This window comes from Vibrio sp. 1751 (genome assembly GCF_033339895.1).
Lineage (GTDB): Bacteria > Pseudomonadota > Gammaproteobacteria > Enterobacterales > Vibrionaceae > Vibrio > Vibrio alginolyticus.
In genome coordinates this window covers 1-42,316 of sequence record NZ_JAWOVM010000040.1, presented here as the reverse complement: position 1 = coordinate 42,316, position 42,316 = coordinate 1, and the positions used below count along the sequence as shown (strand labels likewise).

At 44.0% G+C, this 42,316-nt stretch carries 37 protein-coding genes and 4 pseudogenes; 21 read left to right on the top strand and 20 right to left on the bottom strand.

What is annotated here, in order from left to right; genetic code table 11:
* The 5 genes from R7041_RS13830 to R7041_RS13810 all read left to right on the top strand — a co-directional run.
* A partial coding sequence (locus tag R7041_RS13830; protein ID WP_318128645.1) for an amino acid ABC transporter ATP-binding protein occupies positions 1-603 on the top strand: 603 nt, incomplete at its 5' end.
* Positions 603-1,400 (top strand): amino acid ABC transporter permease, encoded by a 798-nt coding sequence (locus R7041_RS13825; RefSeq protein WP_064369265.1) that lies wholly within the window; start codon positions 603-605, stop codon positions 1,398-1,400. The genes R7041_RS13830 and R7041_RS13825, both read left to right, overlap by 1 nt.
* A 9-nt stretch (positions 1,401-1,409) precedes the next feature.
* Positions 1,410-2,228, top strand: a complete 819-nt coding sequence (locus R7041_RS13820; RefSeq protein WP_064369266.1) for a transporter substrate-binding domain-containing protein — start codon at positions 1,410-1,412, stop codon at positions 2,226-2,228.
* Between the two features lie 81 nt (positions 2,229-2,309).
* Positions 2,310-3,230, top strand: coding sequence for an amino acid ABC transporter permease (locus R7041_RS13815; protein WP_017820957.1), 921 nt, complete (start codon positions 2,310-2,312; stop codon positions 3,228-3,230).
* Between the two features lie 92 nt (positions 3,231-3,322).
* The gene (locus tag R7041_RS13810) at positions 3,323-4,141 is read left to right on the top strand and encodes an EAL domain-containing protein (RefSeq protein WP_005386068.1); all 819 of its coding nucleotides are present in this window, start codon (positions 3,323-3,325) and stop codon (positions 4,139-4,141) included.
* 106 nt (positions 4,142-4,247) lie between these two features.
* Here R7041_RS13810 and R7041_RS13805 read toward each other — a convergent pair whose 3' ends face one another.
* A complete protein-coding gene (locus R7041_RS13805) occupies positions 4,248-4,781 on the bottom strand; it encodes an RNA-binding S4 domain-containing protein (RefSeq protein WP_206949000.1) in 534 nt (177 codons plus the stop codon).
* A gap of 226 nt (positions 4,782-5,007) precedes the next feature.
* On the opposite strand from R7041_RS13805, the gene R7041_RS13800 reads away from it, so the two are divergent.
* Positions 5,008-5,961 carry an endonuclease/exonuclease/phosphatase family protein gene (locus R7041_RS13800; protein WP_064369267.1) on the top strand — a complete coding sequence of 318 codons (954 nt, stop codon included), beginning with the start codon at positions 5,008-5,010 and terminating at the stop codon, positions 5,959-5,961.
* A gap of 17 nt (positions 5,962-5,978) precedes the next feature.
* On the opposite strand, the gene cra is transcribed toward R7041_RS13800, so the two are convergent.
* Positions 5,979-6,959 carry a catabolite repressor/activator gene (gene cra, locus R7041_RS13795; protein WP_005376402.1) on the bottom strand — a complete coding sequence of 327 codons (981 nt, stop codon included), beginning with the start codon at positions 6,957-6,959 and terminating at the stop codon, positions 5,979-5,981.
* A gap of 373 nt (positions 6,960-7,332) precedes the next feature.
* On the opposite strand from cra, the gene fruB reads away from it, so the two are divergent.
* Genes fruB through fruA form a run of 3 tightly spaced genes read left to right on the top strand, consistent with a single transcriptional unit; the run spans position 7,333 to position 11,205 of the window.
* Positions 7,333-8,466 carry a fused PTS fructose transporter subunit IIA/HPr protein gene (gene fruB, locus R7041_RS13790; protein ID WP_005376404.1) on the top strand — a complete coding sequence of 378 codons (1,134 nt, stop codon included), beginning with the start codon at positions 7,333-7,335 and terminating at the stop codon, positions 8,464-8,466.
* A 9-nt stretch (positions 8,467-8,475) separates the two neighbouring features.
* Entirely contained in the window at positions 8,476-9,447 is a 972-nt protein-coding gene (gene pfkB / locus R7041_RS13785; RefSeq protein ID WP_005376406.1) for a 1-phosphofructokinase, read from the top strand.
* A gap of 18 nt (positions 9,448-9,465) precedes the next feature.
* Positions 9,466-11,205, top strand: a complete 1,740-nt coding sequence (fruA, locus tag R7041_RS13780; protein WP_005376409.1) for a PTS fructose transporter subunit IIBC — start codon at positions 9,466-9,468, stop codon at positions 11,203-11,205.
* Positions 11,206-11,285: 80 nt separating this feature from the next.
* Here the strand turns inward: fruA and R7041_RS13775 are convergent, their stop codons facing one another.
* The 4 genes from R7041_RS13775 to R7041_RS13760 form a co-directional block, all read right to left on the bottom strand.
* Positions 11,286-11,996 carry a hypothetical protein gene (locus tag R7041_RS13775; RefSeq protein WP_064369268.1) on the bottom strand — a complete coding sequence of 237 codons (711 nt, stop codon included), beginning with the start codon at positions 11,994-11,996 and terminating at the stop codon, positions 11,286-11,288.
* A 175-nt stretch (positions 11,997-12,171) separates the two neighbouring features.
* Positions 12,172-15,231 (bottom strand): efflux RND transporter permease subunit, encoded by a 3,060-nt coding sequence (locus R7041_RS13770; protein ID WP_064354753.1) that lies wholly within the window; start codon positions 15,229-15,231, stop codon positions 12,172-12,174.
* A complete protein-coding gene (locus R7041_RS13765; protein ID WP_005376420.1) occupies positions 15,231-16,292 on the bottom strand; it encodes an efflux RND transporter periplasmic adaptor subunit in 1,062 nt (353 codons plus the stop codon). The genes R7041_RS13770 and R7041_RS13765 overlap by 1 nt, the downstream gene beginning before the upstream one ends.
* The gene (locus R7041_RS13760) at positions 16,292-17,365 is read right to left on the bottom strand and encodes an efflux RND transporter periplasmic adaptor subunit (RefSeq protein ID WP_017820965.1); all 1,074 of its coding nucleotides are present in this window, start codon (positions 17,363-17,365) and stop codon (positions 16,292-16,294) included. Before R7041_RS13760 ends, R7041_RS13765 begins: the two co-directional genes overlap by 1 nt.
* Before the next feature lie 160 nt (positions 17,366-17,525).
* Here R7041_RS13760 and vdeR point away from each other — a divergent pair, with 160 nt between their 5' ends.
* Entirely contained in the window at positions 17,526-18,254 is a 729-nt protein-coding gene (gene vdeR, locus R7041_RS13755) for an efflux transporter transcriptional repressor VdeR (RefSeq protein ID WP_005376423.1), read from the top strand.
* 71 nt (positions 18,255-18,325) lie between these two features.
* On the opposite strand, the gene gcvT is transcribed toward vdeR, so the two are convergent.
* Positions 18,326-19,444 (bottom strand): glycine cleavage system aminomethyltransferase GcvT, encoded by a 1,119-nt coding sequence (gcvT, locus tag R7041_RS13750; RefSeq protein WP_064369269.1) that lies wholly within the window; start codon positions 19,442-19,444, stop codon positions 18,326-18,328.
* 260 nt (positions 19,445-19,704) lie between these two features.
* Entirely contained in the window at positions 19,705-20,328 is a 624-nt protein-coding gene (locus R7041_RS13745; protein WP_005376429.1) for a helix-turn-helix domain-containing protein, read from the bottom strand.
* Between the two features lie 379 nt (positions 20,329-20,707).
* Between R7041_RS13745 and R7041_RS13740 the strand changes: the two genes are divergently transcribed.
* The 3 genes from R7041_RS13740 (at position 20,708) to gcvP (ending at position 25,428) form a co-directional block, all read left to right on the top strand.
* Entirely contained in the window at positions 20,708-22,003 is a 1,296-nt protein-coding gene (locus R7041_RS13740; protein WP_005376430.1) for a serine hydroxymethyltransferase, read from the top strand.
* 53 nt (positions 22,004-22,056) lie between these two features.
* A complete protein-coding gene (gcvH, locus tag R7041_RS13735) occupies positions 22,057-22,437 on the top strand; it encodes a glycine cleavage system protein GcvH (RefSeq protein ID WP_005376432.1) in 381 nt (126 codons plus the stop codon).
* Positions 22,438-22,563: 126 nt separating this feature from the next.
* The gene (gene gcvP / locus R7041_RS13730) at positions 22,564-25,428 is read left to right on the top strand and encodes an aminomethyl-transferring glycine dehydrogenase (protein WP_042520777.1); all 2,865 of its coding nucleotides are present in this window, start codon (positions 22,564-22,566) and stop codon (positions 25,426-25,428) included.
* Positions 25,429-25,669: 241 nt separating this feature from the next.
* Here gcvP and R7041_RS13725 read toward each other — a convergent pair whose 3' ends face one another.
* From R7041_RS13725 to R7041_RS13715, 3 genes are all read right to left on the bottom strand, one after another.
* The gene (locus R7041_RS13725; protein ID WP_005388788.1) at positions 25,670-26,071 is read right to left on the bottom strand and encodes a VOC family protein; all 402 of its coding nucleotides are present in this window, start codon (positions 26,069-26,071) and stop codon (positions 25,670-25,672) included.
* 250 nt (positions 26,072-26,321) lie between these two features.
* Positions 26,322-27,149 carry an MBL fold metallo-hydrolase gene (locus tag R7041_RS13720; RefSeq protein ID WP_231972277.1) on the bottom strand — a complete coding sequence of 276 codons (828 nt, stop codon included), beginning with the start codon at positions 27,147-27,149 and terminating at the stop codon, positions 26,322-26,324.
* A gap of 272 nt (positions 27,150-27,421) precedes the next feature.
* On the bottom strand, positions 27,422-28,327 hold the full coding sequence (locus R7041_RS13715; RefSeq protein ID WP_005376440.1) for a LysR family transcriptional regulator: 906 nt from the start codon (positions 28,325-28,327) through the stop codon (positions 27,422-27,424).
* Positions 28,328-28,420: 93 nt separating this feature from the next.
* Here R7041_RS13715 and R7041_RS13710 point away from each other — a divergent pair, with 93 nt between their 5' ends.
* The 3 genes and pseudogenes from R7041_RS13710 (at position 28,421) to R7041_RS13700 (ending at position 30,836) form a co-directional block, all read left to right on the top strand.
* Positions 28,421-29,332, top strand: a complete 912-nt coding sequence (locus tag R7041_RS13710) for a DMT family transporter (RefSeq protein ID WP_064369271.1) — start codon at positions 28,421-28,423, stop codon at positions 29,330-29,332.
* A gap of 197 nt (positions 29,333-29,529) precedes the next feature.
* Positions 29,530-29,991: a carboxymuconolactone decarboxylase family protein gene (locus R7041_RS13705; RefSeq protein WP_005376442.1), complete on the top strand. Its 462-nt coding sequence runs from the start codon at positions 29,530-29,532 to the stop codon at positions 29,989-29,991.
* Positions 29,992-30,095: 104 nt separating this feature from the next.
* Positions 30,096-30,836 (top strand): annotated as a pseudogene (locus R7041_RS13700) (helix-turn-helix domain-containing protein).
* 119 nt (positions 30,837-30,955) lie between these two features.
* Here the strand turns inward: R7041_RS13700 and R7041_RS13695 are convergent.
* A pseudogene (locus tag R7041_RS13695) lies at positions 30,956-31,108 on the bottom strand (YcxB family protein); the annotation flags it as partial.
* Between the two features lie 277 nt (positions 31,109-31,385).
* Positions 31,386-31,541: pseudogene (locus R7041_RS22740) on the bottom strand (hypothetical protein); the annotation flags it as partial.
* A 351-nt stretch (positions 31,542-31,892) separates the two neighbouring features.
* Here R7041_RS22740 and R7041_RS13690 point away from each other — a divergent pair.
* Both R7041_RS13690 and R7041_RS13685 read left to right on the top strand, forming a co-directional pair.
* Positions 31,893-32,441: a DUF6795 domain-containing protein gene (locus R7041_RS13690; RefSeq protein ID WP_047104127.1), complete on the top strand. Its 549-nt coding sequence runs from the start codon at positions 31,893-31,895 to the stop codon at positions 32,439-32,441.
* A complete protein-coding gene (locus tag R7041_RS13685; RefSeq protein ID WP_033906522.1) occupies positions 32,441-33,637 on the top strand; it encodes a lipase family protein in 1,197 nt (398 codons plus the stop codon). The genes R7041_RS13690 and R7041_RS13685 overlap by 1 nt, the downstream gene beginning before the upstream one ends.
* Positions 33,638-33,947: 310 nt before the next feature.
* On the opposite strand, the gene R7041_RS13680 is transcribed toward R7041_RS13685, so the two are convergent.
* From R7041_RS13680 to R7041_RS13660, 5 genes and pseudogenes are all read right to left on the bottom strand, one after another.
* The gene (locus R7041_RS13680; RefSeq protein ID WP_162564176.1) at positions 33,948-34,118 is read right to left on the bottom strand and encodes a hypothetical protein; all 171 of its coding nucleotides are present in this window, start codon (positions 34,116-34,118) and stop codon (positions 33,948-33,950) included.
* A 344-nt stretch (positions 34,119-34,462) separates the two neighbouring features.
* The gene (locus R7041_RS13675) at positions 34,463-34,957 is read right to left on the bottom strand and encodes a YcxB family protein (RefSeq protein WP_064369273.1); all 495 of its coding nucleotides are present in this window, start codon (positions 34,955-34,957) and stop codon (positions 34,463-34,465) included.
* Between the two features lie 223 nt (positions 34,958-35,180).
* The gene (locus R7041_RS13670; RefSeq protein WP_005376453.1) at positions 35,181-35,441 is read right to left on the bottom strand and encodes a DUF5062 family protein; all 261 of its coding nucleotides are present in this window, start codon (positions 35,439-35,441) and stop codon (positions 35,181-35,183) included.
* A gap of 82 nt (positions 35,442-35,523) precedes the next feature.
* Positions 35,524-35,760, bottom strand: a pseudogene (locus tag R7041_RS13665) (Low-specificity L-threonine aldolase); the annotation flags it as partial.
* A gap of 40 nt (positions 35,761-35,800) precedes the next feature.
* Positions 35,801-36,661, bottom strand: coding sequence for an immunity 49 family protein (locus tag R7041_RS13660; protein ID WP_064369274.1), 861 nt, complete (start codon positions 36,659-36,661; stop codon positions 35,801-35,803).
* 356 nt (positions 36,662-37,017) lie between these two features.
* Here R7041_RS13660 and R7041_RS13655 point away from each other — a divergent pair, with 356 nt between their 5' ends.
* The 3 genes from R7041_RS13655 (at position 37,018) to R7041_RS13645 (ending at position 40,451) form a co-directional block, all read left to right on the top strand.
* Positions 37,018-37,632 (top strand): PolC-type DNA polymerase III, encoded by a 615-nt coding sequence (locus tag R7041_RS13655; RefSeq protein ID WP_005376459.1) that lies wholly within the window; start codon positions 37,018-37,020, stop codon positions 37,630-37,632.
* A 173-nt stretch (positions 37,633-37,805) separates the two neighbouring features.
* Positions 37,806-39,566, top strand: coding sequence for an ABC transporter ATP-binding protein/permease (locus R7041_RS13650; protein ID WP_053349140.1), 1,761 nt, complete (start codon positions 37,806-37,808; stop codon positions 39,564-39,566).
* A gap of 492 nt (positions 39,567-40,058) precedes the next feature.
* Positions 40,059-40,451 (top strand): hypothetical protein, encoded by a 393-nt coding sequence (locus tag R7041_RS13645; protein WP_005376463.1) that lies wholly within the window; start codon positions 40,059-40,061, stop codon positions 40,449-40,451.
* Positions 40,452-40,491: 40 nt separating this feature from the next.
* Here R7041_RS13645 and R7041_RS13640 read toward each other — a convergent pair whose 3' ends face one another.
* Together R7041_RS13640 and R7041_RS13635 are read right to left on the bottom strand one after the other, a co-directional pair.
* Entirely contained in the window at positions 40,492-41,496 is a 1,005-nt protein-coding gene (locus R7041_RS13640; RefSeq protein WP_064369275.1) for a metal-dependent hydrolase, read from the bottom strand.
* 328 nt (positions 41,497-41,824) lie between these two features.
* A complete protein-coding gene (locus tag R7041_RS13635) occupies positions 41,825-42,283 on the bottom strand; it encodes a hypothetical protein (protein WP_064369276.1) in 459 nt (152 codons plus the stop codon).
* Positions 42,284-42,316: the final 33 nt, after the last annotated feature.

Sequence of the window (42,316 nt, the reverse complement as noted above, 5' to 3'; positions counted from 1 at the left end):
GGAAAATCAACGCTCATTCGTTGCATCAATCATCTTGAATCGATTCAAGAAGGCCAGCTTCATGTGTTCGACCAGCCTTCTCACGCAAAATCTCTCAAGCCCGGTAAAATCGGCATGGTGTTCCAACACTTTCACCTTTTTCCTCATTTGACTGTACTGGAAAACCTCACCTTAGCGCCGATTCGCACACACAAATTATCAAAACAAGAAGCTGAAAAACGCGCAAGACATTACCTAAAGCGAGTCAATATTGAAGAGCAAGCGAGTAAGTATCCTATCCAGCTTTCTGGCGGTCAGCAGCAACGCGTCGCGATTGCCCGCTCCTTGTGTATGGAACCGGATTTACTCCTGTTTGACGAGCCAACTTCAGCGCTTGATCCGGAAATGATCAACGAAGTGTTGGATGTCATGGTTGAGCTGGCTCAAAGCGGAATGACGATGATTTGCGTCACGCATGAAATGGGATTTGCCAAAAAAGTAGCGAACCGCGTGGTATTTATGGATGAAGGCCAAATCGTGGAAATGAACTCTCCAGTCGCCTTATTTGAGACACCACAGCATCCACGAACCCAAGCATTTTTGAACCAAATTTTAAGTTACTGATGATAATTCGCGTAATCAAACCTGTCCTTCAAGCTTTACTGCAAATGACGCTCCTCTTCATCGCGATTGTGTGGGTGTTGGACTCTGGTGCCGACGCTATGGGCTATCAATGGCAATGGGAGCGCGTACCTGATTACATCGCTTTTTATGAAGATGGCGAATGGTGGCCGGCAGAACTTATTGATGGGCTATTGGTAACGCTTAACATCTCGGCTATTAGTCTATTTTTTACCTTAGTATTAGGGTTGGTTACCGCGTTACTAAGGCTGAGCGATTCGAAAGTCGGCAATGTTATTGGTACCACTTATGTCGAAGTAATACGTAACACGCCGTTGTTGGTGCAAATCTATTTACTCTACTTCGTGTTTGGCCCCGCGATTGGTTTGGACCGATTCAGCACCGCCGTTTTGGCATTGTCCCTTTTCCAAGGTGCCTACACCGCGGAAATATTCCGTGCAGGTTTAAACAGTATTCCTAAAGGGCAATTCGAAGCAGCACAAACTCTCGGGCTATCACCGTTTTATACCTACAAAGACGTAATTTTGCCTCAGGTTTTACAGCGCACATTACCGCCATTAACCAATGAAGTGGTTTCTTTGATCAAAAACTCTTCCATTGTAAGCGTGATGGCGATTTTTGATCTAACAACACAGGCACGCAACATCGTCTCAGAGACGGCGATGCCGTTCGAAATTTGGTTCACCGTGGCAGCAATTTATCTTGCTCTCACTCTGTCACTTTCTGGCTTGTCTGCATGGCTAGAACACAAACTCGGAGCCAGTTGGCGCAAATTATAAGGAGATAACATGAAGTTATTCAAAGCGACCATTACTGCATTATTAGGGCTAGCCATCGCTATGCCTACAATCGCGAAAGAAGATGTCGCCACACCCAATGTAGATCAAATCAAAGAACGAGGCACTTTGCGCGTTGGTATGTCAACATTTGTACCTTGGGCAATGCGTAACAAGCAAGGTGAGTTAATCGGTTTTGAAATCGATGTTGCCAAACGCTTAGCACAAGATTCAGGTTTGAAAGTGGAATTCGTACCGACTGCATGGGATGGCATTATTCCCGCACTACTGGCGAAAAAGTTCGACGTGATCATCGGTGGCATGTCGGTTACGCCTGAGCGTTCCAGAAGCGTCTTGTTTACTGAGCCCTACTCGCACTCAGGCGTTCAAGTAGCAGCAAACAAAGAACTCGCCTCTGGTTTTAGCGAATTCTCCGATTTTGACTCACGACGCGTAAAAATTGCGGCTCGTCGCGGCGCATTCACCGTTCAAGTAGCCAGAGAAACCTTCCCGAAAGCGAAGATCCTGCAATTTGATGACGACGCGCAAGCGTTCCAAGAGGTGCTGAATGGTAACGCCCACGCGGTTATTGCTTCTAGCCCAAAACCTGAACATGAGACAGTGAAACACAGCGACAAACTATTCCTTCCATTCTCTGAGCGACTATCACAAGGTAACGAAGCCTTTGCAGTTCGCTTGGGGGAAGAAGATAAAAAGGCCTTTTTCAATAAATGGATTGAAGCAAGAACCCAAGATGGATGGTTAAAACAACGTTATGAATACTGGTTCTCGACATTAGATTGGCAAGATCAAGTCGCACAAGGCCAGTAATCTAAATGGCTCGTGGACGCCGCGAGCCTATACTCTCCAATCATCCATTTTACTTTTCCATAACTTATCGGAGTCAAATTTTTGGGCGAACACACTACCACTCGCACAGCACCCGCGAAATCCAGCACAGGCTACCTTTTACCGCAATTAAACACACTAGACTGGGTACTACTTGTTATGTGCGGTATCGGTGGTGTTTGGCTGTACCATCGGTCCGCTGTTGGTGTGCATTATTTGTGGCAGTGGAAAGAGGCGCTTGAATTACTTTTCACGCCTAGAGCAGATGGTGGTTTGCCCTACTTCTTCCAAGGTTTGATTTCGACGTTAAGGCTCAGTATTTGGGGCATCAGCTTCGCATTAGTGTTTGGCACTTTGTTAGGCTTAGCACGCTTCTCTCGTTCCGTTTGGTTGCGCACACCTGCCAATGCGTTTATCCAGTTAGTGAGAAACATCCCTCCGTTGGTGTTTGTTTTTATTTTCTACTTTTTCATTTCTAACCAATTGATCCCGTTACTCGGTTTGGAAGATCTTCTACGAAACTACAACGGCGAACCAAATGCGCTACAGCGCTTTCTGTTTGGGCCTTCTAACCTTTGGGAAAACCTTGCCTCTGGCGTGTTATGCGTCGGCTTACTCTCTTCTGCCTACATTGCAGAAGTTGTGCGCGGTGGTTTACAAAGTATCGACCAAGGTCAGTGGGAGGCGGCTGACTCATTGGGCTTGTCTCGATGGGTGAAATACCGATTTGTTATCGCGCCACAGGTGCTTAAATCAATAACACCTGCACTTGCCGGTCAAACCATCTCTTTGGTGAAAGACACCTCTATTGTTTCACTGATTTCGATACAAGAAATGACGTTTGTTGGGACAGAGATGGCAAATTCATCAGGGTATATATTTGAAATTTGGTTGATTGTCGGCCTTGCTTACTTCTTAATCTGTTTTGGTCTGTCACTTATTTTCCGCCATATTGAAGCAAAATCGGAAGCCATTTCAAATTAACTCAACCGCATATGTAATTAGGCACATTTGATTCTTCAAATCAGAATTGCACCCTGTTACATTGGCAAGATGCTAAATTTTCGGCGTTTTTCATGGAGTTAAAGAATCAATCCGACTACGAGCGATACATAAAACAAGATAATCTTGGTGAATATTACGTAGTTCTCAATCAATTCACTTTTCACAGTGTTTATCAGCCAATTTTTGATAGACGCCAACGTATTATTGGTATGGAAGCCTTACTGCGTATTCGTGGCATTGATGGTTCCCTAATTCGTCCTGACGTGTTTCTGGCCAATAATGGTCTTGATCCCTACTTTCGCTTATGTGTAGAGTTTTTATCCAGAGCAATGCACATTCGAAATTTTGCACGCTATTTCGCGGGGACGCCGATCAAACTGTTTCTTAACGTCATGCCTCAAACGCTACTCACACTAACCAAAGACATGGGCTTTAAAGATAACGGTCTGCTTTACAAACGCCTTTCCGAACTTGGTATGAGCCCATCAGACGTCGTTTTTGAAGTAGTCGAAGAGTCATGCGGAAATACGGATTTATTAATCAAAGCCGTACAGTTAATGAAAGCAAATGGTTTTATCTTTGCTATCGATGATTTTGGCGCCCAACATTCTGATATCGCACGTGTTCAGCAGCTCTGCCCTGACATCATCAAAATCGATCGTTCCTATTTGCTAGACTACTGCGCCGGAGAAACCTTTTCCATACATAGCGCCGTTGATCTAGCGGATCATATGGGAGCAAAAGTCATTATAGAAGGGGTTGAAGAAGACGTGCAGCTACAAGCTATGTATCAACTTAATTTGGATTATTACCAAGGCTTTTACTTAGGAAAGCCTTGCGCCATTCATCACTGGACAGATAGCCTAAACATCGAGACGACTGTGCATTAACACTGCCCACTTACAGCACAGTGAAACCAAAAAAGCGCCGATATAATATGCTCGGCGCTTTTTAGTTTTACTCAGATGTCACTTATTTAGTTAAGCGTTCATTTCCCTAGAAAAAATCAATAGAATTACGACCGCTCTTCGGATCACGAGTGGCTTGCGGTTTTTCTTCTTTTTTGCCTTTCTTAGCAGACTGAGACAACGCTTCTTTCTGCGCTTTACGTTCTTTATGCGCTGCTTTTCGGCCTGTTGACTTAGGTCCAGAGCCTTTAGCTGGCTTGCTTTGGCGAGATTTCTCTTTACGTGCAGATTGCGCTTCTTTCTTCGCTTTCTTTTCTGCTTTTTGCTCTGCCGTTTCAGGTTCGGTTACTGGCGCATCGCAAACCACAACATAATATTCCTGGTTAAACTCAAAAAAGTCACCATCATACATCTTGCGGCGCTTACGTGTTTCTAGTTCACCATTCACCGCGACGTAGCCTTCCTCGATGATATGTTTTGCTTCGCCGCCACCGCTGACCAAGTTTGCGATTTTAAAAAGCTTGTACAGTTCGATTGGATGCGCATCAACATCGATGCCAATCGCTTCGATCTCAATCTCTTCGCCTTCTAAATACTCTTCGTGGTCGTAATCTTGGGTCATGTTACTTACTCTTACTATTTGATGCCCTGAAGTTTAAACGCAATGCTTAAAAATAGAAACCTCTGCCGATGTTCAATCACCGATTCGCCTTGGCATTTGAGCACCTCTTAACCCATTTAACTTGTCGCTCGTTAGCTTGTATACCGATGCGTAGCTCAAACGAAGCTGCAATTACGCAACCTGAAGGTATATACTCTCTAAGTTATTGTTGAAAAGAGTGAATACTTTGTCTCAACCAAGTAGAATTACCTTTGTCACTGCGAACTTGTTTAATTTTGTCGCACCGCCTAACGCCTACTATGATTTCGAGAACATATACTCGTTAGAGCAATGGCGAGACAAACTTTCGTGGACGCAACGTCAAGTTGAAAAACTGGAAGGCGACGTGATTGGCTTACAAGAAGTGTTCAGTATCGAGAAGACCCAGGCATTCTTTTCAACCATCGGCTACCCCTACTTTGCGACCGTTGACACCCCACATGTTGAGGATGAGTACATTTACTCAAGCCCTGTTGTGGCAATCGCCTCTCGGTTTCCAATAGAAAAAGTACAAGCGGTAGAGTTTGACTTAGCAACGCTTGAGCCTTTTGGAGTAAGTGTTGCTCCAGAGTTCAGTCGCAAACCTATCTATGCCCAAGTAATACATCCTGTACTTGGTCATATCGCCGTTTACGTAACGCACCTGAAATCTCAACGCCCGGCCGACTCAGAACAACCAGAAACGTCTAGCACGATTATTGGGCGCTGGTTATCCACCCAGCAAAGAGGCTGGGAAGCAGCGATGTTAAGAGACGCGATGCAAAAGAGGTATCGAAAAGAACCAATGCCGACAGTGTTAATGGGCGATATGAATCAACCTATCACTCCTATCAGCGTTAACAGCGCATTGGTATCCAATACTGGTGACAGCGTCACTGAATTACAACTCAAAGATGGTTGGTTATTGCAAAGTGCCCCCCTGAAGGATGAACGCCCAGCCACGCACTATCATTTTTCCACTGGGAATGTACTCGACTATATCTTGCTCTCACAAGAGTTTGATACCTTATCAGATATATCGGTTGCCGAGGTTGTTGACTATCAGGTGTCTAACCAACATCTGGTCAACCCGATTTATGACAGAGATAAAAACGCCAGCGACCACGCATTTGTGGCGCTGACGGCTGAAGTAAAGCTTTGAGCAACCTATTTAGTTACTTAGTGACGTTTCACAATTTTACGCGGGATAAGTTCTACGCCAGGCTTGTAACGCTTGGCGGAAGCGTTGAGTGCTAACTCCATTGCGCTGTCCGCGATCAACTCAAACTGTTGAGGCAAAGAGTTGATTTTCACAGGCAAGAAGTCCAGCAGTCGATTATCACCAAATGTCGCTAAACGCACCTTTCCCATCAGTTCTGGTTTTTCTAGCATTACATCCAACACACCTTCTAACAGTGTGTATGACGTTGTAACAATGGCATCTGGCAATGCGTTCTCTATTAACCATCTCTCTAAGACTTTCTTGCCTTCTTCCCGGGAGAAGTGTTGTCCATAACCCACTGTTGCCGTTTTGCCACCTTGTTGAGAAGCAGATAGAAAACCGAGCTCACGCTCTTTTGAGACTTGAAGATCTTGCAATGCACCGATTAAGCCAATGGACTTAATATCCTCTGACAGTACTGACTGAGTGAGTTCAAGTGCGGCATCAAAATCTTCGCTGATGACACAACAAAAGTGCTCATCATCCATTGGACGGTCTAGCGCGATAACTGGCGTACCAGAATTTTGCAACTTAAGGTAATACTCGTTTGCAGTGGGCATACCACTTGCCACAAACAACGCATCAATGCGACGACTGACTAATGCTTCCGCCACCTTTTGCTCTGTATCAGGATCATCATCAGAGCAGCCAATCAAAATTTGGTACCCCGCTTTCCGAGAGTTCTGCTCTATCAGCTTTGCAAGACGCGCATAACTGGTGTTCTCTAAGTCTGGGATGATAAGCCCAAATGAGCGTGAATTACCTGCCCGCAAGGAAGACGCCGCATGATCTGGCTTATAATTGTACTCATCTACAACGGCCATCACCTTTTTCTGAGTCTTCTCGCTGATGCGGTATTTCTGCGCTTTTCCGTTAATCACATAGCTTGCAGTTGTCTTAGAAACACCCGCTAATTTGGCTATTTCATCCAGTGTCATATTCTAAACCTTATTCTGTGCGCGCGATCATATTAATACATCAACGATCTTTCGATAAGTTGAATTATAAGCTGAACCGATTCAGTATAAAAGCTGAAAGGATTCAGCAAAACTTAAAAATTGACGTAAATCACCCGAACACGCAACAAACCAATTTGTGAGCTAGGCTATAGGACAGCGGCAAAGGCTCGTTTGTTAACGTCAGTTTTTAAAACAGTTTTTCTGAGTCTTTTAAAAAATTTACCAACAAGCTGAATCGATTTAGCTTGAAAGATAAAAGGTTTGAGGAGTGATAAGCGCTCAGAAGCAGCGGCGTTCAACTTCTCACACAGAATACATTTTTAAATTGATACCTTAAGGCTGGAGAAGCACCATGCTTAAGCTAAATAAGAACGACATTACCCTCTCGCAATCAGCGACAGATAAGTTTGAAGCAATAAAGAGTATTGCTCATAGCCTTACTGATAAAGGCCTAGTTGAACGCGGTTACGTTGAAGGCATGCTAAACCGTGAAAACCAAAACTCTACGTTTTTGGGGAACGGTATCGCCATCCCGCACGGTACAACCGACACTCGTGCAATGGTGAAAACAACGGGTGTTGCTGTGCATCACTTCCCACAAGGTGTCGACTGGGGTGATGGCAATACTGTGTTCGTCGCTATCGGTATCGCAGCTAAATCTGATGAACACCTTGGCATTCTTAAACAGCTCACCAAAGTGCTAGGCGCAGATGGCGTAGAAGAGCGTCTGCGTAATGCAAAAAATGAAGACGAAATCATCGCCCTACTGCACGGTGATGTTCAGCTTGAAGCAGACTTTGACGCTTCTTTAATCCAACTGATGTTCCCTGCGAGCGACATGCTACAGATGAGTGCTGTTGCAGGTGGTCTGTTGAAAAATACGGGATGTGCTGATAACGAATTCGTTGCCGATCTCGTTACCAAACAACCAACTCACTTAGGTAATGGCCTGTGGTTAATTGGCAGTGACAAACATGTCACTCGCACAGGTGTGTCATTTGTCTCGACGGCAAACGACTGCGAATATGAAGGTCAAAAAGTGCGTGCACTTTTCGCGTTCGCAGCATGTAACAATGCTCACCAACCTATCCTAAAAACCCTTTCTAATATTGTGTTTAACAATGAACACGGCAAGCTTTTAGATGCATCAGTAGAACAGATTCTTGCTTTGTTCAAAGGTGAAGAAGTCACAGCCGCATCTTCAGAAGAAGGCAATACCGCTGTATTTAAAATCAAAAACTCTCACGGCCTACATGCTCGTCCGGGGGCAATGTTAGTCGCAGAAGCGAAAAAGTTTGAATCCACTATACGTGTTACCAACTTAGACGGAGATGGAAAAGCAGTAAACGCGAAGAGCCTAATGAAAGTCATCGCACTGGGCGTTAAGCACGGTCACCAACTTCAATTTACAGCAGAAGGCCCTGATGCGCCGCAAGCCTTGGAGTCTATCGGAAATGCAATCGCTTCTGGCCTTGGTGAAGGTTAAGGATCCGATATGACAAACAAAACAAATAAGGTTGTCACTATTACGCTCAACCCGGCATTGGATTTAACAGGTTCAGTAAATGAACTAAACGTTGGTTCCGTGAGCTTAGTACAGCAAAGCAATCTCCACGCTGCAGGTAAAGGTGTCAACGTAGCAAAAGTATTGAGCGATTTAGGCGCAGACGTCACGGTTACCGGCTTTCTCGGTAAAGATAACCCAGAGCTATTTCATCAGCTTTTCAATGACATCAACGTTAAGAATGAATTTGTGGAAGTAGAGGGTGCCACTCGTATCAACGTTAAGCTGGTTGAGGCCAATGGCAACGTCAGTGATATCAACTTCCCTGGCGTTCAAGTAGCGGCCGACGAAATTACTCGCTTTGAGGAGACACTATTTCGTCTAGCGGAGACGCATGATTACTTTGTACTTGCAGGTAGCTTACCTGGAGGCGTAACCGCTGAACAATGCGCTGCATGGATAGAAGCACTGCATCAACAAGGCAAAAAGGTGTTGTTCGACAGTAGCAAAGCCGCATTGAAGTCAGGTATTGATGCTCACCCATGGTTAATTAAACCTAACGATGAAGAACTTGGTGATTTTGTTGGCGAACATCTAGCAACACCTGAACAGTGCCAAGCTGCAGCGCAAACACTGAGCGACAAAGGCATAGAAAACATCGTGGTTTCTATGGGACCTGACGGTGTTATGTGGCTCAACCAAGGCGAATGGCTTAGTGCAAAACCGCCTCGAATGCATGTCGTGAGCACCGTTGGCGCAGGCGATACGCTGGTCGCTGGCTTGTGTTGGGGCCACATGCAACTGATGCCTAAAAACGATTTATTGCGCTTCGCTACGGCACTTTCTGCTTTGGCAGTTAGTCAAGTTGGCGTAGGGCTAACCAGTCAGGAAGAACTGGAAAATATCAAGCGACAAACTGAAGTTAGCGCGCTTTACCCTATTACAAACTTAGAACAAAACTAAGGAACAGAAGGTTATCGTATGAATATTGCCATTATTACTGCCTGTCCGAGCGGTGTAGCAAATAGCATCCTTGCGGCAGGATTACTAGAACAAGCCGCCGCAAAATTAAACTGGAATGCCAAAATAGAATGTCAATCAAGTGTGGTTGAACCAACACTATTGACGGAAGCTGACGTTGAACAAGCAGAAGTCATTGTCATTGCGGCAAATACTAGCGTCGACACTTCTCGTTTTGTAGGAAAAAAGGTTTACCAAGCGGAAATTAGCGAAGTAGCAAAAGACGCAACTGCGTTTCTCCAGCAAGCGGTTGAAAACGCCACTTTACTTGAAAAAGCAACCACACTTGCAGCCCCTATCACTACAGATACAACATCAGCATCAAAGAAGATTGTTGCAATCACGGCATGCCCTACTGGCGTTGCGCATACCTTTATGGCGGCAGAAGCTTTAGAAGAAGAAGGCAAGCGTCGTGGCCATCAAATCAAGGTGGAAACTCGTGGTTCAGTTGGCGCTAAAAACCAACTGACTGAGCAAGAAATTGCAGACGCCGATCTGGTGATCATTGCTGCGGATATTGAAGTGCCACTTGATCGCTTTAACGGCAAAAAGATGTACCGCACGAAAACAGGTCCAGCTCTGAAGAAAACAGCCGAAGAGATGGACAAAGCATTCGAGCAAGCCACGGTGTATCAACATTCTGGTTCAGCTAACTCTTCATCTTCCACCGAAGAGAAAAAAGGCGCTTACAAACACCTAATGACGGGTGTTTCGCACATGCTTCCTGTCGTCGTTGCAGGTGGTTTGATCATCGCTCTATCTTTCGTGTTCGGTATTGAAGCATTTAAAGAAGAAGGCACACTAGCAGCAGCCTTGATGAACATTGGTGGTGGCTCTGCATTCGCATTGATGATTCCTGTACTTGCTGGTTACATCGCGTTCTCAATTGCTGACCGTCCGGGTCTGGCTCCTGGTCTTGTTGGCGGTATGCTAGCAAGTTCAACGGGTGCTGGTTTCCTAGGTGGTATCGCAGCTGGCTTCATTGCCGGTTATGCAGCGAAGCTCCTTGCGGACAAAGTAAAACTCCCACAATCGATGGAAGCGCTTAAACCAATTCTGATCATTCCATTTGTAGCAACATTGTTCACTGGCCTTGTCATGATCTACATCGTAGGCGGCCCAGTTTCAGGCATCATGAACGGCCTGACTGACTTCCTAAACAACATGGGTTCTGACAGTGCAGTACTACTGGGTATTATCCTTGGCGCAATGATGTGCTTCGACCTAGGAGGCCCGGTAAACAAAGCCGCTTACGCATTTGGTGTTGGCCTTTTGGCTTCACAAACTTACGCGCCAATGGCGGCAATCATGGCCGCAGGTATGGTTCCTGCGCTAGGTATGGGTTTAGCGACCTTCATTGCGAAGAACAAATTTGAACAAAATGAACGTGAGGCAGGTAAAGCATCATTTGTCTTGGGCCTGTGTTTCATCTCTGAAGGCGCAATTCCATTTGCTGCGAAAGATCCAATGCGCGTGATTCCATCTTGTATGGCAGGTGGCGCGCTTACTGGTGCCCTATCGATGCTATTCGGTGCGAAATTAATGGCACCACACGGCGGTCTATTCGTGCTGCTAATTCCTAACGCAATTTCACCAGTATTAATGTATTTAGTGGCTATTGCAGCGGGTACGGCGGTCACTGGCTTTACTTACGCATTCTTAAAAAGCAAAGCAGAAGCGAAACAAGAAGTCGCAGCTTAATTAGAGCGACTCCGGTTAACAATGCCACCCTCGAATTTGGCATTTAGCACCTCCCTTTAATTCCGTAAGGGAGGTGTTTTTTATTCCGCAGCCGGAACGGCTACAATGTCTACTTCCCCACTGCTCATATCCACCGTTGCTTGATAAGCGCTATGCGGGTCACCGTAGTGCTTGAAGGTAAAGTGGTAAACGTTAGCTGGCGTCCACAAGGTTTTTGAATCTGCGGGCAGAATGTCATAGCCGTCTTGCTGATAAAGCTCTGTCGCCATTACATTTGCGATTGCCGCCTGCTGGTTAGCGTCTCGATCCACCTTTGGCTCTAGTGACGGGTTACTTGGATAAGATTCACCGTTGTAACTCATGAGTCGATATGAGCCATTACTCCAAACGATAAAGTCCTGCCAACCATTACTGTAACTGTCGGCTAGTACAATAGGCGTGCGAGTTACCGACATTCGATTAATAACGTTTCCCTCATTATCAAACATATATGCAGAGCAGCCACCACTACCACAGAAATAGCGATCTTGAAGCAACACTATGTGTTCTGCCTTGCCGTCGCTGTTTAGGTCGGCGCTACCCGATAGATAACGTAGATTGTCTTGCTCGAGCGACAGCCCTTCAGGGGCTAAAACCTTACTATCAATCCAACTGGAAATGACTTCAGCACTAACACTGTTGACTTTAGGGGCAGGTTGTTTGGTTTCTGTCGGCATGCTATCCGTCGCGGTGCAGCCAACCAAGGTGAAAGAACCAACGAAGAAGAGTCCGTTTAATATGCGTTTATTCATGTAATCTCAATCTTTGATGTGTCGTTACATCAGTATACGCATGATTTGCATTGTAATCGTAAGAAAATCATTAAAATCAAGCAAATGAATGGTTTGGTATATATTAGTAAGATCAAAAAAGCCCCGAAGAAAACCTTCAGGGCTAGGCAGGAAGCTGGCAAATAGCCAGGAGTCCCTATGCAGTGGTCGGTTTTACCCTAAACAGAATTGCAAACATCACTGGCACCACTATCAGTGTCAGTACAGTAGCAAAACCAAGACCTGCCATAATCGTTATTGCCATCGAGCCAAAGAAGGCGTCGAAGACCAGTGGAATCATCCCCAAGATAGTTGTTAGGGCAGCCATACTTACCGGACGAACGCGGCTTATCGCACTATCGACAATCGCGAGGTAAGGATCTTTACCTGACTCCAACTCAAGGTTAATTTGGTCAAGCAACACAATACCGTTTTTCAAAATCATGCCACTTAGGCTTAACAAACCAAGGAATGCTGTAAAACTGAACGGCATGTTCGTGGTAAGCAAACCAAAAGCAACGCCAATGATCGCTAACGGAACGGTGAACCAAATGACCAACGGCTTTTTGATTGAGTTAAACAGTAAAATAGTAATGATGAACATCAACAAGTAACCCATCGGCAATGAACCGAATAGGCCTTCTTGTGCATCTTTGGATGATTCGTACTCACCACCCCATGTGATTTCGTATCCTTCTGGAACATGCAATGCCATCACTTTAGGCTGTACACGAGCAAATAAGCTTGCTGCCGTGTCGTCACTCAACACATCATGGTCCGCGAGAACGGTTAACGTACGCTTACGGTCACGACGCTGAATTAGCGGCTCACTCCAATCCAGTTGAACGCCATCAATCACTTGATCAACCGGAATATACGTTTGCAACGAAGGACTCCAAATGGTCACGTTTTGTAGTGATTCAAAATCTACGCGTTCTTCTTCAGGAAGGCGTGTCATAATTGGCAACGTATGTGTACCATCACGCAAGTAACCTAAGGTGCTACCACCAAACGCCATTTGCAGTGTGCTTGAAAGATCTTCTTTCGAAATACCTAAGCGACGAGCTTTAGACTCATTGAAAGCGGGTACAAGTTCCTTGGTGCGCTCTCGCCAATCGTGACGAATGTTTCGAGCACCAGGGTCGGTATGAAGGATGTCTTCAACTTGCACCGCCAAGTCACGTAAAACTTGTGGTTCAGGGCCAGTAATACGCGCTTCGATCTTAGACGCTGGTGATGGACCAAATTCCATCAATTTAAACTGGAACGTAGGCGCATCAAATGTTTTCGCCAGATTCGCATCTAACTTATGCAGTAAACCAAACATTTTCTCACGATCAGTCGCGCGAACTTGGAACTGCGCGTACGCTTCGTAACTTTTTTCTGGTTGATAGGTTAAAGCAAAACGCTGTAGGCCCTGCCCAATCGAAGCAGAAACAAAGTCAATATCATCTTGCTGACGAATGTAGCTTTCGACCTCTTCAGCTTTTTTAATCGTTTCACGGATGTCAGTACCCTCTGGCATCCACATATCCACGTAGAACATCGGCGTATTCGATGGTGGGAAGAACTGCTGTTTTACATTACCAAATGCCACGACAGCACCCACTAATAGCGCCACCATGCCAGCAACGGTAAGCCAGCGGAATCGCAATGCAAATTTCAGTGATGCCCCAAATACGACAAACAACCAGCCTTTATAAGGATCATCTTCGCTAGTACCCTGCTCTTTGTTTTCCTCTTTCAACAAAAGATCGGCAAGGAAAGGCGTCAGTGTAATAGCGGTAATCCAGCTTAAAAATAGTGAGAAACACAGCACCCAGAATAGAGAGCCCATGAACTCACCTGTCGCATCTTGCGACAAGCCGATAGGTGCAAAAGCCGTAATTGCAATAACAGTTGCGCCCAGCAAAGGCCATTGTGTTTGCTTTACAATATCGACAGCCGCTTGAACTTTGGTACGCCCTTTCTTTAGGCCAACCAATATGCCTTCCACGACAACAATCGCGTTATCAACCAGCATACCCAAGGCAATAATTAACGCGCCAAGAGAAATACGATGCAGTTCGATGTTGTTGTAATTCATCAAAATGAAGGTACCAAATACCGTCAATAACAACACAACTCCAATGATGACACCACTGCGTAAACCCATAGTAAACAGCAACACAATGATTACGATCGCCACTGCCTCCGCTAGACTAATTACAAACGCTTTAACAGATTCATCCACCTCATTGGCTTGGTTGTAAAAGTAGTTCATATCGATGCCAGCAGGCTTGATAGACTCAAGGCTCGCGAGCTCCGCATCCAAACGTTCACCAACCTCAACCACGTTCACACCCGATGCAAACGAGATACCGATATTAATCGCTTTTTGACCGTTAAAGAGTACGACGTTGCTTGGCTTCTCTTGAATACCGCGAGAAATCGTTGCTACGTCTTTTAGACGAATTAGATTTCCTGTGTCACGGCCATGAATGATCAGATTTTCTAGTGCTTCTACAGTGTTTAAGGTGCCGCTTGGGCGAATAACAAGGCTTTCGCCATTGACCATCACTTCACCTGCTGAAACCACATTGTTTTGCTGGTTCAACAAGCTCGAAACCACATTCATGTCTAAGTTCAGTGCAGCAAGGCGATCAAGTGAGATCTCAACGAATAGCATTTCTTGCTGATCGCCCGTGATGTCTACCTTACCAACACCATCAACAAGCTCGATTTCACGGGTCAGGTAATCCGCATAACGTTTCAGCTCTACATAGTCGTAATCGTCACCAGTGAGCATTAACATCACGCCATAAACGTCACCGAAATCATCAATGATCTGTAAAGACTGAACACCTTGAGGCAATGATGGTCGTAAATCATTAATTTTACGGCGCATTTCATCCCAAATTTGCGGCAGTTCATCAGGACCATAGTCCATTTCCATGCTCACCGTTATTTGAGACATACCATTAGAAGACGTAGAGGTAATTTTGTCGATATAAGGGAGTTTTCGAATCTCTTTTTCTAGAGGATACGTCAGCTCTTCTTCAACTTCTTTTGACGTCGCGCCAGGGTATGTTGAGATGATCATGGCATCTTTGATCGTAAATGCCGGGTCTTCTAATCGTCCCAGCTCCAAAAATGACGTTAAACCACCAACAGCAAGGATAATAATGAACAACCAGCTGATGACTTTGTTTTTTATTGAATACTCAGCAATGTTCATTATTGGTTATTCTCCACAACATCCACATGTTTACCTTCGCGTAATTTACGCAGATTTGAATTAATCAGAATATCGCCCTGGCTAACACCTGACGACACAATGGCTCCATTGCCATTCACTTGAGAAATCATGACAGGCACCCGTGTGACAATGTCACCTTCTTTTTTCCACACAAAGAACTCATTCCCTTCACTGCCTGCTTGAAGCGCCGTGACAGGCACACTGTAACCATCGATAGAGGTAATGCCCGCCTTCACCATATCGACCAAAACGCTTACGCTGGTTCCCGGCAATATCTCTGTTTTTGGCTGTGGCATCGTCAAGTACATTTCGTAGGTTTGAGTTTCAGCGTTGGGTTCACTTGTGTGCTCTAAATAGTCCAAAGCAAATCTGCCATCGATGCCGGAGAAGGTTGCTCTAGGCTTGTAGCTCATGCTGTCTGAGTTTGGGTCTACCATCGCTAAAACATTGTCGGAAAGCTCAATACGCACGTAAACCAAATCGTTTTGGTATAGGTTTAACACGGGTTCACCAATTGCCACACGCTCAAAACGTTCTTTGAAAACATCGGATACTTTACCGGCGAACGGGGCGAATAAACGGGTGTAATTCAATTGATTGGTCGCGTTATAGAAAGTAGCCTCAGCTAGCTCTTTATTGGCGGTTAGCTCATCAAGTTCCGCTTTTGAAATCATTTGACGTGCATGCAAGTCTTCACCGCGTTTAAGCTGACGAATTGCAAGTGTGTATTGTGCTTCTGCGTCATTCACGGCTTGCTTCTCTTTGCTATCATCTAGCTTTGCGATCATTTGCCCCTGCTTCACAACGTCACCCGCTTTAACCAATACGTGCTGAACTTCCCCAGCGCGGCGAAATGCCATTGGCGTTTGCTCTGCAGGCACTACTATGCCTTTGAACGCGCGATGTTGACTTTGTACTGGTGCATCCACCGAGATAGTCGACACAAAAAGTGGCTGCTCGACGATAGCTTGGTTTTCATTTTTGCACCCTGTTAAAACTGCAAGTGCAATCGCAGAGATCGTAAGTAGAGAACGTTTCATTAAATGCCTCCCTCACGAACCCAAGCTTTCACCACTTGTCCTTCAACCAGTCTCTCAACACCAGCAATAACAACGTAATCATTGTTATCAAGCCCGGCTTTCACACCACCTGCTGCGTCAAGTGACACAGTGACTTTATTGACCTGCTGCGTGCTTCTGTCCATTACCCAAACTTCACCTTGCGTCCCATTTTTGTTGACCCAAGCAGACTGAGGTAACGTCATCGCGTCCGATACATGTTGTTTAGCAATGTGTACCTGCCCAGTCATACCTGTCAGCAAATTGCGATCTTCTGGTCGAGTGATGGTCACGATCGCCTCATAACTATTGGTATCGATGTTTGGCTGCGTCGAGATTTCTTTAAATTGCCCAGGGATACGTTTTCCTGGCTCGCTATCCATCGTCACCCACATATCGGAGTTTTGCAGTGACTCAAGTGATACAGATTCCGCATAACTTACTGGCAAGGTGAAAGATACATCCAACGTCGTGTTATCAATGAGATTCAAGATCTCCTGCTTCTCTGCTACTACTTGAAACGGGTTGACATAGGTATATGACACAATGCCATCAAACGGTGCGTGAATTTTGGTATAGCTCAAATCGGTTTTAGCTTGTTCGTAGTTCGCCAATGCCGCTTTATATTGAGTTTCTTTCTGATCGTACTCATCAGTACTAATGAGTTTTTTTCCGTAAAGGTTTTTCGCGCGGTCCCATTGTGTTTTCGCTAACGCGTACTGCGCTTGAGCGGCATCTAACGCAAGCTGAAGATCTTTAGGGTCTAACGTTGCGAGCACTTCACCTTTTTGGACTTTTTGACCCATGCGTACACGTAATTCATCAACCTCTCCACCAACCTGAAAAGAAAGCTGCGCGCGATGTGTTGCATCAATACGCGCTAAAAAGGCGTGCGAGTCTTCAAGTTCTAGGTCTTTCACCGCCAGTAATTTTACAGGTTTGATTAAAGGTTCAGACGGCTCAGAAATGGCTTTATTACACCCAGTTAGCATCCCAGAAAGACTTAATGTCACCACTGCGCCAACTAAAGTGCGCTTTAAATATTGTTTTCGCACCCGCTTTCTCCGTAGGTTTTATATATTACACAGTCGTGCAGTATAAGCAGAATTTGAAATTGATCAACATATTTTCCAGGTGGATAGCAAATTAATTAGTCAAAGCGTTCGGTTTCTGGTAAAAGTAAGCGCGTGATTAATATTCGGGAAAATTCGAACTATGAATGAAAGAAAGCAGGGGCGTAGAAGTGCTGAAGCAGCAGAACAAACTAAGTGTCTGATCCTTAAAGTGGCAGCAGATATGTTTTGTGAACTTGGTTACGAGCGTGTCTCGCTGCGCAATATCAGTGAAAAGGCTGGTGTTTCACATAGTTTGATCCGTCACCACTTCGGCAGCAAAGAGAAAATCTGGCAAGCGGTTAGCGATGCAATGGACGAGTTCATGCAGTGCTATATGGCTGAACTCATCAATGAAATGCCGGAGAACACACCTTCGAATAGAAAAATTTATCTGTTTATGGTTCGCATGCTAGCATTTGCTCTCGTCAATCCTCACCCAGTACAGATGATCGCCGATGCCATTCGACAAGGCGATGACGGTGCTCTGCTGCAGTATTTCTTAAAGTCAAAAGATGAGTTCGCTGCGATATTTACCGGAATTTTCGAGCAGTACAACAGCGAAAACCCTAATGCACAATTTGATCAGTGGGAATCAAAGTGGCAAATGTTGATCTTCGCACATGGTGCTGTCAGTCTCGCGCCAATGATGCAAGAAACATGGCCGGATATTGCAGATAATCGCGAAAAACTGCTGATCAAGCATTGGGAATTGTTTAATACCATTATGGCCTCTCAATTTGGGATCCCAAAAGAAGAGATGATTCATCCGGAAAAGCTTGAAGATATCGTTATTGATATGTGCTGTACTATTGATGAAGCAGTAAACTAAAAGTAAACAAGCGAAAAGAAGACATAAAAAATGCCGAGCTACAAAGCTCGGCATTTTTGTTTCAATTCGTTTTAACCACGGTAGTAGCGTTGTGGTACGAACGGCATTTTTTCAACTGTCATTGGTAGCATTTTACCACGCACTTCAGCGAACACTTCAGTACCAATCGCCGCCAAATCCGCACGAACATAACCCATTGAGACTGGCTTACCTGCATTCGGACCCGCCGTACCGCTGGTTACAACGCCAATTTTAACGCCGTCAGCATCAAACAGTTCAACACCTTCACGCACTGGCGCTTTGGTTTGACCTACTAGACCCACACGCTTACGCGCCACATCTTTAGTCTCAATCTGCTTAAGAATAATGTCTGCGCCAGGGAAACCACCTTCACGTTCACCACCAATACGACGAACTTTTTGGATACCCCATAGCAAGCTCGCTTCAACAGGTGTTGTTGTTGTGTCTAGGTCATGACCGTATAGACAAAGGCCACACTCAAGACGAAGTGAATCACGAGCACCAAGGCCAATCCATTCAACTTCATCTTCCGCAGTCAGTTTACGTGCTAGCTCTTCCGCTTTGTCAGCAGGAACCGAGATTTCGTAACCGTCTTCGCCTGTATAACCACTACGAGAAACAATGCACTCGGTGCCTAAAACATCGACTTTACAAATATCCATGAACAGCATTTCAGAAACTTCTGGTGCAAAACGCGCCAATACAGCTGCCGCTTTAGGGCCTTGGATTGCAAGTAGAGCTCGGTCTTCGATAGTTTCTAGCTCAACACCAGATGGTAAATGCGCTTGTAGGTGTGCGATATCTTGCGCTTTACATGCTGCGTTCACAACCACAAACAGATGATCGCCTAGGTTAGCCACCATCAAGTCGTCCATGATGCCGCCCTCTTCATTAGTGAAAAAAGCGTAACGCTGTTTACCAGACTCAAGATCCACAATATCCACTGGGACTAATGTTTCTAGGAACGCAGCTGCACCGTCACCAATTAGGCGAAGCTGTCCCATGTGAGAAACATCAAACAGACCTGCCGCATCACGAGTATGTAAGTGTTCCTTCTTTACGCCTAGAGGATACTGAACAGGCATATCGTAACCCGCGAACGGGACCATTTTGGCACCAACTTCAACGTGAAGTGCGTGTAGTGGTGTTTTCAGTAGTTCTTGAGTCATTTTCGTCTCCATTTAGATAGACCCGAGAATGCTATCGGCATTCGATGTGTTTCCAATAATAAACATGGCTCATTCTATTTTGCACGAACAAGACGTAGATCGACTTGCAAAAGTGTGACTCTTAACATTTTAATCACAACAAATCGTACAAAAAAAGCGCTTTAATGAGCAAGTTCTCATCAAAAAAGCGCTTTTTCATCATAACGACCACCAACAGCAATCGTTTGCTTTCACTATAGGAAATTTACAAGTATTTATCACTATTTGGCTGTCACCCACAAAATGAGCGCATCTTCTTCGCTAACACTGGTCAACATATGTCCCATATTTGCATCGTAATAAACGCTGTCTCCCTCGCTTAAAACAACAGGTTCGTAAAACTCAGAATAGAACATGACCTCACCAGATAAGATAAGCAGAAATTCTTCGCCATCATGACGAACCCAGTCTTTATATTCATCAAAACTACGAGCTCGAATTTGGCTCTTAAACGGCATCATTTTCTTGTTGGAAAGTTGTGTCGCGAGCAGTTCGTGTTCATAGGTTTGTGTTGGGTGTGGTTTACCTTCATTCTTCTTGGTAACATCCCTGCGCCCTGTCGCTACCTTTTTTCTAGGTGGCTCAAAGAGTTGTGGCATGTCAATTTGTAAGCCAAGTGCCAATTTTTGCATCGCTTGAAACGTCGGGGAGATCTGCTCATTTTCTATTTTGCTCAGTGTAGATCGAGCAAGCCCGGTTCGCTGACTCGCTTCTTCTAATGTGATACCGAGTTTCGAGCGGATATCCTTAATACGCTGGCCCAGTTTTAACGGCTCGATATTTTGGTCATGTTGCTCTTTTGCCAACGTCATCGATGGGTATTCATCGTAAATACTTTCTGCCATAAATCCCTCTATAGATATCCATATTTTTTGTCTTACTCGCATTGTGCATGAAGCACATAGTGGATAGAAGTCCACCAAGTGAATTAAAGCGTGCTCTTGTTAACAAATTTTGAAATCTTGTTTCCTATAGGAAATTTTTGGTTGATTGTTCCCGTCACAGGCGCTATGTTACCAACTTGTTAGATGTAGAGATGCATATTTCCGTAAGAGATTGGTAAAGGAAACACGCAATCCAACGGAGTTTTTGCCCAAATTTAGGGCCGGATGTTCACTCTGTTCTGCTACGCAGTTCAGCTGTTTTTGAGGACAAATGAACCACAACCGCAAATCATAACTCATCTATTGCGGGTTCATTTTCAGATTTGGAAGGTCAACTACCATGAATAAGAGTTACCCTAACCACAGCTTGGAAAACTTTTTCTCTACCAACCTCTCTGCGACAGATGATGCTGTCTTTGCTGGAATTCAAGCGGAATCCGCTCGCCAAAACGAACAAATCGAACTTATCGCTTCAGAGAACATTGTTTCTAAAGCGGTAATGCAAGCTCAAGGCACATGCCTAACAAACAAATACGCTGAAGGCTACCCAGGTCGTCGTTACTATGGTGGTTGTGAGCACGTAGATACAGTGGAAGCCATTGCTATCGAACGCGCAAAAAAACTTTTCAATTGTGAATACGCAAACGTTCAACCACACTCAGGCGCACAAGCAAACGGCGCAGTAAAACTAGCACTGCTTCAACCTGGTGACACCATTCTTGGTATGTCTTTAGACGCAGGTGGTCACCTGACGCACGGTGCACGCCCTGCACTTTCTGGTAAATGGTTTAATGCAGTTCAATACGGTGTTGATCGCGAAACACTGGAAATCAACTACGAAGATGTTCGTGAGCTAGCACTTGAGCACCAACCTAAAATGATCATCGCAGGTGGTAGCGCTATTCCACGTACTATCGACTTTGCAAAATTCCGTGAAATCGCAGACGAAGTAAATGCAATTCTTATGGTCGACATGGCACACATCGCCGGTCTTATCGCAACAGGCGCGCACCCTAGCCCACTGCCACACGCACACGTTGTTACGACTACAACACACAAAACATTGCGTGGCCCTCGCGGCGGTATGATTCTTACTAACCACGAAGACATCATTAAGAAAATCAACTCAGCCGTATTCCCTGGCCTACAAGGTGGCCCACTGATGCACGTTATCGCGGCCAAAGCGGTCGCATTTGGTGAAGCGCTTGGCCCTGAATTTAAAACTTATATTGATTCGGTGATCAATAACGCAAAAGTCCTAGCGGAAGTATTGCAAACTCGCGGTTGCGACATCGTAACTGGTGGCACAGACACGCACCTAATGCTGGTTGACCTTCGTCCGAAAGGGTTGAAAGGCAATAAAGCAGAAGAAGCTCTAGAGCGTGCTGGGATCACATGTAACAAAAATGGCATCCCATTCGATACAGAGAAGCCTATGATTACATCGGGCATCCGTTTAGGAACGCCTGCGGGTACAAGCCGCGGCTTTGGCGCTGAAGAATTCAAACTCATCGGTAATTGGATTGGTGACGTACTGGACGGTTTAGTGAACAACCCTGAAGGTGACGCAGAAGTTGAAAAACGCGTTCGCAAAGAAGTAAAAGAACTTTGCAGTCGCTTTCCTCTATACCAGTAAACGATTTTTTTAAAATCATAATAATTCCTGACAAGTTATTCGGAGATTAAGCAATGGACAAAACACTGAAGTTTGCAGATAGCCACGAGTGGGTACGTGACAACGGTGACGGCACAGTAACAATTGGTATTTCTGAGCATGCACAAGAAATGCTAGGTGACGTGGTATTCGTTGACCTACCAGACGTAGAAGACGAAGTTGAAGCAGGTGAAAGCTTCTCTCTCGTTGAATCTGTAAAAGCAGCGTCAGACATCTACGCACCAATCACTGGTGAAATCGTAGAAATCAATGAAGAACTAGAAGACAGCCCAGAGCTAATTAACGAAGAGCCGTACGAAGGTGGCTGGATCGTAAAAGTGAAGATGTCTGATGTATCTGAACTAGATAACCTGAAAGACGCAGACGAATACCTAAACTCTATCGAAGAAGAGTAATTAGGATGTGACGAAAGCTGTTCCCTAGCCTGTTTAGAGAACAGCTTTTTTTCTAGGTTCGGACGTATAATTTAATTTATCAGTAACGCAAATCCGTTACCCGAACCAAGGAGTAGGTAAAGGACAATGACTGAATTACTTCAAAGCCTCAGCACACAAAACGAGTTCGTTGCTCGCCACAATGGACCAAACAAATCTGACCAACAGAAAATGTTGGAAGCGATCAACGCAGTTAGCCTAGATTCGCTTATCGACGAAACCGTACCAGCACAAATTCGCCTAGAGCAACCAATGAGCTTGGCAGAAGCGAAAAGCGAAGCAGACATGCTGGCAGCAATGCGTAAGTTCGCCGATCAGAACCAAGTTAAACGTACATTCATTGGTCAGGGTTACTACAACACCTTCACGCCGAACGTGATTCTACGCAACGTGATGGAAAACCCGGGCTGGTACACTGCTTACACCCCTTACCAACCAGAAATCTCACAAGGTCGTTTAGAAGCACTTCTAAACTACCAACAAATGGTGATGGATCTTACTGGTATGGAAATCGCGAACGCGTCATTGCTCGATGAAGCAACGGCAGCAGCAGAAGCGATGACACTTTGTAAGCGTGCGGGTAAAAGCAAGAGCAACGTATTCTTCGTTGCTGACGACGTTCACCCACAAACCATCGAAGTGGTAAAAACTCGTGCGAAATTCATCGGCTTTGAAGTCTTGGTTGGTTCTTTAGAATCACTACCAGAGCAAGACGTGTTCGGCGCACTAGTTCAATACCCAAGTACAACAGGTGAAGTTCGTGACCTAACGGACATCATCGCTAAAGCGCAAGCAAACAAAACACTAGTGACTGTAGCAACGGACCTTCTTGCTTCTACCCTACTTAAACCTGCTGGTGAAATGGGCGCAGACGTAGCAATCGGTTCAGCACAACGTTTTGGCGTGCCGATGGGTTACGGCGGTCCACACGCTGCCTTCATGGCAACACGTGACAAGCACAAGCGTACTATGCCAGGTCGTGTTATCGGTGTTTCTATCGATACTAACGGCAACCAAGCACTGCGCATGGCAATGCAAACGCGTGAACAGCACATCCGTCGTGAAAAAGCGACATCAAACATCTGTACTGCTCAAGCACTGCTAGCGAACATGGCGTCTTTCTACGCGGTTTACCACGGCGCAGAAGGTCTACGCACGATTGCTCGTCGTACGCACCACATGACAGCCATCCTAGCCGCTGGCCTAACTAAAGGCGGCTTCGAGCTTGCTCACAACAGCTTCTTCGACACCATCACTATCAACACAGGTGCACAAACTGAAGACCTATACGCGAAAGCACTAGCCGCAGACATCAACCTACGTAAGTTGGGTACTCAGCTAGGTGTGAGCTTCGACGAAACCACAACCGTGGCAGATGTAGAAGCCCTATTCGCAGTATTCGGTGTGAAAGAAGAAGTCGCAGCACTATCAACTGAAATCGCAGGCAACGAGTTTGCAGCCATTCCAGAAGCATTGCGCCGCACAACAGAATATCTAACACACCCTGTGTTTAACACGCACCACAGCGAAACACAGATGATGCGTTACCTAAAACAGCTAGAGAACAAAGACTTCTCACTCACGCACGGCATGATCCCACTGGGCAGCTGTACGATGAAGCTGAACGCAGCAGCAGAGATGATCCCAGTTACTTGGCCTGAGTTTGGTTCGATCCACCCGTTCGCACCAGCAGAACAAGCAGCTGGTTACGCAGCACTCGCAAAAGACCTTAAAGAAAAGCTATGTGAAATCACTGGCTATGACGCATTCTCACTACAACCAAACTCTGGTGCATCGGGTGAGTACGCAGGCCTTATCGCGATTCAACGCTACCACGAAAGCCGTGGCGAAGGTCACCGCAACGTATGTTTGATCCCAAGCTCTGCGCACGGTACTAACCCTGCGACAGCATCTATGGTGTCAATGAAAGTGGTTGTGGTTAAGTGTGATGAAGAAGGCAACATCGACATCGACGACCTAGCAGCGAAAATCGAGAAACACAAAGACAACCTATCAAGCATTATGATCACTTACCCTTCTACGCACGGCGTTTACGAAGAGAAAGTGAAAGAAGTGTGTGAAATGGTTCATGCCGCTGGCGGTCAGGTTTACCTAGACGGCGCTAACATGAACGCGCAGGTTGGTCTAACATCACCAGGCTTCATCGGTTCAGACGTTTCTCACCTAAACCTACACAAAACCTTCTGCATCCCGCACGGTGGTGGCGGTCCGGGTATGGGTCCTATCGGTGTGAAATCTCACCTAGCTCCTTTCTTACCAGGGCATATTGAAGACGGTGTAGAAGGCGCAGATTTCGCAGTATCAGCAGCAGATATGGGTAGCGCTTCTATCCTACCTATCTCTTGGGCTTACATCGCAATGATGGGCGAACCTGGCCTAACAGATGCAACAAAAGTAGCAATTCTGAACGCAAACTACGTGATGGAAACACTTCGCCAACACTACCCTGTTCTTTACCGTGGCAAAAATGGCCGCGTAGCGCACGAATGTATTATCGACATTCGTCCGCTGAAAGAAGAAACAGGTATCAGCGAAGAAGACATCGCGAAGCGTCTAATGGACTACGGTTTCCACGCGCCAACTATGTCGTTCCCTGTAGCGGGCACGCTAATGGTTGAGCCAACGGAATCGGAAGATCTAGAAGAGCTGGACCGCTTCTGTGATGCGATGATCGCTATCCGCGAAGAAATGGAGAAAGTGAAAAACGGTGAATGGCCACTGGATAACAACCCACTTGTTAACGCGCCACACACACAAGTTGATCTTTCAGCTGAAGATTGGGACCGCCCTTACTCTCGCGAGATTGGCTGCTTCCCGTCTAAAGCGACCAAATCTTGGAAGTACTGGCCAACGGTAAACCGCGTAGATAACGTATACGGCGACCGTAACCTAATCTGTTCATGCCCAAGCATCGATAACTACGAAGATTAATTTTTGTAGTCTCTAAATCGACAAAGGCGAACCGTTTGGTTCGCCTTTTTGTTTTTGGTGTGCCGCCCTAACACTTGTTGATACATCGAGAAGGAATGATGGCTAGTTATTGTTTGCACAAAAGTGATTTAGAAATACAGTAACTTCTGAGAACCTTTGAATTAGCACTAATATCTCAGAGCCTTAAAGGCTTGTTGGAAACTCCTCATGAACACTATGCTATGCAGGTGCTATGTAGTTTCTAGTTCAGTTGCAGTAAGTCCCATTTATTACCATAGAGATCTTGGAACACCACCACTGTCCCGTATTCTTCCACACGAGGCTCTTCATTAAATACAACACCATTTTTCTTCATCAACTCGTAGTCACGCCAAAAATCATTAGTTTGCAGAAACAGGAAAACACGACCACCTGTTTGATTTCCTACTGCATGCGTTTGCTCCGGTGTACTCGCTTGAGCTAAAAGTAGGTTTGTACCATTGGAGTTTGGAGGAGAAACTTGAACCCAGCGTTTACCACCACCTAGGTTGGTATCTTCAACCAGAGTGAATTGAAGTTTTTGAGTATAGAATTCGATAGCATCGTCGTAATTTTCAACGACTAGAGCAATGTTTCCGATTTGCTGCTGAACAGTTTTGGCCATGATGATTTCCGCTGTGTCAAAACGCTAATTGTACGCTATTTTGAGACTTTTCTAGAAAGCACATAACGCCTTGCAAATGTGTAAGGCACACAATACGAATGTTTACGCACAGCGCCTTTGTCACTAGAACCTACAAATAATATAGCTACCACAAGTGTCGAATCTTGATTGAGCAACTTATTAAAGCCTTAGCTATAACTCAAGAGCAAATCTCTAACCTAATAAAGAAGGCTGCTCGTATACCACGGTATTATAGTTCTTCTAGTTTTCCCTTAGCTAAATCTTCTTGTTGCTTAAGGAACATGAAGAAGTTTGCCTCACTGATAAACGGGTTACCGTTTGTGCCGAGCTTCTTCCTATTTTCAAAAAGGAAATTTTTATGTGGATGGTTCGAAAGGTTAACGTTCACAATAGGTGCCTGTAGTGAAATTTTTCTAATTTTCTCCATGCTAGTCAAGAACTGGCCAATAACTTCTGGATCATTGCTACTTACGCTATGCCCACCAACGATAAAAGCACGATATTGTTCGCCATTATCTTCAACAGTGAAGTCTAAGGAATAATCACCTTCCGTGTGGCCAGGTGTGAGATAGAACTTAAACTCATGTCCACCAATAGCCATAGAGCTATCGCTTTTTATCTCTATGTCTAAATTTGGAGGAAGGAACTTGTTCTCACCTTCGCTTTTGTTTGATTGCTGTATAGATAGTTCATGAGCGCTTTTGGTCATCACGACTTTGGAACCATACTTCTCTTGAAGTAACTGGGCGCCTCCAACGTGGTCAGAATGCCCATGAGTTACTAATATGTGCGTTATTGGCTTATCTTTTAGCCCTAGCTTCTCTAGGTTGATAGGTATCCACTCAGAGTAAGGGAAATCAAGCGTATCAATGATAACCAGTCCGTCGTCTGTAGCAATGGCATATGATGAGATCCACTTGTCTCCTACATAATAGACATTATCAAACATTTGAAATGGTTCTACATAACCGTTCTTATCATTCATTGCTGGAACATATTGACTTAAGGAAGCAAAAGACGAAGCACTGAAAAGTAAACCTACAATAATTTTTTTCACGAAATCACACACAAATATATCCTTAATAATTTCTTATAGAACCTCGCGGATGAGAAAGCTCTAAACGATTTTCAGACGCAAATACAACTGCAAATACTTTTTACTTAGCTTGAGCTTGAGTTTTAGCTGACCGAATCACTTGTAAACTCGAATCCCATTAACTGCCTATGTATTCATGATTCTTTTAGAGGTTAAATAAATGAACTCAATTGAAGCAGAGTCATGAAGCTTCACTTGAGGTTACCGGCACAGCACAATGTGATAAACCTCTTTCAAGCAAACATTTGAATGCGATTTTTCCAATTTAAGACATGTTCAATAAATGCATCAACTCTTGCAGGCCTTTTATCGCGGTCTCGATACATAATGAATACTTCTTTACCCGAGCATTGCCATTCTGGCAACAAAGGCAGCAGGTTATGTTGATCATGATTTAGCTCATGAAAGTAATAGGTTGGAATCCAAGCAATTCCTAAACCATGGATGACGGCGTCTCTAACTAGTAGTACATCATTTGAAGTGAATTGAAACTTTAGCGGATGATCAAATGTTTCATTGGTGATTTGATTAACTAATTTCCATTGGCTGTCGTTGTTTACCGTAATTAGGCGATGATGAACAAGTTGTTCTGGATGGGTAATCGGTTGGTGTTGTTCTAAATAGCTTCGTGATGCACAAAGCGCAAATGGAATCGACCATAATTTCTGAGCAATCCAGTCTTGTTCAATAAGATCACCAAGACGAAAACTAACATCGACACGGTTAGATACAAGATTGATTTTTTCATTCTGTACATCTAAATCGATACATATCTTCGGATGTTGCTCTGCAAATTCATAAACGCACCGCTTTAACCACATCTGTGTCATGTTAATTGGCGCTGATATTTTGATCGTTCCACTTAAAGACTGACGCTCAGTCGCAATTCTCGATGTCACATTATTTAAGCTAAGAAGTAACGGCTCACAGAGTTGATAATATTTTTCGCCATCAGTTGTTAACGCAAAGTGGTGTGCACTGCGGTTAAATAGTCTGCAATTTAAGTTTGTTTCCAGCCTTTTTAACTTCCGGCTTAGCGTGGCTAACGGGACATTAAGACGCTCAGATGCTTGTGTTAGGCTTTGATAGCGAGCAACAGAAACGAATAACAAAAGGTCATCCAAAGAGTGACGTTCCATATTTGGGATTAACCCTCTTAAATTTGGCTATTAAAAATCAAATATGAAATATATAGCATTATCGCGTCAAGTTAATTTTTATCAGGAAGATCTATGTCTAAGCATTTATCAATTTGGTGCGGTGTTGTTGTCGCTATCTTTTTTTGGTCTAGTAACTTTAACGTAATAAAGGCTATTAATAGCGATGTCTCTCCTTTGGATTCAGCGACGTTACGATTTTCCGTTGCAGCTTTAATACTCTTGCTGATAAGAGGTACTAAATGCTCTCCATATGGAACCAAACTCACACGAAAAAGTATGTTGTCGTTGTTTGTTATAGCAACTGTGGGTGTAACTATCCAAAACTTCTCTATTTTCTCTGCAATGAGCTTTACTACCCCAGTTAACGCAGCGGTTGTTCAGGCAAATCTACCACTTGTCACTATCTTGTTGTCGGGCTTTATTCTCAAAACTTCCATTTCGGTTAAAACTATTTTAGGTGCACTAATCAGTTTTTGTGGAGTGGTAATCGTCATTACAGGGGGAAATATTCATTCTATTAGCAGCAATAGTAATATTGGTGATCTATACATGTTATTTGCTTTAATTAGTGGGTGTTTATACACAATTCTAGCGAAGCGTTTAACATCTCATATCCCAGTAACTCAGCAGTTACGTTGGGTGTTAAGTATTGGTGCCATTCAAATGGTCGCTATAGCGATGTACCACGGCGACTTTAGCCGTAGCTTAAATACCATAACATTTAAAGACCTATCACTAATAGCGTACATGAGCCTGTTTGGCACTTTGATCGCTTATTACTTTTGGATGAAAGGTGCTATCGTTCTTGGTCCAGATAAAATGTCTCCATTATTTAATATTATGCCGGTATTCACTCTACTGATTTCGTTCATTTCTGGTGAGCAGGCTCAATGGGAAAATGTTTTAGGCGTCTTTATCGTTGCGGCTGGTGTGTATATAGGTAACTCAGCACCTTTTGCTCGTTTACGGAAGGTGGTGGAGTAAAAATAGACGCCAACCTTAAGTCGCATTATTTAGAGCAATACTTTGTTAATTGGCATAAGTTTTCTTGGTTTCCAATAGGTACATTTTTTCGCTTTCGTCGTTCACTCTTTTATCTAACTTTATTGAGTGCATGTCGAAAATCTTCAATCTTTTGCTAAGAGCGTTTTTTACTATGTAAAAAACAGAGGAGAATGACCATGAAAAAACGACTCAACTATATTGAAGTAGCGCCAAAAGCAATAGAAATCCTATACGCTCAGGAAGCTTACTTCCATGAACAATTTAGCCAATCAGAAACTATGAACATGATCATATGGGAACTGGTTAAGTTACGCATATCGCAAATCAATCAATGTGCATTTTGTATCGACATGCATAGTAAAGATGCGCTTAAGTTAGGTGAAAAGCCGGAACGCATATGGGGGCTTAGTGCATGGAAAGATATGCCATTCTACAGCGATGCAGAACACGTTGCGCTTGGCTGGGCTGAATTACTAACTGCTGGCCTACCAGTAGATGATGATACCTATCAGCTGACCTTGAATACCTTTGGAGAAGAAGCTATGGTCAACCTAACAATTGCGATCAACGCGATCAATAGTTGGAACCGAATAGTTAAGGCATTTAAGCCAAAGGTTGGAGTCTATAAACCTCGATAATTCTATTTGACGGTTCTTACTTGTAAGCCACTGCTTATACCTCAACTTAATAGGATGAAAAGTACATGTGTATCACTTTCTCATTTAAGTTGAGGTTAAATAGGATGATTCATTTGAACTTAGAATTTGATATTTTAAAACCTCAAAAGGCTTTAGCTGGCTATGTTCAAGCCATTTGGTCAGCATCCGTCAAACCTGATACGACGCAAACCGTACGTAAACAATTACTCAGTGATGCTGGTACAGGTGTGGTATTCATTTTACAGAATGAAGTACAAATGGATGGTGAGTGGCAAACGCCGGGGGTTGTCCTACTGCCTATAAGCATTCTGGCACATCAGGTCTGCCTACCGCCAGGCGCGGTGATGACTGGCGTACGCTTTCATCCTGCTGTTGGTTATCAACTATTTGGTAAACGTCTAGAACAGCTATTGCGGATTCAAGACGACCACCCTTTGACTTCTTCTGCACTAGCAACATTTGAGTCTCTGCAAATAGCTCGTTCGCCATATGCAAGGATTTCTACGTTATATCGCTGGGTTCAAACACTGATTGAGGAATATGAACCGTAGTATGTCGGCCACATTATTGACCAACCTACAGGGACCATCAGTCAGCGCCAGAGAGAGCGCAATTTTCAGAAATGGTTGGGGATTACTCCTAAACATTACCAACGCATTAAACGAGTGAAGCACACTTTAGAGCAACTCCGAGCGCAACCCGATCTTACTTTATCGGAGTTGGCGCTGGAGCAAGGTTTTTCCGATCAAGCACACATGACTAGAGAGTGTAAGCAGATTGCGCGCATGACACCGAAGCAATATGTCCGAAAGAGAAACCTCTAAACCTTATTAGCTTTCTACATCAAACCCCATTGATTCAGAATCGACCATATACTTGTTACAATGTTCGATCATATATCACCTACTTTTTCGATCGCTCATTCCAGCTTGATGTAAGTTGGTTAGCTCGCTTTTGATGCCGCGTACCGCTCTACCATAAACGCGATCACTTCTTCGCTTAAGCAAGATTTGCTGATGTATTGGCGTTGTTTACCAAGGTGAAGGATAAAGCCCAAATCAGTTTGTTCGAGTTGGTCGATTTCATTGATAGCTAGGTAGAGTTGGTAATCATGCTGTTCAACACAGCCACAGTATTCAGTGCCTCGGTCAGTCAAAATTCTCAGTATTAGCATAGGTCGAGCTCCAACGTTGAAGTATTCTCTCTGGGTGCTTTTCTAAGGTTGTTAGGACTTTTCTTACTGGCTCTAGTCAACTAAAGCTTGTGCTTGCTTATCTGTCATCGGACTCTCAACATCCTTTAACACCGCCCAGCGAAGAGCTTTTTGCGTGCCATTGTTTTCGAGCGTCATCAACAGCTCGTGTAAATAAATGCACTACATGGAACCAGTCGAGAGTAACATTCGCTTTCGGAAGCTCATCTTTGACACCACTCCAACCTGCCCAGGCACATCGATGAGCTTTATAGTGAACTCGAGGTATTTTCGCTGTGATATAGCAATGGTGCTGAAAAAGTTGAGATGGCGCCATGTTTTATCGGTTATAAAAAAACAACCATCTGCGCGGTGGCTATTGTTAACTGATCTTCATGATAAGAATTCAGAATGAGACAACGAGTATGCAAGCTTACGAAATGGACGTGGATAAGTACTTTAACGAATAGCTCGGTATTTTTTGCCAGAGGGAGTCTACTTATGTTTAACCCATGAAAGTAATAGACATGTCATTTACATTATTTTTTAAAGTATGCCTAGATATAAGCTTTGACATGACTTATTTTTGAGAATTGGGGCGGTCCTAGGCTAGCACTTGAGAGCATTAGGACATAGTATCGTCTCACGCGTGGATATGGGTTGACCTATGTACAATATTGGTAAACAAATGACTAAAATACTGGTTTCCCTTATGAGTGCCACAATATTATTGCTCTCAACAGGTTGTAACGCAGATATGTTTAATTTCTTCAAATCAAAAAAGTTTCAATACATACTTAGCTCAGAGATCACTGGTCGCTTATACTTAGACGGGAAAGCGTTTACTAGCGAGGTAGTTTATCTACACACGGCTTTTTCTAAAAACCGTTATATCACCGAGACAATTACGTCAGAAAATGGTTATTTTCATTTCGAACCTACATACCACTATCAGACGTTTAAAGAACCTGCCCTTCATGAATCCTCTAGCTACATTGGTATTTACATTTTTGTAGATGGCAAAAAATACTACTTACTAGAGACTCGCTTTTCTGACGTGAAACCCTATGAATTTATTTCAGATAATCTTCTTGATTTAAGTTGTGAGATTAATTCGGACGAATATCGTTACTTTTTTAAAAATAAATTTGTTGAGAATGGCCTCGATCTTGAAATTATTAGTAGGTGTGATTTGAAAGGATTTTCTGAAAAAATATTACTAAATAAGGACACGTAATGGCAAAGTTAACACCAAAAATGGCTTCAGAAATAGCGGATATTCCTTACAAAGCTTATGAAAATAATGGCCGTTTTATCATGCCGGGCAAAAACAGTTTTTCAAATCACTTTTCTTTTTCTGAAGATGATGTATTTGATGGTTTTACAGGCGGTGTAGCGGGTTTATCCAATGTACCGGTATTGCGTAAAGTTATCCCTGGCTTGATGAGAACTTCAGAGGCGTTTGCAGTGGTTGGCACTGGTAAAGGTTCTACATTTGAGAATGAAATTGTCATTTCGATTCGAGGAACACAAAATGCTAATGACTGGATCACAAATGCGAATATAGGGGTGAAAGGATCACCAAACGGTTCGCCCGCTCATGCTGGTTTCAACAATTGTTTTCAAAGTCTTAGCCCCAAGTTGAAGCAGTATATTATGCAGATGAATCCTAAACCAAAACGTATACATTGCGTTGGGCACAGCTTAGGTGGAGCACTCGCATCACTTTGCGCTGATTGGGTGCGTAATGAGATGAAGGTCAGAACCACCTTATACACCTTTGGCGCTCCTAGAGTTGGTCTGGAAGCATACGCACGCTCATCGGAAAAGCTAAACGATGGTGTTTATCGATGTACGCATGGTGCTGATCCTGTACCAAAAATACCGCTTTGGCCATTTATTCATGCTCCAATCTCAACAGGCGAGTACCGCTTGGACTCTGGCACTGGGTTAAGCATATCAGCCCATTTGATGGCAAGAAACAAAAATCCGGGTTACTTAAACACTGCTTCCTCGGATTCTTGGGGAGCGTTGAAGAGGAAATCGAATGACCACTTATTTACCCCTATCCGTCTAAAGTATGAGCAACGAAATCAAGCTTCTTTTTCGGAGTATTGGGCCGATAGAATACAGGGCGCACTTATCACCTATTTGAAAGATGTGGCTCTTTTGTCAACGGTAACGATTCAAGCAGGCGTGATTGCTGGCTTGACCTTTTATGATTGGCTTTCAAGAAAGCTAGAAGCCGTTGCTAAATCATCTAAGCGCAATGAAGAGCAACTAAAAGGCTTATTAGGCCATATGCTTGTTTTTGCCGGTCACTATGGGACCATAGTTGAGGATCTATCCGCCCGATTCATTAGATGGGTTTTCGAAAGAACCATTGGACGACTAGTCAGAGTATCTAAACAAGCGATATCGTTGCTAAGTTAACCTAACCATTGCAATGGCATAGTAACGTGAATGCTTAGTTAGAGGTGAACTCGTCACCTCATAAGTTAACTGGTGACATTGACATAACGCCGCTAAATGGGATTCTTATTAAGCACTTTTTAGATGAAACTTTCTAACCAAATCGGGTCGCGATTTATCAAAACGAATTTGAAAATAATGAATTTTTCACTATTTTCAAATTCGTGATTAGGAGCCAAAATGTAGGTTTACAGTTTCAACTGTTTTTGGATTTCTGTTGGAAAAGTAACTTAAACAATTGACATTAAATAGATTTAATGGGAAATGGCTCTTACAAAACCCGAACTGCGCCCCCTTCCAAGCTGATGATGATGTAGGTTCGATTCTCGCTGTACACTCCATTCTCATAGGCTACTTTACCTAAAGCTTCGAACGCCTCCCATGGGGCTCGAATCGCAATTCCATGGATAGCCCCCTCAAATCGAATAAGTTTCTTCCGCATAGAAGTTACCTTTAGACGCATAAGTCCAACACTGGCCACATGAACTTTATTAGGGAAAACCCAACAAACTAACGAATGTCAAACCTTTGCCGAACATAGTAATCGAGCAAAAATGCTCTAGAAGTTGGCGTCATCACTGTAGGCTCACAATAAACTATCTCATTGTCACTTTTTTGGTTCAGTTTACACACTAACTCCGCAGCACACTTAAGGAGTCCATATACTGGAAAGACGCAACCAGAAACACCGAGTGTAGTGGTTCAGATTTTGAGTCTGAATCAGAGCTACCCCATAAGCATCAAACCCTAAGATCAAAAAAGCAAACCCACGGACTCGCTTTTTTGTTAGCTCGCTTTTGATGCCGCGTGCTGCTCTACCATAAACGCGATCACTTCTTCGTTTAAGCAAGATTTGCTGATGTATTGGCGTTGTTTACCAAGGTGAAGGATAAAGCCCAAATCAGTTTGTTCGAGTTGGTCGATATCATTCCAAGCGAGGCTGCGGTCAACTTTACCGCTTTTGTAGCGCACGCCATCTGCATTCACTTCAAACACCACTTTACTGCCGCGACTTGAGCTGATGGTTTGACGCCACAGCCACCAAGTTCTTTTGAAGTAAACGCTGCACGCTTCAATCACACTCAATACGATAAAGAACCAACCGACATAACCGTTTGGTAGCAGTTCAAACTCCAATAAAACCACACCAAAGATAAGAAACAGCATCCCTTTTAGGTACGCTTGTGGGAACTTCGTTGGCTGGCTAGTTTGATCATAACATTCAGCAAAGAAAGGTTTGTCGAGTGTGTATTCTGTAGTGAATTCGAAATCTTTAGACATGTATGGTTACTTCAAGGCTTCTGTAAATGAGTAATCTTGGTTGCACTCTCGCAACGCCTGCATTGTAGCGCTTCTCGGGATTTATCTTTAGTCATTTTGATTCTGTTTTGTAAATCAATGATACCGCCACGCCAAAAGACCTCGGTGCACTCGCCAATATCAAACAAGGCGAACCATTTGGCTCGCCTAGTTAATTAATGACCTATATGACTTATAAGGCTTTCTACTTTAGAGGGTCGTTGTCAGGCAATGCACTGTGTATCCAGACTGCCAGTCGGTGTTTGATGCTTGCGCCGTCTAGCTTGCTTTCCGGTAGTGGCGTGATCTGTTTAGCATCAACCAAGAATAGGTAAATCGCTTTTACTCTTAGAGGCTGTGGTGACTGAGGAAGGTCAAAACCTTGTAGCTTCGCCATCTTCCCACCAATCTCTAGTGCCTTCTTAACCAGTTTGTCTTCATTGTGAAGCTTGGAGCTTTTTGACATTGATAAATCCTCTTCTTCGCTTCAATTAAGAATACATGAAGTGTCACGTATGGCGTGTTAATAAGCTCGCATATTGATAAGTTTATGCCTTATCACCGAGTGACTGGTTGAAAAATGACCTTAATTCTTCGTCACCAAGGTTGAGCAGGTAGTCACCGACATACCATTCAACGATGGATTGATGTGGATGTGCCGTGACTTGCGGATTACCAAACCAAATGCCCTTCTCTGTAGCAAAAGTATGTTGGAGTTCTTTCAACTTTTCAAAGCTGAAAGGTAGGATCAGGTACAACATGTTTGCTCGAGGTGCTGCCGAACGGCATTGCCGCAGACACTGCATAAGGTGTTCTATTAATGATTTATTTAGAACAAAGATCATGCTCACGATAAACAAGCCATTTCGGTAAATATGCGGCTTCTGGAATCGTCCAACCATACTTATCGTATGCCAATGCAGCAAGACCAGTCAGTTTCAGAGAAACATTTCCTTTTGGCGAATAGCGAACATCTTCATTCATATAGAACTGGTAATGCGCCTCTAACGCATCTCTCAGTGCTTCTTGATAATGTGACTCATCGCCATCGATAATGGCAACAAACACATTCACAAATGGAATAAACAAAGAATGTACATATGGCATCCTGGTTGATTCTAAGTATTGCGGGGAGGATTTCTCCATCACAGTTTGCAATAACTCTGGTAACGCTGATGAATTGCTAAATACACCGTTAACGAACTCGACTAGCGCAACATCGAATGGATCTTTTAAACGCACTAACGACTCATCCATGATGGTCATCAGCTCTACGCAGCGCCAATCTCTCGCGGCCATCGCTAAACAGATTTCATCCAACCATGCATCCATTGTTCCTTCTGCAATAGAACGGTTACCTACTTCCGAAAAATGTCGGTGCCCAACGGAGAATTCAACCACTTGGTCTGAATGATTGGCCAGCAAGTACACGTTATTCAGTAACTCAAGCGCTCTTTTTATATAAGCTGGCGAGGCCTGATGTTGTCCGTATTTTGAAGCAGTGAAGAATGAATCAAGCGAATACCAAGCGTCGCCTTTCATTCTTTTGAGAGGTTGCTGATAAAAAGATTGTTTTTCATCAAGCATTTCTTCCCAGAAGTTGTAAAAATCTTCATCTTCCTCACGAAAAATACGCAATTTTCTTTCTTCAGGTATCTCTAAATAATGATTCTTCATTGCTTCCATCGTTCCCTAGCCTCGCATTATAAGTTGTTCTAATTTTTTGCCGTGATGATATTCATACTCAAAATCAAGCCGTGAATGATGCCGAAGTTAATTTATAAAATCAATTTATAATCAGTATGTTGTATCGAAAGTTAATGCTTAACTGAAATGAATCGAAAAGCCGAAAAACATTTGAAATATAAGGCTACCGCACAAGCCGCGATGGGTAAGCCAGAACGTACCTGTCCATAAACAGTGGACGACGAACACTGACTTTGTGGAGTAAAGATAGACAGATATTCACCATTGTGTTCGCCTTTCTTTTTCTGTCGCTTTCGATAATACTCTTGCGCAATATTACTCAGCTGGAAAATTTTATGCCTCAAGCAAACTCTGTGGTCGTACTCGACTTTGAAACCACAGGTCTCTCTCCTACTTTAGGTGATCGCGCAATAGAAATTGGTGCAGTAAAGTTAGTCAATGGCGAGGTTGTCGATAGTTTTCAGCAACTCATGAACCCCGGTTTCAGAGTGAGTTCTTTCATTGAGAACTACACCGGCATTACCAACAATATGTTGCGATCGGCACCAAGCTGCGAAGAGGTAATGGCGTCATTTAGTGAGTTCATTGCTGGCGAGAACCTTATCGCTCACAACGCGTCCTTCGATAAACGATTTTTAGATGCAGAGCTTGAACGAATCAACTGTGGTTATTCGGGTGAGTTTGCTTGCTCCTTACTGGTAGCAAGACGGCTCATTCAAGAAGCCCCATCACATAAGCTAGGTGAACTTGTTCGCTATAAAAATATCGACAACGACGGTGTTTTCCACCGTGCACTAGCCGATGCGCAAATGACAGCCAAGCTTTGGCTCTTAATGGTCGAAGGGATAGAAAACTCAGGCGTCGAAAAACCAAGTTTTCAGTTGATGCAAACGGTCAGTAAAACAGCTAAAGGAAAAGTCGACCTGCTACTCGCCAAAAGCCGTGCGTAACACCCTCCGAACTAAAAGCGGATTCTAGTCTCTTCGACGTTTAAGTGATTTTCGATATACATGCGATATTGGTTATCCCAGTTAATTTCCTAATCCGAAAGCGGCAGTTCGCTGGTCTCACCAACCAAACTGGCTTACTATGCCAGGTACCTAAAACGCTTTGTGAGTCACTCATGAGCAGAAAAAATAACAAAAATCTCAGCATTCTTCTTAAACTCAACACCTTTATTGCACCTTATAAATGGCGGGTTGCGGCAGCCTTGGTTGCCCTTGTCGCGACAGCAAGTTTGACGTTATCCGTTGGCTATGGAGTGCGCATTCTTATCGACCAAGGCTTTGCTCAGCAATCATTGCAAGAGCTCACCAATGCGATTCAGTTTATTGTCGGTGTCACATTGTGTATTGCCATTGGGACTTTCTTTCGCTTTTACCTTGTCTCTGCCGTAGGTGAGCGCGTTAGTGCGGATATTCGCCTTGCGGTGTTTAACCATGTGATTACGCTGCATCCGAGCTATTTTGAGACTAACAGTAGTGGCGACATAATGTCGCGCCTGACTACCGATACCACATTGCTGCAAAGCATTATCGGTTCATCGTTCTCAATGGCGATGCGTAGCGCTTTGATGTGCTTTGGTGCCATCATTATGTTATTCGCTACCAACGTTAAGCTCACGCTGATTGTGCTTGCTTCTGTGCCTTTGGTTTTGGTACCGATTTTGTTTTATGGACGACGTGTGCGTGCGCTCTCTCGTCAAAGTCAGGACTCAATGGCTGATGTTGGCAGCTACGCTGGAGAAGCGATAGAACATATTAAAACCGTGCAAAGTTTTAGCTCAGAGTCGCATGAACAAGCGGCTTTCGCTGTCGAGGTGGAAAAAGCTTATGAAATAGGCAGACAGAGAGTAAAACAGCGAGCGATCCTGATATCAGGCGTTATTGTGATTGTGTTCAGCGCGATTGCAGGCATGCTTTGGGTAGGCGGCAGCGATGTGATTCACGGAAAAATGTCTGCGGGTGACCTAGCCGCATTTGTGTTTTATGCCATTATGGTTGCCTCATCGACTGCAACCATTTCCGAAGTCATGGGTGAATTGCAAAGAGCCGCAGGTGCTACCGAACGGCTGATTGAGATCCTTCAAGTAGACAGCGATATTAAAGCGCCGAACAACTATTTGCCTGTCCGTTCCGACATGCCTGCTGAGGTTAACTTTAATTCGGTGAGTTTCAACTACCCTTCTCGACCAAATCAACCAGCAATCAAAGAATTAAATCTAACCGCTGAACAAGGAAAAGTGTTGGCGTTGGTCGGCCCTTCTGGTGCAGGTAAAACAACACTATTCGAACTGCTGCAACGCTTTTATGATCCGCGAAAAGGGCAAGTGTTATTTGGTGGTGAAGATATTCGACAGTTCGACCCAAACGAACTTCGAAGTCAAATGGCGCTCGTACCACAACAACCAGCGCTGTTTAGCCATGATGTTTTCCATAATATTCGCTACGGTAATCCTGAAGCGACGGATGAACAAGTTATCGAAGCCGCGAAAAAAGCCCATGCCCATGAGTTTATTGAGAAGCTTCCCGAAGGCTATCACAGCTTTTTAGGCGAGCGCGGCGTTAGGCTATCGGGCGGACAAAAGCAGCGCATTGCGATTGCTCGCGCGATTCTAAAAGATCCAAAAATCTTACTGCTAGACGAAGCTACCAGCGCCCTTGATAGTGAAAGTGAACATCACGTTCAACAAGCACTTGAAGCTCTAATGAAAGGACGCACAACGCTGATTATTGCTCATCGTCTTTCGACTATCCAACATGCGGATAAAATTGCGGTGCTCGACAATGGCGAGTTAGTCGATGTTGGTAACCACCAATCATTAATGCAAAGCTGTGAGTTGTATCAGCGACTTGTGGCATTGCAATTTAAGCACTTGGAGTAACGCCTAGTTAAGCGTTCAAAAGTAAGCAAAGGCGGACCAAATAATTTAATAACAGGAGTTTAACGATGTTTTTGTGTCAGTCCAGCGAGCCTTGGCGAGACTAAGAATCTAGCTCTGAGTGGTTAATGAGATAATTTAGACCATGAAGAGCTAGGATAGAAGATCCCACATCATGTCCCATCGTCGCTGTACAAGGTGACGAAATACAAAAGATGCCACTAGCAGTTAAACGAGCGGTATTAAACCAAGCAGCTCGCCTTTTAACAAAGGAATTCCAGTAAGAATCCAGTAACCAGCGTATTCTCCCTTCAACTAGAAACACTCGTTCACAACTACCATATAAAACCCAATCAACTTCATTTGTAACAATTAAGGTTTCAAAAATAGGAAATCATTACTGAAAAAGTTTACCGCGTTTTGTGTTGCTATCTATGGTTACAATGTTTGAGACATCAATGCCTTTAAACCAAGCAACACAAAAGCGGCACCGATATGAACAGCGAAGCGAAACAACTATTTTCTTATCTATGTCAGCGATACGATGCGCTTTCTCAAGAGCTTGAGTCTCGCCCTTTTCCTGAATTTTCTGAGACTATTACTCATCCTCTTGGGCACTGTTTAGTCCGTTGCCCAGCAGGTAGCCAACGCTTTTCTATTGTAGCAGTCAACTTTGCACCCTCCGTTCGCGGGCAAGGCGTGCTTACTGCATTTATCGACTACATCAAAAGCAATCCATACCACTACCAAGGTGTTGAGGTTGCAATCATTGAAAACAAGAACTTAGCTAAACGGCTTTTGTCTCTTGGCTGGAAGTACAAGTCCCTGTTTGGCAAAATTTTCTTCGCCAGCAAGCCAACCCTAGTAAAGGACTTTCAGTCTGCGTAATGGTTATTACGACACCGCATCGACATCCAAAGTAAAACCATCACTCAAAATCCGTAAGCATGTTGAAAAAAACTTGGCGATCTTCTGCAGTACTTCCTCGATGAGCAGTGTATTCAACGTGCGCCTCTGCGTTGGCTTTTGGGGATAGATTGATGCCCCATAACGCATTAATTTGGTTTGGTACGATGGAATAACGCATATCAACAATTCGCAATTCATTATTCGGATCCGTCGCTACAAAACCGTTTGAAAACCAACGGAAACGTTCGATGTCTCTTGCTTGTTGCGATTGCGGGTTTAGCCACGGAAATTGCTCTTTTATATTTAACTTTGGAGTTGATTCGCCAGGGTAAATTTTTATTGAACGCCCCACCCTTACGGCATCTACATAGTAGCTCTCTTCCGTTTCATAAATTAGTTTCCAAACCAAAAGATTGCTGAAACTTGGTTTGGCTTTTAATTGTATAGCGTTGTGTTGTCGCTCTTTGACGATTTCCCAACCAGCTACTTCTGCTCTATCTCGTTGTATCGTTCCAAGACTTAGGTAAGCCAGGCACCATAAAAATGCAATGCGGGCATAGTTTGGGCTTCGCTTCAGTGCAACAAACAAAAGCAATATTAAAATAGGGAGTGTGAACGCGGGGTCGATTACCGAAATAGTGTTCCAAGCATAACGCGTGTTGCTTATCGGCCATAGAAGCTGTGTTCCATAACTGGTGCATGCGTCTAATAACGCATGGGTACTATAACCAAGCGCGCAGTAAAACCAACTCTGCCGGAAGCTTAGTCCTCGCTTTTTTGCGAACAATGGATACAACACCAAAGCACAAATGAAACTACCAAACGGGATAAACAAGAGCGAGTGAGTAAATTGGCGATGGTATTCCAAATACAGCAAAGGATCAGTTGAAGAACGGATGAGCACATCTAAATCCGGAGCCATCCCAGAGACCACGCCCAACACGCCAACAACTGCAAGGTTTCGCTTGTTGCTCACGGCCAGTGGCAAAGCTGCACCCAATAAACCTTGCGTTAACGGATCCATCGTTCACTTCCTTTAGATAGATGAAGCTCAGCTGGAAAGCGTACACGCTCAATAGTCGGTTCCAATTTAAAAACCAGAAGGTTCTTCGACATAAATTATCCGCATTTAAGTGGAAAACAATACACGACTTAGTCATGCATTTGCTTGTTTAGCAACAAACACCTTGATTTAGTGTAAGAAGGAATCACGCCGTTCGCTAGTGAACGAACAAATCTGAGTCTAGGCTTGTTTGGTATTTCAAACCCGAAGGTTTATCTGACGCGAAAAAACAAGGCGATCCAAATGGCTCGCCTTGTTTCTAATTTACTGAACGATAAACGACAGGTGTTTAGTCTTGAGGATTCTCTTTCGCGTTGATTTCAGCGTAAGTGTGCAGCAGCTCCGTCAATGTTTTTACCCACGCAAAAACATCCGAAGGTGCATTTTCGATTAGTTTTTCCACTAGAGCACAGTGTGTTTCTAGCGTGATGGCCTCTTCCAAACGGAATGAGATCGCGTAGAAATGCCAAAGCACCAATCGCGTCATTCGCTCGCTATTTTGCTTTGCGTTGTCTGAGTCATCAAACGCTTGTTGAATTTCACTCAGTGCGATTGCTGTCATGCGTAGCATTGCATCAAGACGTGCAGACAACATGCGGTCTTCACTACCCACTTCTTCTTGATCAAAAGTGAACAGCTCATTCATCACGTCTTCTGGCACCATTTTACTGATCATACGAGCACTAAACTCTTCCAGCTCATGGCGAGGCATAGTTACAAGACAATCGAAGGTGTAATCACGAAGCATAAAATCACTCTAGGTTAGAAATCAATTTCAGCC

Excerpts from the sequence above, each read along its gene's own strand:
- R7041_RS13775 (WP_064369268.1), bottom strand. The coding sequence starts at position 11,996 with ATGAATAAACGCATATTAAACGGACTCTTCTTCGTTGGTTCTTTCACC.
- R7041_RS13770 (WP_064354753.1), bottom strand. The coding sequence starts at position 15,231 with ATGAACATTGCTGAGTATTCAATAAAAAACAAAGTCATCAGCTGGTTG.
- R7041_RS13690 (WP_047104127.1), top strand. The coding sequence starts at position 31,893 with ATGACTAAAATACTGGTTTCCCTTATGAGTGCCACAATATTATTGCTC.
- R7041_RS13740 (WP_005376430.1), top strand. The coding sequence starts at position 20,708 with ATGAATAAGAGTTACCCTAACCACAGCTTGGAAAACTTTTTCTCTACC.
- R7041_RS13825 (WP_064369265.1), top strand. The coding sequence starts at position 603 with ATGATAATTCGCGTAATCAAACCTGTCCTTCAAGCTTTACTGCAAATG.
- R7041_RS13710 (WP_064369271.1), top strand. The coding sequence starts at position 28,421 with ATGTCTAAGCATTTATCAATTTGGTGCGGTGTTGTTGTCGCTATCTTT.
- gcvT (WP_064369269.1), bottom strand. The coding sequence starts at position 19,444 with ATGACTCAAGAACTACTGAAAACACCACTACACGCACTTCACGTTGAA.
- gcvP (WP_042520777.1), top strand. The coding sequence starts at position 22,564 with ATGACTGAATTACTTCAAAGCCTCAGCACACAAAACGAGTTCGTTGCT.
- R7041_RS13705 (WP_005376442.1), top strand. The coding sequence starts at position 29,530 with ATGAAAAAACGACTCAACTATATTGAAGTAGCGCCAAAAGCAATAGAA.
- R7041_RS13820 (WP_064369266.1), top strand. The coding sequence starts at position 1,410 with ATGAAGTTATTCAAAGCGACCATTACTGCATTATTAGGGCTAGCCATC.
- R7041_RS13745 (WP_005376429.1), bottom strand. The coding sequence starts at position 20,328 with ATGGCAGAAAGTATTTACGATGAATACCCATCGATGACGTTGGCAAAA.
- R7041_RS13725 (WP_005388788.1), bottom strand. The coding sequence starts at position 26,071 with ATGGCCAAAACTGTTCAGCAGCAAATCGGAAACATTGCTCTAGTCGTT.
- R7041_RS13680 (WP_162564176.1), bottom strand. The coding sequence starts at position 34,118 with ATGCGGAAGAAACTTATTCGATTTGAGGGGGCTATCCATGGAATTGCG.
- R7041_RS13635 (WP_064369276.1), bottom strand. The coding sequence starts at position 42,283 with ATGCTTCGTGATTACACCTTCGATTGTCTTGTAACTATGCCTCGCCAT.
- gcvH (WP_005376432.1), top strand. The coding sequence starts at position 22,057 with ATGGACAAAACACTGAAGTTTGCAGATAGCCACGAGTGGGTACGTGAC.
- fruB (WP_005376404.1), top strand. The coding sequence starts at position 7,333 with ATGCTTAAGCTAAATAAGAACGACATTACCCTCTCGCAATCAGCGACA.
- pfkB (WP_005376406.1), top strand. The coding sequence starts at position 8,476 with ATGACAAACAAAACAAATAAGGTTGTCACTATTACGCTCAACCCGGCA.
- fruA (WP_005376409.1), top strand. The coding sequence starts at position 9,466 with ATGAATATTGCCATTATTACTGCCTGTCCGAGCGGTGTAGCAAATAGC.
- R7041_RS13715 (WP_005376440.1), bottom strand. The coding sequence starts at position 28,327 with ATGGAACGTCACTCTTTGGATGACCTTTTGTTATTCGTTTCTGTTGCT.
- R7041_RS13810 (WP_005386068.1), top strand. The coding sequence starts at position 3,323 with ATGGAGTTAAAGAATCAATCCGACTACGAGCGATACATAAAACAAGAT.
- R7041_RS13670 (WP_005376453.1), bottom strand. The coding sequence starts at position 35,441 with ATGTCAAAAAGCTCCAAGCTTCACAATGAAGACAAACTGGTTAAGAAG.
- R7041_RS13640 (WP_064369275.1), bottom strand. The coding sequence starts at position 41,496 with ATGGATCCGTTAACGCAAGGTTTATTGGGTGCAGCTTTGCCACTGGCC.
- cra (WP_005376402.1), bottom strand. The coding sequence starts at position 6,959 with ATGACACTGGATGAAATAGCCAAATTAGCGGGTGTTTCTAAGACAACT.
- R7041_RS13765 (WP_005376420.1), bottom strand. The coding sequence starts at position 16,292 with ATGAAACGTTCTCTACTTACGATCTCTGCGATTGCACTTGCAGTTTTA.
- R7041_RS13660 (WP_064369274.1), bottom strand. The coding sequence starts at position 36,661 with ATGGAAGCAATGAAGAATCATTATTTAGAGATACCTGAAGAAAGAAAA.
- R7041_RS13645 (WP_005376463.1), top strand. The coding sequence starts at position 40,059 with ATGAACAGCGAAGCGAAACAACTATTTTCTTATCTATGTCAGCGATAC.
- R7041_RS13675 (WP_064369273.1), bottom strand. The coding sequence starts at position 34,957 with ATGTCTAAAGATTTCGAATTCACTACAGAATACACACTCGACAAACCT.
- R7041_RS13650 (WP_053349140.1), top strand. The coding sequence starts at position 37,806 with ATGAGCAGAAAAAATAACAAAAATCTCAGCATTCTTCTTAAACTCAAC.
- R7041_RS13685 (WP_033906522.1), top strand. The coding sequence starts at position 32,441 with ATGGCAAAGTTAACACCAAAAATGGCTTCAGAAATAGCGGATATTCCT.
- vdeR (WP_005376423.1), top strand. The coding sequence starts at position 17,526 with ATGAATGAAAGAAAGCAGGGGCGTAGAAGTGCTGAAGCAGCAGAACAA.
- R7041_RS13805 (WP_206949000.1), bottom strand. The coding sequence starts at position 4,781 with ATGACCCAAGATTACGACCACGAAGAGTATTTAGAAGGCGAAGAGATT.
- R7041_RS13655 (WP_005376459.1), top strand. The coding sequence starts at position 37,018 with ATGCCTCAAGCAAACTCTGTGGTCGTACTCGACTTTGAAACCACAGGT.